This is a genomic window from Pseudomonas sp. (genome assembly GCF_030683065.1).
GTDB lineage: Bacteria > Pseudomonadota > Gammaproteobacteria > Pseudomonadales > Pseudomonadaceae > Aquipseudomonas.
Genome location: NZ_JAUXMX010000052.1, coordinates 1 through 57,671, shown reverse-complemented (window position 1 = coordinate 57,671; position 57,671 = coordinate 1). Strand labels below are relative to the sequence as shown.

Here is a 57,671-nt window from a genome sequence, read left to right as displayed (position 1 = left end):
GCCGCCCTGAATGTTGCAGGAGGCACTGTTGCCCCCGTTGGTCGAGGACGGAGTCATCGAACTTGCGGCAAAGCGAGGGCGTTGGCAGCAAAGGTCTTCATCTATGCAGCTCCTGCAAGCGCGCCACCTTCTGCGCTTCGCGTTTCTCCACGAAAGCGCGGATCAGCACGTAGAACAGCGGGGTCAGCAGCAGGCCGAAGAAGGTAACGCCGAGCATCCCGGAAAATACCGCGACGCCCATGGCATGGCGCATTTCCGCGCCGGCACCGGAAGACAATACCAGCGGCACCACACCCATAATGAAGGCGAAGCTGGTCATCAGGATCGGCCGCAGACGCAGGCGGCAGGCTTCCAGTACTGCACTGACGCGGTCCATGCCTTCTTCCTGTTTCTCCTTGGCGAACTCGACGATCAGGATGGCGTTCTTGCAGGCCAATCCCACCAGTACGATCAAGCCGATCTGGGTAAAGATGTTGTTGTCGCCTCCCGCCAGGATTACCCCGGTGATGGCCGACAGCAGGGTCATCGGTACGATCAGGATCACCGCCAGCGGCAGGCTCCAGCTCTCGTACTGGGCGGCCAGCACCAGGAAGGCCAGCAGCACGCAGAGCGGGAAAACGAAGAGCGCGCTGTTACCGGCGAGGATCTGCTGGTAGGTCAGGTCGGTCCACTCGAAGCTCATGCCGTTAGGCAATTCATCCTTGAGCAGCTTGGCGATGGCCGCTTCGGCCTGGCCGGAGCTGTAGCCGGGGGCAGCGGCACCGTTGATTTCGGCGGTGAGAAAGCCGTTGTAGTGCATCACACGGTCGGTGCCGGAGCTGGCGCTGACCTTGAGGAAAGCCGACAGCGGGACCATTTCGCCCCGGTTGTTGCGCACCTTGAGCTGGCCGATCTGCTCCGGCTCCAGGCGGAACTGCTGCTCGGCCTGCACATTGACCTGATAGGTACGGCCAAAGCGGTTGAAGTCGTTGGCGTACAGCGAGCCCAGGTAGATCTGCAGGGTGTCGAAGATGTCGCTGATCGCCACGCCGTGGGTCTTGGCCTTTTCGCGGTCGATATCCGCATCGATCTGCGGCACGTTGACCTGATAGCTGGTGAACACCGACATCGGGTCCAGCTCTGGCAGCTGACGCGCCTTGGCGATGACGTTCTGGGTTTGTACGTACAGCTCGTCATAGCCGAGGTTGCCACGGTCCTGCACCTGCAGACGGAAGCCGCCGATGGTGCCCAACCCCTGCACCGGTGGTGGCGGGAAGATGGCGATATAGGCGTCCTGAATCTGGCTGAATTGCGCGTTCAACTCAGCGGCGATGGCGGTGGCGCTCATCGATGGATCACTGCGCTCGTCGAAAGGTTTGAGCGGGGTGAAGACGATGCCGCTGTTCGGGCTGTTGGTGAAGCCGTTGATCGACAGGCCGGGGAAGGCCACGGTGTTGGCCACGCCGGGGTGCTTGCCGGCGATTGCCGACATTTGTTTGATCACATCTTCGGTGCGATCCAGGGTTGCCGCGTCGGGCAGTTGGGCAAAAGCCACCAGGTATTGTTTATCCTGCGCGGGTACAAATCCCGTGGGCGTCGTGGCAAAACCCAGGTAGGTCAGGCCCATCAAGCCGGCGTAGACGAACAGGGCGATACCGCTGCCGCGCAGCACGCGTTTCACGGTGCCGACATAGCCATGGCTGGCGCGGTCGAACATCCGGTTAAACGGTGTGAACAACCAGCCGCCGAACAGCTGGTCGAGCAGTTTGGAGAAACGATCCTTCGGCGCGTCATGGCTTTTCAGCAGCACGGCGGCCAAGGCTGGGGACAGGGTCAGCGAGTTGATCGCCGAGATTACCGTGGAGATGGCAATGGTCAGGGCGAACTGCTGATAAAACTGCCCGCTAAGCCCGGAGATAAAGGCCGTGGGGATAAACACCGCACACAGCACCAGGGCCGTGGCGACGATGGGCCCGGTGACTTCCTTCATTGCCTGTTTGGTGGCTTCCAGCGGAGTTTTGCCCAGGCCGATATTGCGTTCGACGTTTTCCACAACGACGATTGCGTCGTCCACCACGATGCCGATCGCCAGCACCAGGCCAAACAACGACAGCGCGTTGAGCGAGAAGCCGAGCATATGCATCACGGCAAAGGTGCCGATTAGCGAAACCGGTACTGCTACCAGGGGAATGATTGATGCGCGCCAGGTCTGCAGGAACACAATCACCACCAGCACCACCAGTACGATGGCTTCGAGCAGGGTGTGCACCACCGCTTCGATCGAGCCGCGGACAAAGATGGTTGGATCGTAGACGATCTCAAAATCCACCCCTTGCGGGAAACTCTGCTTCAGCTCGGCCATGCGTTCACGCACTGCGTCGGAAATCTCGATGGCGTTTGAGCCGGGGCGCTGGAATACCGGAATAGCCACCGCCGGCTTGTTGTTCAGCAGCGAGCGCAGGGCGTACTGGCTGGAGCCCAGCTCGATCCGTGCGATGTCTTTCAGGCGAGTGATCTGGCCATTTTCACCGGCGCGGATGATGATGTTTTCAAACTCTTCATCAGTAACCAGGCGGCCCTGGGTGTTGATCGATAACTGGAAGCTGTTGCCCGCATCCGAGGGTGGTGCGCCCAAGGAACCAGCGGCGACCTGACGGTTCTGCTCGCGGATGGCCTCGACCACGTCGGTTGCAGTGAGGTTTCGCGAGGCCACCTTGTGCGGATCGAGCCACACGCGCAGCGAGTAGTTGCCGAGGCCGAACAGTTGCACATCGCCGATGCCGTCCAGGCGCGCCAGCTCATCCTTGATGTTGAGCGCGGCGTAGTTGGACAGATAGAGCATGTCGTAGCGGTCGTCCGGCGAGGTCAGGTGTACCACCATGGTCAGGTCGGGCGAAGCCTTGTCTACGGTCACGCCGAGGCGCTGCACTTCAGTGGGCAGCGTTGGCATGGTGCGGGTCACGCGGTTTTGCACCTGTACCTGGGCTTTGTCCAGATCGGTACCCAGGGCGAACGTCAGGGTCAGGGTCATCTTGCCGTCGGCAGTGCCCTGGGACGACATATAGAGCATGCCTTCCACGCCGGTAATCGCCTGTTCCAAGGGCGAGGCGACGGTTTCGCCGATCACCTTGGGGTTGGCCCCGGGGAAGGTGGCGCGGACCACCACGGTGGGCGGCACCACTTCCGGGTATTCGCTGATCGGCAACTGAAACAGCGAGATGGCACCGCCGATCAGGATCAGCAGTGACAACACGGCGGCGAAGATTGGCCGCTGGATAAAGAATTGCGAGAAATTCATTGGACGGTCCTCGGACGCTGGTGCGCACGGCGCACCCTACGGTCGGGTAGGGTGCGCTGCGCGCACCAAGGCGTTATCAGCTGCGCGGCGTGCCGCTTTTGGCGTTCTGTTCGGCCAGGCGTGGGGCGTCGTGATCCGCCACGGATTGGCGCAGGCGGGCCAGTTGGGCGAGGGTGGCTGCGTCGGCCATGGGTACGCTTTGCGGATCAACCGTGGAACCGGGGAAGGCACGCTGCAGACCGTTGACCACGATCTTCTCGCCCTTGGAGAGGCCCTGACGCACGATGCGCAGGCCTTCCAGCTTCGGCCCCAGCTCGACGGCGCGGTACTGCACGGCGTTGTCCTTATCGAGCACCAGGACGAACTTCTTGCCGAGATCCGTGCCGACCGCTTCATCCTTGATCAACGTAGCGGCGTACTGGCTGCTGCCGACCAGTTTTAGTCGTGCATAGAGGCCCGGAGTGAAGCGGCCCTCGGCGTCATCGAAGACCGCGCGGCCACGGATGGTGCCGGTCTGCGGGTTAACCTGGTTGTCGAGAAAGTCCAGCGTGCCCAGGTGCGGGTGCCCCTCTTCGCTGGACAGGCCCAGGTAGACCGGGCTGGCGTCACGGAGTTGCGCGCCGGACTGGCGCGCCAGTTCAACGTACTTGAGAAAGACTCGCTCGTCGGCATCGAAGTAGGCGAAGACCTTACCGGTGCTGACCAGGGTGGTGAGTAGGCTTTGCCCTGCGGTGACCAGGTTGCCGGCAGTGACTTCGGCACGGCTGACGCGGCCGTCAATGGGCGCGCTGATCCGAGTGAAGCTGAGGTTGAGGCGAGCATTGTCCAGCTCTGCCTGAATGCCGGCGACCACCGCCTGGGCTTCCTGAGCAGCGCTGGCGCGAGCGTCAGCCAGCTCTGCGGAAATCGCATTGCTCTTGCGCAGACGTTCACCGCGGCGCGCTTCACTGATTGTGCGGGCCTGGCTGGCACGAGCCTGTTGCAACTGGGCTTCTAGACGCTTGACCTCGGCCTGGAACGGCCGAGGGTCGAGCTGGAACAGCAGGTCACCTTTTTTTACCAGGCTGCCCTCATAAAAAGCGACGCGGTCGATAAAGCCAGACACCCTTGGCCGTACATCTACCGACTCCGGTGCCTCGAGGCGCCCGGTGAACTCGTCCCATTCATTGATCGGTTGCTCAATGACTTCAGCAACGCTGACTTGCGCCGCGGGCATTGACTGCATCGCATCCGAGGCCTCGCCGCAGGCGCTGAGCAGCAATACAGCTGCAAGGGCCACAGGCAACTGCCAGACAGGGTTGTTGGGCTGGTCCATCGATGATTCCGCCAGAGGGTGTTGTGGATCGGCGGAGTTTGCTGGGTGACTGGGCGGCGGACGAATCGAACGATGTGAAGATGACTATCACTGGTAATGATGAATGGGCCGCTTATATCGATAGCACGCGATAGCGATGACGCAGCGTCAGGAGGCGCTTGGTCAGCAGGCAACGATGATGCAGGCCTGCGCTCGGGCCGCATCGGCTCAGCTGAGGCTATCCGGGTCGCCGCAAAACATCTGGATCCGCGAGCGTAACCAGCGCTCGGCAGGGTCGTTGTCCTGGGCGCCGCGCCAGGCCATGGACATCTCGAAGCTGCGCGTCTCGAAGGGCAAGTCCTCGGCGCGCAAACCGCCAGCAGCGGCCAGGGCGGCAGCGGTGTAGTCCGGCACCACCGAGAGCAGGTCGGTACCGGCCAGCAGGGTTCCCAGGCCGTTGAACTGTGGCACTGCCAGCACCACTTTGCGACTACGGCCCATTTGCAGCAGTTGATCGTCGATAAAACCGTTGAGGTCGCCCGCAAAGGACACCAGCGCATGCGGCCGGGCGCAGTAATCATCGACGCTCAGGGCGCCCGGCACCGAGTCGGCGCGCAGCAGCTTGGCCTTGCTGCGGCGCAGGGTCTTGCGCTTGGCGTTGGCCGGCAATTCTTCGGTGTAGCTGACGCCTACCGAGATTTCGCCGGAGGCCAGCAGGTTGGGCATCAACAGGTAGTTGGCCCGGCGTACCACCAGCACCACTCCGGGCGCCTCGGCGCGCAGGCGCCGGAGCAGGGCAGGCAGCAGGGCGAACTCGACGTCATCCGAGAGGCCGACACGAAACACCGCGGTACTGGTCGCGGGATCGAAGTCAGCGGCGCGACTGACTGCCGTGGAGATCGAGTCAAGCGCCGGCGAGAGCAGGACGAAAATCTCCTGGGCACGGGCGGTCGGTTCCATGCTGCGGCCGGTGCGCACGAACAACGGGTCGTCAAACAGGCTGCGCAGGCGTGAAAGGGCGGCGCTGATTGCCGGCTGGCCGAGAAACAGTTTCTCCGCCGCGCGGGTCACGCTGCGCTCGTGCATCAATGTCTCGAAGACGATCAACAGATTGAGATCGAGGCGGCGCAAGTCGTTACGGTTCATCCGGTTACCATTCGAAGTGAAGCGGCCTTGATGCGATCAGGCGTGGCATGCAGCGGGTTCTGCCATTACTTTCCAGCAGTAATTCGTTGCCCGTCACGGCCTTCGCCGAGCAATAGTACGAGCTGCAGTGCCGAGAAGGAAAGCCGGCAATCACTGCCAGGCATGACAACTATCAATGGCTGCGGGTGGTGTTGCCGGACATCAGCGGATAGAGTCCACAGTCATTGAAGTGTCAATTCGTGATCAGAGTTTGAGGTAACGATGTCCCACATGATCCGTTTCCATAAATTCGGCGCCGCTGATGTTCTTCGCTATGAAGAGGTGCCCACTCCTACACCTGGTCCTGGCGAGGTACTGGTGCGCGTCCAGGCCGTAGGGCTGAGTTGGAATGATGTGCTGTGGCGGCAGAACCTGGCGGCCGAGCAGGCCAGTTTGCCTGCAGGCATGGGCTGCGAATTGGCCGGCACCATCGAAGCCCTTGGCGAGGGTATCGACGATCTTGATATCGGTACGCCGGTCGCCAGTTTTCCGGCTGGTACGGCCAATCGTTACCCGACCTGGGGCGATGTGGTGCTGATGCCGCGTTCAGCCCTGACCCGATACCCAGAGCTGTTGTCGCCACTGCAAGCCAGCGTGCACTACACCGCCTTGTTGTTCGCCTATTTCGCTCTGGTCGATCTGTCCAGGCTACAGCCTGGCCAGCATGTGCTGATCACCGAGGCCAGCCACTGCCTGGCGCCGCAGACCGTGCAACTGGCCAAGGCGCTGGGTGCCACGGTCATCGCCTCGACCAGCGACGCGGGTAACCGTGAGTTTCTGCGTGAGTTGGGCGCCGACAAGGTGGTGGTCACCGAAGAGCAGGATCTGGTTCTGGAAATCGAACGCTATACCGGTGGCAAAGGGGTCGAGGTGATCCTCGATCAGTGCGCCGGGCAGCAGATGAAGTTGCTCGGCGATGTTGCCGCGCCACGCGCCAAGCTGATCATGTGTGGCGTCAACGGTGGCAACGACACGGCATTTCCGGCGTGCGCTGCGTTCAAGAAGCACATGCAGCTTTTTCGCCACTGCGTGCTCGATTTCACCGGTCACCCTGAACTGGGTATTGAGCCCAACCGTGAGGCGGTGCAACGTGCCTTGCAGCACATTAACCAGTTGACCGCAGACCACTTGCTCACACCGGTCATCGATAAGGTGTTTGCCTTTGCTGACTTCATCGCAGCCCACCAGTACATGGAAACCTGCCCGAAACGTGGTCGAGTAGCGCTGGTTCTGCCCTGAGCGGTTGCAGGATAACCGCCAACGCATCACTGGTTCGGCCGGAGCGTAGCGAGACCTCGGCGGATCTGCGTTGCCCTCGTTGTGCGTGGTGAACTGGCTGCGGCGAGTGAAACCTGCGGATCAGAAAAACGACGGCTACGGCGTTGTGCCCGAAAGGTCAACCGCCTCTGGCTATAGCTGCTTGGCCCCGGATCGCGTTGCCATGCTGCACTGCTCCGGGGGCGTTTCTTCCCCGCGCACCTTCGAGTGCTGAGTCAGGCCTATAGGCTGCTGGGTACCCGGTAACGGTGCGAGGCCGTATGCCGAGATTGGGTGGCCGCGTGTCGGCTAATGACCCGCAGCAAAAGGTCAATCCCTATGCTCGATGCCACAGTTGGCAATCCCGAACAAGACGTCGAGTGTTTGCGCCACGCCTTGATCGCCCCAGGCAACAGGCTGCCATTAAGCGTGCGCAAGCATGTACCGGCCGAGGCCATGCGCCTGATCGAGCAGGGCATCGGTTGGCGTGCCCGGCAGTTGATGCCCTGGGTGTTGCTGGTGTTGTTCGGCGCCGGCCTCGGCATGCTCTGGCTGCGTTATCTGCCAGCACTGGGTGCGCCGCTGGCGTCGTCCTTCAACACCCTGCTGACCCTGAAGATCATGCTCGCCACCAGCGTGCTAGGGCATTTTTTCAGCGCCATGTGGCTGTTCAGGAGCAAGCGCATGAATGCGCACTACCTGCGCATCATCCACCTCAGCCTGTTTGCGCATATGGTCGGCATCGTGCTGCTGGCCAAGGGCATGTTCTACCTGAGTTGGTGATTCCTGGCGTGATCTGCAGCGTCATGCCCTGATGCTCGGCGCGGCAGTTCCTGTATGTCCGGCGATGTGGCGAAAGTTTGGTTCTAGAGATGTGCCTGGCGAGTCGAGGCTTGTTGACCGCGGTCAAGGCCTTGCTTAAAGCCAGCCCCTACAGTGCCCGGTAGTATTCCGCCCGCAAGGAGTCTCCATGCAACTGGTTTGTCCCGCAGGCAGCTTGCCTGCCCTCAAAGCCGCGGTTCGGCAGGGCGCCGACGCCGTCTATGTCGGTTTTCGCGATGACACCAATGCCCGGCATTTTTCAGGTTTGAATTTCGACGACAAGCAGTTGGAAAACGGCCTGCAGCTGATCCGTCAGCAGGGCCGTCAGCTTTATATCGCAGTCAATACCTATGCCCAGCCGGACGGCTGGGCACGTTGGCAGCGTGCGGTCGACCAGGCCGCGGCGCTGGGGGTGGATGCGCTGATCGCCGCCGATCCGGGAGTGCTGGCCTATGCCTGCCGCCGTCACCCCAGCCTCAACCTGCATCTATCGGTGCAGGGCTCGGCGACTAATGCCGCCGCGCTGACGCTCTATCAGCAGCGCTACGGTATCCGCCGCGCCGTGCTGCCCCGGGTGCTGTCGCTGGCCCAGGTGCGCCAGGTGGCGGAGAAGAGCCCGGTGCCGATCGAGGTGTTCGCCTTCGGTAGCCTGTGCATCATGGCCGAGGGGCGCTGCCATCTGTCCTCCTACCTTACCGGCGAATCGCCCAACCTGTGCGGCGTCTGTTCGCCGGCCAAGGCGGTGCGCTGGCAGGAAGATGCCGACGGGCTCAGCTCGCGTCTCAATGGTGTGCTGATCGATCGCTACGCCAAGGACGAACCGGCCGGCTACCCGACCCTGTGCAAGGGTCGCTTTCTGGTCAATGGCCAGCGCTTCCATGCCCTGGAGGAGCCGACCAGCCTGAATACCCTCGACCTGATCCCGCAGCTCGCCGCGATCGGTGTGAGCGCGGTGAAGATCGAGGGCCGTCAGCGCAGCCCGGCCTATGTCGAACAGGTCACCCGGGTCTGGCGCTCGGCGCTGGATGCCTACGCCCGTGCGCCACAGAATTTCACGGTGCAGCCGCAATGGCGCAGCGCCCTGGACAGCTTGTCCGAGGGCAGCCAGACCACGCTGGGCGCCTACCACCGTTCCTGGCAATGAGGAAATCATCATGAAGCTCAGTCTGGGCCCCGTCCTGTTCTACTGGAGCCGCGAAAAACTGCTGGATTTCTACGCCGATATGGCCGAACAGCCGCTCGATGTCATCTACCTCGGCGAGACGGTGTGCGCCAAACGTCGCGCCCTCGGCCTGGATGACTGGCTCGGCCTGGCGCGCGAGCTGGGCGAGTGCAGCCGCGCCGAGCTGGTGCTGTCGGGCATGGCGCTGGTCGAGGCGGCGTCCGAGCTGTCGAGCCTGAAACGCCTGTGCGACAACGGCGAACTGCTGGTGGAGGCCAACGACATGGGCGCGGTGCAGTTGCTGCGTGAGCGCAAGCTGCCCTTCGTCGCAGGTCCTGCCCTCAATCTGTACAACGGCCATGCCCTGGCCGAGCTGATCGACTGCGGCCTGCAACGCTGGGTGCCGCCGGTCGAATGCTCCGGCGCACTGATTCGCAATACCCTGGAGCAACTCGACAGCCTCGGCCTGGCGCGGCCCGAGGTGGAGCTGTTCGCCTATGGGCATTTGCCGCTGGCCTACTCGGCGCGCTGCTTTACCGCCCGCGCGGAAAACCGGCCCAAGGACGACTGCCAGATCTGCTGCGAGCGTTTCCCGGAAGGGATCGTCCTGCACAGCCAGGAAGGTGAGGCGTTGTTCACCCTCAACGGCATCCAGACCATGTCGGCCAAGGTCAACAACCTGCTTGCCGACTATGCGCAACTCGCTGCGGTCGGCGCCGATCTGCTACGCCTGAGTCCGCGCGCCGAGGGCATGGCCGGGGTGATTGCGGCCTTCGATACGGTGCGCTGCGGCGCGCTGCCGCCCCTGGCAGTGGAAGGCTGCAACGGGTATTGGCATGGTCGCCCCGGCATGCTGCGCGCCGACGAGGTGCTGCTATGAAGACCTTGGCCCGCCTGGCCATGCGTCTCGGCACACCACTCTTGCCGCTGGGTCGCCATGTGCCATTCCCGCTGCAGCGCCTGGTGCTGGAGAAAGTCATTGCCCGCCTGTTCGCTGAACCCCTGGCGGCAGGGGAATTCGACCTGCTGCAGGGCCGCTGGCTGCGTTTGGAAATCAGTGATTTGCAACTGGCCTGGTGCCTGACCCGCGATAAGAGCGGTCTGCGCATCGCGGCCGAGGCGCCGGTGGATGTCTGCATTCGCGGTAACTGGCGTGAGTTCCTGTTGCTGGCCAGTCGTCAGGAGGACCCGGATACCCTGTTTTTTCGCCGCCGCCTGATGATCGAGGGCGACACCGACCTGGGCCTGGGGATCAAGAACCTGCTCGACAGCCTCGATCCCGATGATTTGCCGCCGCAGTTGTGGCAGTTGATCTGCGCGCTGGGGCAGGCGGTAGAAGTCCCGGCCGCGCAGGGAAAGGCCGAAGCGACTGCGTAAGCGGGTTGATCGGGGAAGCGATGGGCAGACTACGTCGGCCCATCGCTTCGCGGTGTTTATGAGGGCCGGCAGAGCGGCATTCATCGCGATCCCGATCACGCGAACTCAGCTGGTATTCCATATGAGTCTATTTTAGATCAACAGCTTAAGTGGCTATTATGAAGCTTTTTCGAGCTTCTTTTCCTGAGCTATTACGTGCTGGCAAATTTCGATGATCTGCTCGCGCATCCAGCGGTTTGCCGGGTCCTGATCGGTGCTCTCGTGCCAGTAGAGATGAGTTTCCAGGGCCGGCACGTCGTTGACCGGCAGTGTCATGTAATGCAGGTCGTTACGCCGAGCGAAGCGTTCCGGCACGGTGATGGCCATGTCGGTGTTCTGCAACACGGTTGAAGCCATCAGGTAATGCTGTGAGCGCAGGGCGACCCGCCGTTTCAGCCCTATCTTGCCCAGTGACAGGTCGATATAGCCGAGGCCGCTGCGGCGGCTGGAAATATGGATATGGGTCAGCGACAGGTATTCGTCCAGGCTGATCTTGTCCTTGGCCAGGGGGTGGCCCTTGCGCATGGCGCAGACATAGTGGTCTTCCATCATCTTGACGTGACGCACCTGAGGGTCGGTATTGAGCGGTGCATCGACGGCAAAGTCGAGCCGCCCCGCAGCCAGTTCCTTGGTGGTTTCCCGGCGGCGGGCGAGCATGCTCTCGATGGTGACATTAGGCGCCAGTCGCCGTAGCCGCTGGAACAAGGAGGGCAACAGCACGGCCTCGGTCAAATCGGTCAGGCTGATACGGTAGGTCTTGTTGGCTTCTGCGGGGTTGAAGATGCGACTTTCCTGCACGGAAATACGCAATTGCTGCAACGCACTGCGTACCGGCGCGATGATGTTCTGCGCCATCGGCGTGGGCACCATGCCTTGGGCGGTGCGCACGAACAAGGGATCGTTGAAGGTCTCGCGCAGGCGGGCGAGAGCATTGGACACCGCCGGCTGAGTGATGCCGACGATCTGCCCGGCACGGGTCAGATTAGCTTCGGTATAGATGGCATCGAAGACGATAAATAGGTTGAGATCGACCTTGTTCAAATTCATTCCGCGTTCGCTCCGAAGGTTGTCGGTATCAGTGGATCATATATCGGTGATGAATGTTTATACACGCTGAGAATAGGTTAGGTAAATTTTAGCCCCTGTTCTAGCATCATTCGTAGATCGAACACCTCACTAAACCGTCCGCAGAAGGTAGCCCTCATGGATTTCGCTTACTCCCCCAAGGTTCAGGCGCTGCGCGAGCGCGTCACCGCGTTTATGGAGACCCATGTCTATCCGGCCGAGGCCGTTTTTGAACAGCAAGTCAATCAAGGTGACCGTTGGCAGCCCACCGCAATCATGGAAGAGCTGAAAGCCAAGGCCAAGGCTGAAGGCTTGTGGAACCTGTTCCTGCCAGATTCGGCGCTTGGCGCCGGCCTGACCAACACCGAATACGCGCCGCTGGCCGAGATCATGGGCAGTTCCTTGATCGGCCCAGAGCCGTTCAACTGCGCCGCGCCGGACACCGGCAATATGGAAGTGCTGGTGCGCTACGCCAACGAGGCGCAGAAGGAGCAATGGCTCAAGCCGCTGCTGGCCGGCGAGATCCGTTCGGCCTTCGCCATGACCGAGCCTGGGGTAGCCTCGTCCGACGCCACTAATATGGAAGCCCGCGCCGTACGCGAGGGTGACGAGTGGGTGATCAACGGTCGCAAGTGGTGGACTTCAGGGGCCTGCGATCCGCGTTGCAAGATCATGATTTTCATGGGCCTGACCAACCCTGACGCACCGCGCCACCAGCAGCATTCGATGATCCTGGTGCCGATGGACGCCCCTGGTGTGAAGATGGTGCGACCGCTGCCGGTATTTGGCTACGACGACGCGCCCCACGGGCATGCCGAAGTGCTGTTTGAGAATGTCCGCGTACCCTACGACAGCGTGCTGCTCGGTGAAGGCCGCGGCTTTGAGATCGCCCAGGGTCGCCTTGGCCCTGGCCGTATCCACCACTGCATGCGTTCCATCGGCATGGCCGAACGTGCACTCAAGTTGATGTGCGAGCGCTCGATAAGCCGTACCGCCTTCGGCAAGCCGCTGGCGCGTTTGGGTGGCAACATCGATCACATCGCTGATTCGCGCATGGAGATCAACATGGCGCGCCTGCTGACCCTTAATGCGGCCTATATGATGGACACCGTCGGCAACAAGATCGCTGCCAGTGAAATTGCCCAGATCAAGGTAGTGGCGCCAAACGTTGCGCTCAAGGTGATCGACCGCGCGATCCAGATGCATGGTGGTGCCGGGGTTTCCAACGACTTCCCGCTGGCCTACTGGTATGCCATGCAGCGCACCCTGCGCCTGGCCGACGGCCCGGATGAAGTGCATCGCATGGCCATCGGCAAGTTCGAGATCGGCAAGTACATGGCGAAGTGATGCCGTGACAGCCCGCCGCTAACGCGGGGGCAGGGTGGCCAGTAATGCCAGCTTGCCGATCCACATGACAAGGCCCGCACTTATGCGGGCCTTGTGCTTACCGGGCTTAGCGATTCTCTGCTGGGCGATTGCGGGTTGTCAGCAGCGACAAGATCAGCACCAGCCCGCGACGTTGCTTTCACGCACTGCTGGAGTGCGGTCAATACACCCAGACCTCGCCCCGGCGATTCTTGATCCGTCCGTCATCGGCATTGTTGGCGGCTACCGGCAGCTCGTCGCCGAGCCCGGTTACCTGGCGCAAAATCACGCCTTGCCGTGCCAGTTCGCGGCGTACTGCCATGGCCCGTAGCTTGGACAGCAGCTCGGCTCTTGCAGGATCGGCCTTGGCGTCGCCAAAACCGACCAACACCACTTTTCGCTGCAGTTTGTCCTGTGCTGTCAGGTAGGCGAGCAGTCGTTCCAGGTCACGATGAGCCTTGTTATCCAGCACGGCGCTGCCTTGCTGGAAGCGGAAGTTCACAGAAAGCCGTTGCGCCTCACGGGCCAGGGTTTGGTAGGCCTGCGGCATGAGGGGGTCAGCGGCAATATCAATTGCCTGCACGGTCTGTGCGATGAAACCGCTTTGCGCGACGATAGCCTGACCGCGCGGGCCATGAGCAAAACTGGCCAGTGCTTTAGCCCAGGGGTTGCTCAAGTCCGGCTGGCTGTAGAGAAACAGCCGCCGTGAAAGAGGGTAGTCCTCGGTCGCGATCAAGCTTCTGCTAGGCAGCATCGCCTGCGACTCACCCGCCGCGATGGCCAGCGCTTTAGCCTGGCGAATATACGGCAGACCGATAAAGCCGATCCCCTGGGGATCTTGGCTAACCGCATCTGACAATGCCTGGCTGGACTCAAAGCGCCGTGCACTGACCGCCAGGTTTGTCCCGTTGGCACTCAGCACCAGCTCCTTGAAAGTGTCGTAGGTGCCCGAGTTGTCATCGCGAGCGTAGAGCGTGATTGGTCCGTTTTTGCCGCCCAGCTGTGACCAGTTCGATAATTCACCCGAGAATATCTGCGCCAGCTGATCAATGCGCAAAGCGCTGAGTGGGTTGCTTGGGTGCAGGATGATCGCCAAACCATCAATGGCGATGACGTGCTCGGCATCACGGCTTTGCAGGTCGCCCAGGGTCGCCAGGGCGCTGACTTCACTGTCTTTAATCGGTCTTGACGAGGCCGCCAGGTCGGCGCTGCCTTCCTGCAATGCCGTGAAGCCGGTGCTGGATCCGTGGGCGGCGACTTCAATGGTCACGCTGCGACCGTTGGCATTGGTGCCGATGATCTTCTGCTCATTCTCGGCGGCGCCTGCCTCGATGCGGATTGCGCTCAGGCCTTGCTCTTCGAGCAATCCTCTGGCCAGCGCAGGGCCGAGGGTTGCACCGATGGTGTTGGAACCCTGGATACGCAGAACGCTGCTGGTGTCGGCAGGGATCGGAAGCGCAGCGAATACTGACCAGGGCAGGGCATAGCAGATGAAACCGAGCAAAAGGCCTGCGCAGGTACTGCTCCAGGCTGTCTCATCACAAGCAGGCAAGTCGTGCGACATGCAGTAGCTACCTTATAAAGGCAATTGAAGGTGCCGCGACAATAAGACCAACAGATGACTGGAAGATGACAGTGGAACGTTGGCCTGGCGGTGATCCGTTCAACGCGCAGCGACAACCCGCCGGCTTTATGTACCGCGCCGGCAAACCAGTGGTGCGCTGTCAGCAGTGAGCGATACACCCGGATTACTCGAGGTAATGGGTCGCAGTGTTTGACGGCAGCCGCAGCAGACGAGAGCTATTTCAGCGCCTCTCAGTTCAGTTCAGCTCAGTTCCAGCCAGATCGGTGCATGGTCCGAGGGCTTTTCCATGCCGCGCAGCTCGTAGTCGATGCCTGCATCCTTGAAACGTGATTGCAGGACCCGCGAGGCCAGGATCACATCGATGCGCAGGCCGCGCTTAGGGTCGTCCTCGAAGCCGCGGCTGCGGTAGTCGAACCAGCTGAAACGATCGTTCACTGCGGGGTTCAGGTGGCGGAAACTATCGACCAGGCCCCAGTCTTTCAAGTTGGCCAGCCACTCGCGCTCTTCCGGCAGAAAGCTGCACTTGCCGGTCCTGAGCCAGCGTTTGCGGTTCTCGTCACCAATACCGATGTCGCAGTCTTCCGGTGAAATATTGATATCACCCATCACCACCAGCGCTTGTTCCGGCTGGAACTGATCAAGCAATAACTGTTGCAGGTTGGCGTAGAAGCGTTGCTTGGCGGGGAACTTGATCGGGTGGTCACGGCTTTCGCCTTGCGGAAAATAACCGTTCATTACCGTCACCGGGTTGCCCAGGGCGTCGGCGAAGGTGCCATAGATAAAGCGCCGCTGGCTCTCTTCATCATCCCCAGGGAAACCCTTGTGCAGCGCCAACGGTTCCTGGCGCGACAGCAGGGCGACGCCATAGTGGCCTTTCTGGCCGTGGTAGTGCACGTGGTAGCCAAGGTTGCGAATATCCGCTTCGGGGAATTGCTCGTCGGCGACTTTGGTTTCCTGCAAGCCGATCACGTCCGGTTGGTGTTTCTCGATCAAGGCCGCCAATTGATGTGGGCGCGCACGCAGGCCGTTGATATTGAAGGAGACGATCTTCATGAGCGGCAAGTCCTGGGGTCGTTGTAACGAAGCTGCGATGCTAGCCGATCAGGCAACCGCACGGCCAGTTCTGGCTGTCGCTGGATTGCGGTGCTAGGGTGGCTAGCAGGCCAAGTAGATCAACAAAAGCCAGAGGTCGCACCCTATGCCGAACAGTCTCGCTGAAGTCCGTATGCTTGATAGCGGTTATACCCGTGAAGCACGCTCGCTGCTGTATCACGCCTATCGCCATGAACCGACCTTTTCCTACCTGTTTGAAGCCGAGCGCCCCGGTTATGACCAGCGCGTTCGTGCCACTGTCCGTGAGTTGGTGCAGCAGCATTTCAGTGAGGATCTGCCGGCGATTGGCCTGTTGATCGATGATCGCCTGATTGGCATGGCGCTGATCGCACCCCCGCAGCGCCGTCTGGATATCACCGAGAGCTGGAATTGGCGCATGCGTATGCTGCTAACTACAGGCTTTCGCTGTACCAAGCGTTACTTGCAATACCACGATGCCATCCTCGCTTGCCTGCCGCCTGGGCCTTACCACGTGCTGCCATTGATTGGCATTCATCCTGAGTTCCAGGGTCAGCGCCTCGGCGAGCAGTTGCTTGAAGCCCTGCACAACTGGTGTGCCGAGGATGCAGGTTCGCTTGGCGTGGTTCTGGACACCGGCAACCCGCATTACCTGAACTTCTACAAGCGCCATGGTTACGAGGAGATTGGTGAGGTGGCGGTTGGCCCGATCATCGAGCATGTGTTTTTTCATCCCAATCCGCAGCACGCCGTTAAAGCCAGCGCTTGACGGCATGCAGGTCTGCATGGCCGAGTCGGTGGGCTGAGTCAGCCCACCCAAGGTGGTAGTCAGAACACTGTCAGACGCTCCAGGCTAACGCGCAGCACGTGCTAGCATTCGCGTCATGAGAACGATTCCAATATTTTGCGCCGGATTGGCGCTGTTTATCCTTAGCAGCTCGGTATTGGCCGAGGCACGTCTGGTGGTGAGGGTGCAGCCTGCCAATGCTGCGCTCAAAGAGAACATTGAAGGCTATGTCGGTAGCCTGGGCGAGCGCGACCTAGACGATTTGCAGCGTTTTCGCCGGGTGGCCGAGGGGCAGGCAGAACGTGCGGCGCAGGCTCTGGGTTACTATCAGGCGCAGATTGTCAGTGAAGTAAGTGAAGGCGATCCATTGCGCCTGACCCTGCGCATCGTCCCCGGTGAGCCGGTCAGGCTGCGTGAGGTGACGCTGCGCATCGACGGGCCAGCCAATCAGCTGCGCGCGTTTCGTTTGCCCAGGGACGCTCAGCTAACAGCCGGCGCGGTGCTCAATCATGGTCGCTACGACGCCGCCAAGCGCCAGATTCAGAATCAGGCCTCGCGTTATGGTTTTTTTGCCGGGCGCTTCACCCGTCAACGCTTGAGCATCGATCCGCAGGCCGGGGTCGCAGACATTGAGCTGATCTATGCCAGTGGTCCGCGCTATCAGCTTGGCGCAGTGAGCTTTGAAGGCGATGTGCCCTTCGAGGAACAGCTGCTGCAGCGTATGGTGCCTTTTTCCGGAGACACTCCCTATGACTCCGAGCTGATTGCCGAACTTTACCAAGCGCTGCGTTCCAGTGGCTATTTCGAGACGGTGAACGTCGATGCCAATCCGAGCGGCGCTGAGCAGCAGCGGATTCCGGTCAATGTCCAGCTACACCCCCGTAAACCGAGGAGTCTGGGCCTGGGGCTGGGTTTTTCCACTGACGTTGGCCCACGCGGCCGCGCCGACTGGACACGCCATTGGGCCAACCCGCAAGGTCACAGTTACGGCGCCGAGATGGAGTTGTCGGCGCCGCGGCAGAACGTCGGCCTGTGGTACGACGTGCCCGGTGATCCTCCCCTGACCGATAAGCTGCGCTTCGCCGGTGGCTACCAATATGAAGCGCTGGCCAACACCGATAGCCTCAGCCGCTTGCTGACCCTGGGGCCGGAGTGGCACAGCAAACTGGAGAGCGGTTGGCAGCGGGTTATTTCGTTGAAGTGGCAACATGAGCAATACGAACTTGGCGATGACTCCGGACTAAGCACTTTGCTGATGCCGGGCATCAGCTACGCCTACCTGCACAGCGATAATCAGGTCGATCCGAGTCATGGCTACCGCCTGCAATTCGATCTGTCTGCGGCCAAGCGCGGCGTACTCTCTGATGCCGACGTGCTGCACGGCAATGTCCTGCTCAAAGGCTTGACTACGCTGGCGGACAAGCACCGCTTGCTCGGTAGGGTGCAATTTGGCGGCACCGAGTCTGGCGGCTTTTCCTCGGTGCCGCCGTCGCTCCGCTTCTTCGCTGGCGGCGATCAGAGCGTACGCGGTTACGACTACCAGAGCCTGTCACCGGAAAACTCCCAAGGCGATAAAATCGGCGGCCGCTATCTATTCGCTGCCAGCGCCGAATACCAGTACAGCGTGGCTGAGCGCTGGCGCGTGGCGAGCTTTGTCGACCAAGGCAATACGTTTAATTCGCTGGACTTCCCCTCCTTGAAAAGTGCTGTCGGTATTGGCCTGCGCTGGGTCTCGCCAGTCGGCCCGCTGCGCCTCGACCTGGCGCATCCGCTGGATAGCGAGGGCGGAGTGCGCGTGCATTTCTCCATGGGGCCAGAACTGTGAGGCGCGGGTTGAAGTACGTGGTCTTCGGTTTGTTGGGCGCCTTGCTGATGCTGGTGTTGGGCATGACCTGGATACTTGCCAGCAGTACGGGCAGCCGCTGGGCGCTGGCCCAGGTGCCAGGTTTGCAGGTAAGCAATTTCAGCGGCCAGTTGGGCGGGCAGTGGCGCGCCGAGCAGTTGCGCTGGCAGCAAGGTGACAGCCAGGTAGAGATTCGTCTTGCCGAGATGGCCTGGTCGCCGCTGTGTTTGCTGCGCCTGACACTGTGCGTCGAGCGGCTGCACGTCGAGCGGATCGAGCTGCGTTTGCCACCTGGCGAGGAGGAGGACAGCCCGCCATTGCGCTTGCCGCAGGTGCAGCTGCCATTGGCGCTGCAGCTGGGCGAGGTGCACATCGGCAGTCTGCAGCTCAATGGCGACGAACAGCTACAGGGTCTGCAGCTCGCAGCGCGCTGGACCCGTGAAGGCATGCAGATCGACAGCCTGCGGTTGCAGCGTGACGACCTTTCTGTCGCGCTGAGTGGGCAGATACTACCCGGCGGCGACTGGCCGCTGAGCATCGCCGGCAAGGTGCAACTGCCTGCACCCGAGCAACAGGATTGGCAGCTTGAGGTAACTATTGTCGGTGATTTGCAGCAGAGCCTGCAGGTGACGGCCGCTAGTACGGGCTACCTCACTGGGCGTCTGCATGGCGCAGTGCAACCGCTGGCGGATAATCTGCCAGCCAGCCTGCAGGTGCATGCCGATGGCTTCAAGGCCAGCAGCGAGCTAGCGGATACCTTGCGTCTGGACAAGATAGAACTGACTGCCAGCGGCGATCTGGCCAGCGGCTACCAGGTCAACGGCAACGCCGAGTTGCCGGGCGAGGGCGGGCCACTGGCACTGACCCTGCAAGGGCTGTTGAAGGCTGACGGCGCCGAGATTGCCGCCCTGAGTCTGAGTGCCAGTGCCGAACAGCAGGTGCGCCTCAGCGGCGAGTTGGACTGGCGCGAAGGCTTTGCCCTGGACAGCCGTTTCGACTGGCAGGACTTTCCCTGGCAGCGTCTGTATCCCGGCGTACAACAACCGCCTGTTGCATTGCGCCGGCTTAGCGGTGAGCTGACTTATCGTGACGGCAACTACCTGGGCCACTTCGCCGCCGGGCTGGATGGCCCTGCCGGAGATTTCAGCCTGGAGAGCCCGCTCAGTGGCGATTTGCAACAGTTGCACCTGCCTGACCTGCAGTTACGTGCAGGCCAGGGGCGGCTCGATGGTCAACTGAGCGTGGGTTTTGCCGACGGCCTGCGGTGGGATGCGCGCTTGCAACTGCACGACGTTGATCCGGCCTACTGGCTGGCGGAGCTGCCGGGCACTCTGGGCGGACCGCTGCACAGCCAGGGCGAGCTGAACGATCAGCAGCTGAGCCTGAATGCCCAGATCGACCTCAATGGACGCCTGCGTGGTCAACCCGCGCAGCTCCAGGCCGAGGCCACTGGCAGCGGCGAGCACTGGTCGTTGCAACGCCTGGCACTGCGCCTGGGTGACAATCGCATCGATGGCAGTGGTGAGCTGAATCAGCGCTTGAGCGGGCAATTGCGCCTGAATCTGCCACGCCTGGGTCAGCTCTGGCCGCAGTTGCAGGGGCAGGTCGAGGGCCAGCTCGATCTTGCAGGCACCTTGCAGGCACCACAGGGCCAACTGAGTCTGCAGGGGCAGCGCCTGAGCTATATCGAGCAACGCCTGCAGCGCCTGCAACTCGATGCGGCGCTCGATAGTGCCCAGCAAGCGCGAGTCGAACTGGATGTCCAGGGCATTCTTGTGGGCGAAACCGAGCTGGGCCGGTTAACGGCCAGCGGGCAGGGCGATCAGCGCCAGCAACGCCTGCAACTCAAGCTTGCCGGTCCCCTGCTGCAGAGCGCCTTGGCCTTTGCTGGCAACCTGGACAAGGGTGCCTGGCGCGGACACCTGAGCAGTGGCGAGGTACAAAGCGGTGGTCAGGATTGGCGCTTGCAGCAGCCGGCCAGCCTACAGCGTTTGGCCAATGGCCAACTCACTGTCGGCGCACACTGCTGGCGTTCCGGCGCGGCCAGCCTGTGCGGCGAGGATCAACGGCTGCTGCCCGAGCCACGGTTGCGCTACCGCCTCAGTGACTTCCCGCTCGACAGCCTGGCTCAATGGTTACCCAAGGATCTTGCCTGGCAAGGCCTGTTGAATGCCGAGGTGCATCTCGATCTGCCTGTGGCGGGGCCGAGCGGGAGGGTGGTGCTGGATGCCGGCAGCGGCATCTGGCGCATTCGAGATCAGAGTCAATGGCTGGATTTCGCCTATGACAGCCTGCGGCTGGAGAGCCAGCTCAGCCCGCAGAAAATCGATACCCAGATACAACTGCGCGGGCCAAAAATCGGCGAGCTACGTCTCCAGGCACGCCTCGACCCACGGCCAGCAAGCAAGACACTGGCCGGCGATTTCCGCCTGACTGGCCTGGATCTAGCCTTAGCCCGACCGTTCCTGCCAATGGTCGAACACCTGGCGGGCCGGCTCGACGGCAGCGGCAGCCTGTCCGGCAGCCTGCTGGCGCCACACATCAATGGCCGCTTGCAGCTCCGCGAGGGTGAGCTGTCCGGCGGACAACTGCCCATAACGGTCGAGGCATTGCAGCTGGATGCAACGATTGCCGGGGAAAGCCTGCAGCTCAGCGGCGGCTGGCGCAGTGGTGAGCAGGGCCAGGCCAGCCTGGCTGGCGAGCTGACCTGGAGCGCAGGGCTGCTGGGCGAATTACGCCTGCGCGGTAGCCGCTTGCCAGTCAACATCGAGCCCTATGCGCAGCTTGAGGTCGATCCGGATTTGAGCCTGCGCATCGCTGCCGAGCAGTTGTCGATAGCCGGAAAAATTCTGATCCCGCGCGGCAAGATTGTGATTCGCGAATTGCCGCCGTCGACAGTCAAGGTCTCCGACGATGCGCTGATTGTTGGCAGTGAAAGCCTTGAGCAACAGCCGGTGGCGATCGCCATGGACATCGACGTCGAGGTGGGGCAGGAGCGCTTGAGCTTCAGCGGCTTCGGTCTGAATGCGGATCTGGCTGGGCGTGTGCATGTCGGCAATGACCTCGACACCCGTGGCGAGTTGAACCTGAACAATGGCCGTTATCGTGCATACGGCCAGCGTTTGACCATCCGCCGCGCGCGCTTGCTGTTCGCCGGACCGATTGATCAGCCCTACCTGGATGTGGAAGCGATTCGCCGGGTCGACACGGTCGTCGCTGGGCTGCGCCTGAGCGGCAATGCCGAACAGCCCACCACCGAGGTGTTTTCTGAGCCAGCCATGAGCCAGCAGCAAGCGCTGTCCTACCTGGTACTTGGCCGGCCCCTCGGGCAAAGCAGCGGTGAGAACAACATGCTGGCCCAGGCGGCGCTCGCCATGGGTTTGGCTGGTAGCGCCTCGGTGACCGGCAGTGTGGCGCAGGCACTCGGCATCACTGATTTTCAGCTGGATAGCGAAGGCAGCGGCGTCAGTACCAGCGTGGTAGCCAGCGGCAGTCTGTCAGAGCGCCTGAGCTTGCGTTATGGGGTTGGTGTGTTCGAGCCGGCAAACACCATTGCATTGCGCTATGAACTGAGCAAGCGCCTCTATCTTGAGGCTGCCAGCGGTCTGGCCAGTTCTCTTGACCTGTTCTACCGTCGCGATTTCTAGCCACACGGCGCGGTGTCGGGTGCTCGCGGGAGATTGATGTGCAGGGTTAATCGCTTAATCTGCGGTAGCCAAGCGATATGTGCCCATTAATTTCTGGTTAATCGTTATTTTTACGGTAAATAAATCCAAGCATTACCGCCTAAATAGTGAAATAGACTGCGCATCTCTTCATATACTGGCGCCCGCTGTAGCAAGGTCGGGCGGTTTCAGCGTTTGCCCTTGCTGAATGTGTTGCTGATGGCGGCAGTCGATCGAACAGCACTGCCTATCCGGCGGTCGAGCATGCGCAGGTCACCCAACCTCGCGACTACTACAAGAATAAGGAACCTTAGATGGAAACCCTCAACAGTTTGGTCAATCAACTCAATGGCATCGTCTGGGGCCCACCGATGCTGGTGATGATCCTCGGCACCGGTTTGTTCCTGATGCTGCGCCTGAAATTCATGCCGTTGACCAAGATCGGCGCCGGTTTCAAGCTGATGTGGCAAGGGCGCAAGAAAGGCGATGCGGAAACCGGTGAAATCACCCCGTTTCAGGCGTTGATGACCTGCCTGGCGGCCACTGTCGGTACCGGCAATATCGCCGGTGTAGCCACCGCAATTTTTCTCGGTGGCCCCGGTGCCCTGTTCTGGATGTGGTGCACCGCCCTGGTAGGCATGGCCACCAAGTACGCTGAAGTCGTGCTGGCGGTGCATTACCGTGAGAAAGATAAGCTTGGCGAGCATGTCGGCGGGCCGATGTATGCAATCAAGAACGGCCTGGGTAAGAAGTGGCTGTGGCTGGGCACCGCATTCGCCATCTTCGGTGGCCTCGCGGGCTTTGGCATTGGCAACATGGTTCAGGTCAACAGTATGGCTGCAGCCCTGGAGGCGACGTTCGCCGTGCCACTGTGGCTAACCGGTCTGGTTACCATGGTATTCGTCGGCCTGGTCATTCTCGGTGGCATCAAGCGCATCGGTAAGGTCGCTGCGACACTGGTTCCCTTCATGTGCGTGGCCTACATTATTGCCGCCATCGTCGTGTTGGTAGTCAACGCCGCGCAGATTCCTGCCGCGTTCGAGATGATCTTCACCTATGCCTTCACCCCGATTGCCGCAACTGGCGGTTTCGCTGGTGCGGCGGTCATGGCGGCAATCCGCTTCGGTGTGGCACGCGGTATTTTCTCCAATGAAGCAGGCCTGGGTACTGCCGGTATCGCTCAGGCAGCAGGTACCACTAACAGTGCGGTACGCTCAGGCATGATTGGTATGCTCGGCACCTTTATCGACACTATCGTTATCTGCAGCCTGACTGGCCTGGCGATCATCTGTTCCGGGGTGTGGACCAGCGGCATCAGTGGTGCAGCACTCTCGGCGGCAGCCTTCGAGTCGGCGATGCCAGGTGTTGGGGGGTATATTCTGACCATCGCCCTGGTGGTGTTCGCGTTCACCACCATCCTCGGCTGGAGCTACTTTGGCGAGAAGTGCTGGGAGTTCATGATGGGCACCAAGGCCGTCCTGCCGTTCCGCATTCTCTGGGTCCTGGCTGTGCCGTTCGGCGCAGTCGCTCACTTGGACTTTGCCTGGTTGGTTGCCGATACCCTCAATGGTTTGATGGCAATCCCCAACCTGTTGTCCCTGTTGCTGCTGAGCCCGGTAGTGGTCAAGTTGACCCGCGAGCACTTCGCCCGCGAGTCTCGTGTGGGTGGGGTCGATAGTCTGCATCGTTAAAGCAGAGGGCTGATCGAGTCGCCTGAGGCAGGCTTGCATCCATCACCAATAAAAAACGCCCGATGCAGTGCATCGGGCGTTTTTATTGTGCTGTGCCAGGCATCGTGTTGTTTGGCTCATCGTGGTGGTGAGCCGGCAAGTAGGGCTGGTGAATTATGCGTCCCTTTGATATTGCAGCCAGTTGTCATGATATTCTCTGCCCCGGCCTGAGTTGGGTGATGAATTACTGCGCTTGCCTGCCAAACTGTCAGCGTTTGCTATTTGTCTACGATGCGCCAAACTAGCGCCCTACCATGTTTTTTATCAGCTGGGCCGCGTGATTAAGCCCACCTTTTTGGTGCGCAATGAGGAGTTCGCTTGATAAGGGTGCTTGTGGTCGATGACCACGATTTAGTTCGTACAGGCATCACCCGTATGCTGGCCGATATCGATGGTCTCGAAGTCGTGGGGCAGGCTGAATCAGGCGAAGAGTCGCTAAAAAAAGCCCGTGAACTGAAACCTGACGTGGTTTTGATGGACGTCAGAATGCCCGGCATTGGCGGCCTTGAGGCGACCCGCAAGCTTCTTCGCAGTCATCCCGACCTGAAGGTCGTGGCGGTGACCGCCTGCGAAGATGATCCGTTCCCTACGCGCCTGTTACAGGCAGGCGCCGCCGGCTATCTGACCAAGGGCGCTGCCCTTGCTGAGATGGTGCAGGCCATTCGCCAGGTGTTTGCCGGGCAGCGCTATATCAGTCCGCAAATCGCTCAGCAATTGGCCCTCAAGTCCTTTCAGCCGCAAAACAACAACTCGCCCTTTGACTTGTTGTCTGAGCGCGAGATTCAAATCGCCTTGATGATTGCCGGTTGCCAGAAAGTACAGAGCATCTCCGACAAGCTGTGCCTGTCGCCGAAAACGGTCAATACGTACCGTTATCGGATCTTTGAAAAGCTGTCGATTACCAGCGATGTAGAACTTGTATTACTCGCTGTGCGCCATGGCATGGTCGATGCCAATAGTTGAGATTCCCACGCTGGACGTGACCGTGCCATTCGACTCTAGTGCCTTTTTGGCCACTTGCAGCGGTCGTCCGGGCGTCTATCGCATGTTCGATGTGGGGGCCAAGCTGCTCTACGTCGGCAAGGCGAAAAACCTGAAGAAACGCCTGGCCAGCTATTTTCGCAAGAATGGCCTGGCGCCGAAGACTGCGGCATTGGTTGGGCGCATCGCTCAGGTTGAAACCACCATCACCGCCAATGAAACCGAGGCGTTGCTGCTTGAGCAAACACTGATCAAGCAGTGGCGGCCGCCGTATAACATCCTGTTGCGTGACGACAAATCCTATCCTTATGTTTTTTTATCGGATGGCGATTACCCGCGCCTGAGCATTCATCGCGGGGCTAAAAAGCTGAAGGGTCGCTACTTTGGCCCCTATCCAAGCGCGGGTGCTATCCGCGAAAGCCTCAGCCTGCTGCAAAAAACCTTTCTGGTGCGCCAGTGCGAAGACAGTTATTTCAAAAATCGCACCCGGCCATGCCTGCAGTATCAGATCAAGCGCTGCAAGGCGCCCTGTGTCGGTTTGGTCGAGCCGGCGGAATATGCCGAGGATGTGCGGCACTCGGTGATGTTTCTCGATGGGCGCAGCAATGCACTTGGCGATGAACTGTCGAGCGGTATGCAGCAAGCTGCCGCCATCCTGGATTTCGAGCGTGCCGCCGAGTTGCGCGACAAGATGGCTCTGCTGCGCCGTGTGCAAGATCAGCAGAGCATGGAGGGCGGCACTGGTGATGTCGATATAGTCGCCGCCATGGTCAACCCAGGTGGTGCCTGCGTGCACCTGATCAGCGTGCGCGGTGGCCGGGTGCTCGGAAGTAAGAACTTCTTCCCGCAAGTGGCGATCGAGGAGGATGTCAGCGAAGTGCTGCTAGCCTTTCTTGCCCAGTATTACCTGGGCAACCAGGAGCGCGAACTGCCCGCCGAACTGATTGTCAACGCACAGCATGAAGACTTTCCCACGCTTATCGCAGCACTCGGCGAGTCTCGCGACAGTGAGTTAACTATCAGCTATCGGGTGCGCGGCACTCGCGCGCGCTGGCAACAGTTAGCGGTGACTAATGCCGAGCAAGCGCTCGGAGCTCGCCTTGCCAGTCGTCAACATGTGGCCGCACGCTTTGAAGCCCTTGCCGAAGCGCTGGGCATGGACGAGGTGCCGCAGCGCTTGGAGTGTTTCGATATCAGTCATTCCAGCGGCGAGGCTACGGTCGCGTCCTGCGTGGTGTTTGGGCCGGAAGGTCCTTTGAAGTCTGATTACCGGCGCTACAACATCGAAGGCGTCACCGCAGGTGATGACTATGCCGCCATGCACCAGGCGCTGATGCGGCGTTTCAGCAAGATCAAGGACGGCGAGGGCAAGCTGCCAGACATCTTGCTGGTTGACGGCGGCAAGGGGCAGCTGGCCATGGCGCGGGACGTACTGACCGAATTGGCCGTGCCTGAGCTGATTCTACTGGGCGTAGCCAAAGGCGCGACGCGCAAGCCGGGGCTGGAAACCCTCTACCTCAACGATGCTGCCCATGAGTTCACCCTGCCAGGCAACTCACCGGCATTGCACCTGATTCAGCAAATTCGCGACGAATCGCACCGTTTCGCCATTACCGGGCACCGCGCTCGTCGCGGCAAGACGCGCCGTACGTCAAGTCTGGAGGAGGTTGCCGGGGTAGGGCCGAAGCGCCGTCGTGAGCTGCTCAATCACTTTGGTGGCCTGCAGGAATTGTCTCGAGCCAGTAGCGAAGAAATCGCCAAAGCGCCCGGGGTCAGTAAAAAGCTTGCAGAGCTGATTTATGCAGCACTGCACAGCGAGTAGAATGCCGGCTCACCTTGCAGCCAGTTGTGCCGATGAATATTCCTAACTTGCTTACCGTGCTCCGTGTTGCACTGATCCCAATCTTCATTCTGCTGTTCTATATGCCATTCAGCTGGAGCTATTGGGCCGCCAGTGCGATGTTTGCTATTGCCGCCTTTACTGACTGGCTTGATGGCTTTTTGGCGCGCCGCTGGGAGCAGAGCACACCCTTCGGAGCCTTTCTCGATCCGGTCGCCGACAAATTGATGGTCGCCGTTGCACTGGTTTTGCTGGTGGCCGAGCATGCCAACTTGTGGCTGACGCTGCCGGCGGCAATTATTATTGGTCGCGAAATTGTCGTCTCAGCCTTGCGCGAGTGGATGGCTGAGCTTGGCGCGCGCGCTCATGTGGCCGTGTCCGAACTGGCCAAATGGAAAACCGCTGCACAGATGGTTGCCTTGATCATACTGCTGGCAAATCCACCCTTGTTCACCTTCTGGGTGCTGCTCGGTTATGGGCTGCTGATCGTTGCCGCGATCCTGACCCTGTGGTCGATGCTGCAGTATTTGCTAGCCGCCTGGCCGCACCTCAGCACTTCCACTGAAAAGAAATAAACTTTTTTGAATCAAGGGGTTGACGGGGCGCTCTGAAGATATAGAATGGCGCCCGTCTACAAGACAAGCGGGAATAGCTCAGTTGGTAGAGCACGACCTTGCCAAGGTCGGGGTCGCGAGTTCGAGTCTCGTTTCCCGCTCCATTTTCAGCGGACCGTCTAGTACGGTCCGTTTAGTTTCAAGGCTGAGTAGCAGAGTGGTTATGCACCGGATTGCAAATCCGTGAACGCCGGTTCGATTCCGACCTCAGCCTCCAATTAAAAAGCTTCGTAGATCATTGATTTGCGAAGTTTTTTTTTGAGTCAGGAAACCTTGCGAGGCCTTATAGGGCTGTATATAGTCCAAGGGCTGCGCTAAAGGCCTACCGCCCGAATGGCGAAAGCTGTAGAGACAAGGTGCTGACAATCAGCCTTGCTTGGCGAAAAAGGCCTTCCAGGCTGAGATGCACCTGTTTAGCTGTGTAAACAGCAATTTTTAAAAGCCCCGATGGTGAAATCGGTAGACACATCAGACTTAAAATCTGACGACCGTAAGGTCATGCCGGTTCGATTCCGGCTCGGGGCACCATGATAGCTTCCATAGCAGTCTACTGAATGCTCTGGAAGCCCCAGAAACCGGCCCTTTGGCCGGTTTTTTGTACATGGCGTTCCATAGGCATCCGGGGATTTTAGGGGTATTTTTAGGCTATGTCCCAATAGCGTGTTGCGTGGTGCGCCCAATCGCCTCCTGAATACAGTGAATCGGCTGAATACGCTGTTGATAGCGCTCAAGCATGCGCCGCCAGCCCAGATAATTCGGGAGGTAGCGGGTGGCGACACCGTGAAAGCGAGTCATCCAGCTCTTCATGCGACTGTGGTAGGCGTTAACATTCTGAATGTGGAAAGCGCCCTGTCGTACCCGCTCGCCAGGACGCGAGTGAACGACATGGTGAGTAATGCCCTGAGTGCGCAAAGTTGGCGTAGACCGCGGCGCCATCACTGCACAGTGCGGCCTCTCGGTCGATCAGCGGCAGTAAGGCTGCTCGCACATGCTCCGCATCAAGCTTCTCAAGCTTCTCAAGCTTGAAGTCGGCGGTATGCCCCTCGCGATCACGCACCACCATGACCGGAATCTGATCCTTGCCCGTGCCGCGCGTTTTGCCCACTCCGCCCCTTTTGCGGGGTGCTCGTGGCAGCTTGCGCTGACCCTTAAAGGACTCCAGAAAGAACGTCTCATCGACCTCAACAATGCCCGCTTAATGTGCTGCATGGTGCTGGGCCGCGCAGGCCAAGAAGCGATGGCGCCAGAGAAAGGCGGTGTTCTTGCTAATGCCACATTGCTTGGCTGCCTTGCGCACACTCAGACCGTCGATCAGCGCCTTGGCGTAGTTTTTCCAGCGCTCGGGATAGTGCAAGCGAGCAAGACCACTGCTTGAAACGGCCGAGCATGCCCGCCGACAGGCCCGACAACGATAACGACGTAAGCCACGCGACCAGCCCCAGGACGCAAGATGCTCTGCCTTTGCTTGGCAGTACGGGCAGCTCTGTAACGCGGGCAAACTATCAAGAACCTCCGTTGTAGGCGGTTCCTGCAAAGCCTGATGAAGTGCGGATTTCTGCTTGCTGCTGAGTTGGCTCACCTGAGCCAACCAGCGCTGAAAGGCTTGAGTATCCATGGCGGGCAGCGGACAGGGGCAGTGCGCATGGTGAAGACCCTCGGAACCATCTGGCACCAGCATGGACGGAGTGGTCGGAAGGAGGCAGCAGGAAAAGCGAAGGTGGGCGGATCGCTTTCGTGTACCGCAGGCTCAGACAGCAAACCGGGCTGAGCGAGTGAATCATGGCGGCCGGGTAGCAGATCAATGGGTCAAACGTCGCTGGATGCTACTTAGTGTTCTTGTAGGAGCTCTTATATTGTTTAAGTGCCCCGTGGGGAGTTATTATTTTCAACTTAAGCAACTTTTTGATTAGGAATTCCCATGGAAGCGCCTAAAGAAGATAAGCGTTCTGGTGGGAGCGGATATACCGAAAAGTTACCGCTGCCCATGCCTGCCGAGCGGGCTATCCGCAAACTCGGCAGCGATCTGGCGTTGGCTCGGCGCCGCCGGCACATCTCCCAGCAGTCCCTGGCCGAACGCATGGGCGCTTCGTTGTCCACGGTCCGGCGCATGGAGAAGGGCGATCCGCGTGTCCCCATCCATTTCATTGCCCGCGCGCTGCAGGTTTTCGGTGAGATCGAGGCGCTCGCGGGGTTGATCGATTCCGCCCGGGACGACATCGGCCTGGTCCTGATGGATGAGCGCCTGCCGCAGCGGGTGCGCAGCAAGCGCGGCAAGGACGAGACGGGGGCATTATGAAGACGTTGGAGTCGATCAGGCAGGAAGTGGAGGTCTGCATCGGGCGTGTGGGTACGTCGGTGGGGCGGTTGGTCTACGCCAGGCAGGGGCGGCGCGAGAATACCGCGTTCGCCTACGACGAGCGTTGGCTGGCGAACCCGGACCGCTTCGCGATTTCTCCCGACCTTGACCTGGTCACGGGCTATCAGCCACGCAAGGCACCGTCCGCCGTTGACTCGGCCTTCCCCTTCGCCATCGCCGACACGGCACCGGACGCCTGGGGACGCCGGGTTATCGCGCGCGATCATGCCAAGCGGCGCCGGGGCAACCCGGCGCTCGCGCCACTGAGCGAGATGGACTACCTGCTGGCGGTCGACGATTTCAGCCGGGTTGGCGCATTGCGCCTGCGTGATCAGGCCGGTCACTTCTGTCGGACAGTCGAGCAGGGCCGGCGCAGCACGCCGCCGCTGCTGGAGTTACGGCGCATCTACGAGGCCAGTCGCGCGGTCGAGCAGGGGCAGGAGACCACTGAGGATTTGCGCTACCTGCAAGGCAAGGGCACGTCCCTGGGCGGCATGCGGCCCAAATGCACGGTGGTCGACGACGATGGGTGGTTGGCCATCGGCAAATTTCCGAGTGTGGGTGATACGCGCAGCGTGACGCGTGACGCGTGGCGAGGTGTTGGCGCTACGTCTGGCGCAGCGCGCCGGTATCGACGCGGCGCCAGCGCGCATCGTTGAACTGGAGGGCGTTCCGGTGGCCATTATCCGCCGCTTTGATCGTGATGGCGCCGAAGGGCGCATCCCCTACCTGTCCGCCGCCTCGCTGCTCCAGGCCTCCCGCGAGGAGGATCGCAGCTACACGGAGATCGCCGACGCCATCCGTGCCACAGGCCATCGGCCCACGGCGGATGTGCGGCAACTCTGGCGGCGCATGCTGTTCAACCTGCTGGTCACCAATGTGGACGATCACCTGCAGAACCACGGTTTTCTTCACGTGGAGAAGGGCCTGTGGCGGTTGGCTCCAGCCTTCGATATCAATCCCTTCCCGGACAAGGAGCGCGAGTCGAAGACCTGGCTGTCGGAGCAGGATGGGCCGATCACCGACCTCGCGATGCTGCTGAATCGCAGCATCTACTTTTCCCTGAGCCGGGACGAGGCGCTGACGGTGCTGACTGAGGTGCATGCCGCCGTGTCGAACTGGCGGGACCTTGCACTCAGCCCCGAGGTCGGCCTGCGCTGGGAGGAACTGGAGGATTTCGCGCCGGCTTTCGAACACGAGCAGATGGATGCGGCGCAGAGCCTGCTGACCTGACGCGCTGATCGGGAGTTATAGAGAAAACTCAGCGCAGGGTCGTACTCATAGGTATTTCTTGAAGGTGGCCGCGGTGATTGCGACAGCCATGCCCAGCATGGCCGCGCCGGGCAGCAGTATCAGCAGGGGATGCAGCGAGAAGGGTAGCGACAGGTGGCACGCCACGAAAGCGGCTTAGCACAAAGTCCCGGTAATCCTTGTTCTTCTCGCAATACGCGCGCACGTGCCAGCGCATGCCGGTGTAAATCAGCGTGTGCGGGGTGATCAGCCGGATTTCAGCGTCCGGCGTAGCGAAGGACACATGCTCACACTCCAGGCGCAAACCATCACGGCAGGCGCGCAGAAGAGGGCGCAGCAGTTCCGGGCGCACCGTGCGATCCGGCACCTGCAGCACCTCGGTATGCGCATAGGCCAATGCCAGGCCATCCATATAGCATTGATCTGCACCCACTAAATCAGCCACTTAATAGGGTTAATCTGGCCCGCAATCGTCCAACCGGTTAAGGTTCGGCATCGTAAAAGACATCTCGCAGGGAGGCGGCGCAAAGCGCCTTCCTTGCCCATCAAGTAAGGAACAACGCGTGAACCAGCAGACCCTGGCCCCCTTTATCTGGAACATCGCAGATCTGCTTTTGGGAGCCTTCAAACCCTCCGAGTACGGCCGCATCATCCTGCCGTTTACTGTGCTGCGGCGTTTGGAGTGTGTGCTGGAGCCCACCCGCGACAAGGTGCGCAACCAGTTTGAGGCAATGAAGGCCAGCGGCGTGGACATGGACCTGATACTGCCCGCCAGCGCCGGAGCCACCTTTTATAACGTCTCGCAGTTTTCCTTAGGCTCAGTCGGCTCCACCAGCACCCGCGCCAACCTTGAGGACTACATCGCCAAGTTCTCCGCCAACGCCCGTCAGGTGTTCGAGCACTTTGCCTTTGATCGTTGGCTGGAAAAACTGGAGAAGGCCAATCTGCTGTATCTGGTGGCGCAGAAGTTTGCCGCCATCGACCTGCACCCCAACGTCATCAGCAACCACGAAATGGGCCTGGTGTTCGAGCACTTGATTCGCAAGTTTGCCGAGGCCTCCAACGACGACGCCGGGCAGTTCTTCACCCCGCGTGACGTGGTACGGCTGGCCACCACCCTGATCTTCGCCCCGGATCACCAGGCGCTGAATGGCCAAGGCGTGGTGCGCACCGTGTATGACTGCGCCGCTGGCACCGGGGGCTTTCTGTCCTCGGCCATCGAGCAGGTGTACGAGTGGAACCCCAATGCCCGCCTGGTGCCCTATGCCCAGGAACTGAACCCGGAAACCTACGCCATCTCGGTGGCGGACAAATTGATCCAAGGCTACGACACCAAGAACATCAAACTCGGCAACACCCTTAGCAACGACCAACTGCCCCATGAGCAATTCGACTACTGCCTGGCCAACCCGCCGTTTGGCGTGAAGTGGGAAAACGTGCAGAAACAGGTGCAGGCTGAGCAGGCTGCTCAGGGTTTCGCTGGTCGCTTTGGCCCTGGCTTGCCGCGTGTGGGCGATGGCTCGCTGCTGTTTTTGATGCACCTGCTGTCCAAGCGCAAACCCATCGAACTGGGCGGCAGCCGCATCGGCATCGTGCTATCTGGCTCGCCGCTGTTTAACGGCGGTGCAGGCTCCGGCGAGTCGGAGATCCGCCGCTGGATACTAGAGAACGACTGGCTGGAGGCGATCATCGCCCTGCCTAACGACCTGTTCTACAACACCGGCATCGGCACCTATATCTGGGTGTTGTCCAACCATAAGGACGCGCTGCGCAAGAACAAGGTGCAGTTGATCGACGCCACCGCCATGCATGCACCCATGCGCAAAAGCCTGGGCAGCAAGCGCAAGTTTCTGGCTGAAGGGCAGATCGCTGAAATCGCCAAACTGCACGAGGCGTTTGAGGACGGCTCGCACAGCAAGGTGTTCGCCACCACTGATTTTGGTTACCGGCGCATCACCGTCGAGCGCCCGCTGCGCCTGCGCTTCTCGGTCACGCCGAGCAAGCTCGCGGCCTATCAGGCCACCAAGGGAGCGGATCAGGTAGACGCCTTCGCCAGTGTGCAGGGTGAATTTGACAACCTGCCTGCGTTCCTAAAGGCCGCTGACATCAAAAAACTGGGCAAGGGCGCGTTGAAAGCTGCGCTCAGTTGCTTTGGCGAGCGCGATGCCAACGCCCAGCCGGTGCTGGACGACAAGGGCAACCTGCAGGCCGACAGCGACCTGCGCGAGTTCGAAAACGTGCCGCTTAACCAGAACATCGACCACTATTTCGCCCGCGAAGTGCTGCCCCATGTAGCGGATGCCTGGATCGACACCGGCAAGACCGATGCGAAAGACGGCCAGGTCGGTATCGTCGGCTATGAGATCAACTTCAATCGCTACTTCTATATCTACCAGCCGCCGCGCCCGCTGGTCGAGATTGATGCTGACTTAAAAGCGGTGGAGGCCGAGATTGCTGCGCTGCTGGGCGAGGTGACGGCGTGAGTCATTACAAGCCGTACTCGGCGTACAAGGATTCCGGGGTGCAATGGTTGGGGAGGGTGCCGGAGCATTGGCAGGTCAAGCGTCTCAAGTTTATCGCCACTGTCCAAACCGGCATTGCCAAGGGCAAAGACAATGTGGGTAAGGACACAATCGAAGTTCCCTATCTGCGTGTGGCCAACGTTCAGGATGGATACTTATCGCTTGATGACGTGACCACCATCGAGATCCCTCGAGAAGACCTGCCTCGCTACAGCCTCAGGCCGGGCGATGTGTTGATGAACGAAGGCGGCGATTTCGACAAGCTTGGGCGTGGCCATGTCTGGCAGGGTGAGATTGCTCCCTGTATCCACCAGAATCACGTTTTTGCTGTTCGACCGGCTAAGGTTCCATCGTATTGGCTGAATGCTTTTTCGGGCTCCCAGCCAGCGCAGTTCTACTTTATGGGGCGCTCTAAGCAGAGCACCAATCTCGCGTCCATTTCATCCTCGAACGTGATGGAGCTTCCGGTGGTGGTTCCGCCAGATGATGAGCTACCTGCGGTGTTGGCTCACCTCGACCGCGAAACCGCCCGCATCGACGCGCTGATTGAAAAGAAAACCCGCTTTATCGAACTGCTGCGCGAGAAGCGCCAGGCGCTGATCACCCATGCCGTCACCAAGGGCCTCGACCCGAACGTGAAGATGAAAGACTCGGGTGTGGAGTGGCTGGGGGAGGTGCCTGAGCATTGGGAGGCTCTGCCTCTGAGGCGTGTAGTCAGTGCTGTGAAAACCGGTGGTACTCCGTCCGAGGAGCTACCTGCCCCAGATGCGGATGGCCTAGCGTGGTACACACCTGGAGACTTCGGTAGTTCGCTGGTGCTTACTTCTTCTGAAAAGCGCGTCAGTGCTTTAGCTGTCAGCACTGGAGAGGCAAAGGTCTATCCAGCGGGCTCAGTGCTTGTTGTGAGCATAGGTGCCACGCTGGGAAAAGTTGGTTATATCGTTGATCCAGCTTCGGCAAATCAGCAGATAAATGCAGTCATCCCTAGTTCCCGGGTGAATGGATACTTCCTAGCTTATTCGCTTTCGGTTAAGACCGAAGCAATGTGGTTCCTGGCAAATGCGGCGACCATAGGGATCATGAACCAAGAGAAAACAAAAGAAATTTGGCTTGCAGTTCCATCTCCGTCAGAGCAGAAAGCAATCACGGAATACCTCGATAAAGATACTGGGCGGCTAGATAGCTTGATTGGCAAAACCGAGCTCAGCATAGGCCTTCTAAAAGAGCGTCGCTCTGCCCTGATCACCGCCGCCGTTACCGGCCAAATTGACCTACGGGAGGCGGTATGAATTCTGGCCGCAGCATTCGACTGTTTCTAGTGGATGGCACGCCCAATGGCCTGCTCACCGCCGAGATTATGAATTGGACCGGCCATGTGCTGACCGGCCCGCGCAGCAAGCTCGCCGAACTGGTGCAGCGCCCCGAGTGCAGGCGTACCGGTGTGTACTTTTTGGTCGGCCCCGACCCGGACGACAGCCTGCGCACGCGGGTGTATATCGGCGAGTCGGATGATGTGGCCCAGCGCCTTAAACAACATAACCGCCCGGAAGAGCAGGGCGGCAAGGACTTCTGGGAGCGCGTGTGCCTGATCACCAGCAAGGACCAGAACCTGACCAAAGCCCACGCTAAGTACCTGGAAAGCCAGCTGATCCAGATCGCCACCCAAACCGCTCGCTGCGTGCTGGGTAACGGCACTGCGCATAGCTACAACAACCTGCCCGAATCCGACCGCGCCGATATGGCGTTCTTTCTGGAGCAGATCCGTATTGTGCTGCCGGTGCTGGGCTTCGACTTTCTGCGTGAGCTGACCAAACCCTCCGCGCCAACCCACGACTCTGCTGTGTCCGCGATACAACGCTCCCCGGTGTTTCGCCGGGAGGTTCCCAGAGAAGGTGGATATGCGTTGGCACAGGAAATCGACGGCGAGTTCTTCGTGCTCAAAGGCTCCAAGGCTCGCGCCGAATGGGTCGGCACCGAGCGTGGCTATCAGGGCTTGTTCAAGCAGTTGGTTGATGAAGGCGTGTTGGTAGTCGATGGCGAACACATGCGCTTCAGCGACGACTGCGCCTTTAGCAGCCCCAGCGCCGCTGCCGCCGTGGTCAGCGGCCGCTCAGCCAATGGTCGAACGTCGTGGTTGGTAGAAGGCACAGGGCAGACGTATGCGGCTTGGCAGGATCAGCAGTTGAACAGTGTGACATTCGAGCCGGGAATGGCATGAGGGAAGCGCAACGCCTTGGATGTGCGCTCTGCGCTAGTGGTTTACAAGATAGCGTTGCACGCAATGCATGCCGTTTCTGTCGGTTACGCCAATTCGCGACGCACTGCGTCGCGAATTGAGTCGGCCCATTCACCACGTTTTTTGGATTATCGGCAATGAACGAAGCGGAGCTGCAGCAGTACCTGCTTGAGCATTACCCCAAGGAGAATGCCGCCTGCGAGTGGAAGGAGTTCAAGAACCTGCGCCACGCCTTGGTCGGCAGTGCCGGCAGTGATGTGATCAGCTACCTCTCCGCTATCGCCAATATGGAAGGTGGTCATCTGGTTATCGGCGTGGAAGATGCGACGCTGCGCATCGTGGGTATTCAGGACTTCAACAACCAGACGGTGGACAACGTTCGCCAGCGGCTGCTGGAGCGTTGCCGTGCATTGGATTCGGAAGCTTTCCGCGTCGAGCCTTTCATCACGGGCGATACCGGTAAAACTGTATGGGTTTTTCATATTCCCAAACACCGGCCGCGCATGCCGGTGTATGCCCATGACAAAGCCTGGCAACGGTTGGATGAGTCGTTGGTGGAAATGCGCCAGGAACGCCTGGATGCCATCCTGCATGAGGTCATCACTGTCAGCGATTGGTCGGCGCAGGTTGTCGAAGGGGCATCACTTCGAGACCTTGATCCAGTCGCAATCGAGTTGGCAAAGCAGAAATTTGCTGAGAAGTACCGGGAGTCGAGTTTCGCTGCAGATATTGCCGGTTGGGATGTGCCGACCTTTCTGGATAAGGCCAAGATCACCATTCAGGGGGGTATTACGCACACCGCGTTGCTCTTGTTGGGGGCTCGCGAGGCGACTCACTTTCTGCCTATGGCGCAGATTACCTGGAAGCTTACGGGTGAAGAGCAGGCCTATCAGCACTTCAGCCCCCCGTTCTTGCTGACAACGACCGAGGTGTTGCAACGCATACGCAATATTCCGCAAAAGCTGTTCCCGCAGAATCAGTTATTGGCCACTGAGGTGAGCAAATACGACACGCGGGTCATTTTGGAAGCATTGCACAACTGCATCGCCCACCAGGATTACCAGCGCGCCTCACGCATACTGGTGACCGAGCGCCTTGACCGACTGGTGTTCGAGAATGCCGGCGGTTTCTTTGAGGGCAAACCTGAGGATTATTTCAGCGGCGAGCAAACTCCGAGCCGCTACCGTAACCCTTGGCTGACCCAGGCCATGGTCAGCTTGAACATGATCGATACCATGGGTTTTGGTATCCGCACCATGACCCTCTCGCAGCGCAAACGCTATTTCCCGCTTCCCGACTACAGCAAGTCGGATGCGAGCAAAGTGGTGCTGGAGATCTACGGCCATGTAATCGATGAAAATTACACCCGTCTGCTTTTAGAGCATCAGGACTTGCCACTTAACACCGTGATGCTGCTCGACCGGGTGCAGAAGAAGCAGCCGATCACCGATGATGCTGCGGCACTGCTGCGCAAGCAGGGGCTGATTGAGGGGCGCAAACCGAACTACTACGCAGCCGCTCAGATTGCCAAAACCACCGGCGGCAAAGGTGACTACATCCGAAACCGAGCCTTTGATGATGCTTACTACAAAGACCTGATTTTGCAGTGCCTTGAAAAGTACGGATCGGCTTCGAGAAATGAGCTGAAAGATCTGATCCTAGACAAACTTTCGGACGCTCTAGATGAAAAGCAGAAGCAAACAAAATTCCGCAACCTGCTTCACGCCATGTCAAAGCGCGACCAAACCATTGAGAAGTCAGGTGGTTTGCACAAAGGCCGCTGGATGTTGAGTTCGTCTAAAGACGTTCAGCATTAGACAAACTTAAGACAACCTAAGACAAACTACCTCACGCTCTGACGTGTTGGGGTGTTGCCAACCGAAGGATCGACCATGAGCCACATCCACCACGAATGCGAGCTGGAACGCCATATCGTCGAGCAGCTGGCTGCTGCCGGCTGGTTGGTGGGCAAGTCATCTGACTATGACGCGGCGCGGGCATTGTTTCCTGAGGATGTGCTCGGCTGGCTGGACGAAAGCCAACCGCAGGCCATGGCCAAGATCCGCGCCATGAATGGTGCCGGTACAGCGGCGCTGGTGCTGGATCGGCTGGTCAAGCAACTGGAAAACAAGGTCGAAGGCGGCACGGTGAACCTGTTGCGCTACGGCTTTGCTTTCGCCGGTGGCGGCACCCTGGCCATGAGCCAGGCGCTGCCAGAAGATGCGCGCAATGACACGGTCATTGCCCGCTATGCGGCCAATCGCCTGCGCGTGGTGCCGCAGCTGCGTTATTCGCTGGATAAGGCTGACGAGCTTGACCTGGCCTTGTTTATCAACGGCATTCCGGTGGCCACAGTGGAGTTGAAAACCGACTTCACCCAGTCAGTGCAGGCCGCCATGCAGCAGTACCGCATGGATCGTAATCCCGCGCGTAAAAGCGGTGGCACGGAGCCGCTGCTGACCTTCAAGCGTGGCGCGGTGGTGCACTTCGCCATGAGTGACAGCGATATCCGCATGACCACCAAGCTGGCGGGGGACTCGACCTTCTTCCTGCCGTTCAACCGGGGTAACGATGGCGCTGCGGGTAATCCGCCTGGCGACAACGGCAGTTACCCGGTGAGCTACTTGTGGCAGCGGGTACTGCAGAAAGACAACTGGCTGCACATCTTCCACCGTTTCGTGCTGCAGGAACGCAAGGAAGCCCAGGACGTAAATGGTAAGACCTACTTCAAGGAAGGCCTGATCTTCCCGCGCTTCCATCAATGGGAAGGCGTGACCAAAATGATCGAAGCCGTTCGCGTAGAAGGGGCAGGGCAGCCGTACCTGATCCAGCACAGCGCCGGTTCGGGCAAGACCAATACCATCGCCTGGACGGCACATTCGCTGATTCGCGTGCGTCGCCCGGATGGTGAGCCGTTCTTCCATAGCGTGATCGTGGTCACCGACCGCCAGGTGCTCGACCAGCAACTGCAGGAAGCCATTCAGCAGATCGAGCATCAGGCCGGTGTGGTGTGCGCCATCGACCGCCAGCAGTCGAACCTGCCCAAAAGTCAGCAACTGGCCAAGGCCATGCTCGACGGTGTGCCGATCATTGTCTGTACCCTGCAGACCTTCCCCTATGCGCAGAAGATCATTCTCGGCGAGCAGAGCCTGCGCGACCGTCGCTTCGCCATCATCATCGACGAGGCGCACAGCTCAACTGGTGGCAGCACCGCCGACGACCTGCGTTATGTACTGACCGGGCAGAGCGAGGATGAGTGGGAAAAGTTGAGCAAAGAGCAGCGCCTGTCGGTGTGGCAGACCTCACGCGGCCGCCCCGGTAATGCCAGCTACTTCGCTTTTACCGCCACGCCCAAGCATTCGACGCTGAGTCTGTTTGGCCGTCCGCGTAAGCCGCAGCAACCGGCGAGTGTGGAAAACCCGCCAGCGCCGTTTCACCTCTACACCATGCAGCAGGCTATTGAGGAAGGATTCATCCTCGATGTGCTGAAGAACTACACAGGCTACAACGTGGCGCTCAAAATCGGCAGCGAGTTTGTCGACGATAAGCGTGTGGACGAGAAGAGCGCCCGGCGCAAACTGGCCAAGTGGTTGTCGCTTAACCCGGTGAATGTGGGGCAGAAGGTCGAGCTGATCGTCGAGCACTTCCGCAAGAACGTGGCGCACCTGCTCGGCGGTCAGGCCAAGGCCATGGTGGTGACCAGCTCGCGTGCCGCTGCGGTGAAATATCACCTGGCACTGTTGGATTACTGCCGGCGCAAGGGCTACGACAACGTGCAGGCGATGGTGGCGTTCTCCGGCGATGTGCCCAATGGCGATGTGCAGGAAAGCAGCCTGCCGGCGGATCATCAGTTTAGTGAGTTCAACCTGAACCCTGGCCTGAATGGTCGCGACATGCGTAAGGTGTTCGACACCCCGGATTACCGGGTGCTGATCGTTGCCAACAAGTACCAGACCGGTTTCGACCAACCCAAGTTGGTGGCCATGTACCTGGACAAGAAGATCTCGGGTGTTGAGGCCGTGCAGACATTGTCGCGGTTGAATCGAACCTTCCCCGGCAAGGACAAGACCTACGTCATCGACTTCGCCAACGAGACCAAGGAGATTCTGGCGGCGTTCAAGACTTTCTATCGCGATGCCCAGGTGGCGGATATTCAGGATCCGAACATCGTCTACGACATCAAGCAGCGCCTGGATGGCATGTTCATTTATGAGGCTGCCGAGATTGATGCGTTTGGCGAGGCCATCGTGGATCGCAATGTCACGCACCAGAAATTGTACTCACTGACTCAGCCGGCCACCGACCGCTTCAATGGCAAGCTGAAGACGCTCAACGATGCCATCGATCAGTGGGAAAAGGCCTGGGAAAAAGCCCATGACGAAGGCAATGAGAAAGACATGGAATACGCCGACGTGCAGCGTTCGGAATACGCCAAAGAGCGGGACGCGCTCATGGTGTTCAGTGAAAGCCTGAGCAAGTTCGTGCGCAACTACGAGTACATCGCCCAGTTGGTGGAGTTTGGCGACCCGGTGCTGGAAGCGTTTGCCAGTTATGCACGGCTGTTGCGTAAACGCCTCAAGGGCATTACGCCCGAACAGGTGGATCTGGGTGATCTCAAGCTCAGTCATTACAAAATAAAAAAGGGCGACAACCTGGGCGGCCTGCTGCCAGCCGGCGAAACGCCGCTGCTGTATGGCATCACCGACAACGGCCTGCGCGACGCCCAAGACCGGGAAAAGAAATACCTCACCGAGCTGATCGAAAAGCTCAACAACGCCCTGGGTAAAGACATCAGTGACACCGATCAGGTGGCCTTGGCCGTGCATGTGTCGGAAAAACTGCGTGCCGATGGCGTGCTGATGGCGCAGGTGCAGCACAACACCATGGAGCAGGCGATGAAGGCGGATCTGCCGGCGCGGGCGATTCAGGCCATTGCCGGGGCAATGAGTAGCCACACGAGCATGGCGACCAAACTACTCAGCGATGAGTCGACGCGGGATGTGTTCTTGACGGTGGTGTATGAGCTGCTGAAGAGGGATGCTGGGGCAGAGTTGCTGCAGGTGGCTCGCCAATGAGCGCCCCGGAGATGGTTGAAGCCCTGATGCAGGATCCGGCATTCGCGGAGCTGACTGAGTTTACTCACCAGTTTGAGCCCTTTAGGGCTATGGGGATTCATAGCAAGGAACTGGTGCATTCGCGCATCCTGGCAACGTTTCTGAATCGCGCCGGGCTCCACAACCTGGGGCCGGATTTTCTCAATCGATTCGTTATGGCACTGCTGCAGCCGCAGACGCGACTGTTCTCAGGTGAAGCGCTGGATTCAGGGGCGTTATTAGCAGTGGTTAAACCGAATGTGCACTCTCAGGTCTACCGAGAGCTGAATTGCATTGATCTGGTCATCGTCTTTCCGGCGCATCAACTGGTCATTGGCATCGAGAACAAGTTGGATGCCGGTGAGCAGGAGAAGCAGGTCGCCCGGTATCAAGCGACACTGGGTGAGCGTTTTCCTGGGTTTAAGCAGGCAATGGTCTTCTTAAGTCCAAATGGGCGAGTGCCCAAGACTGCCAATACGCAGGACGGCGTACCGGTGTATTGCATGGATTATGGGCAGATTGCTGATATCTGCAGGGCCTGCACGCGTGCGCCTGGTTTGTCTAAAAATGCAGCTGTTTTCATTGATCAATTTGTAAACCATATCGAGCTGCATATGACAGGAAGTACTCGAACTCAAGCGTTGTGCTGGGAGCTTTTTAGCAAGAACGAGGCGGCTTACAAAGAGATCGTGAGGCAACATAACAGCTGCATTGAACGTAAGGTGGTTGATGCATTTGTCGATCTGGAAGAGCGTCTAGGCAAGGAGCCTGTCCTGGGGGTTGATCCAGGCCAGCTTCAAGTTGAGCGTGAGCGATCCGCAAACGATAAGGCCGTCATCTTCTACTCCCTGCACATCAGGCAGTTGCATTGGCCCGCTGGGGTTTGGGTAAAAATCTACAAGCACAACTGGTTGGGTGTTTTCCCATTTATCCGAGAGTCGGATCTTGTTGCTTTTGAGGGGGACTTTTCCTTGCCTCTTTCCGCTGAGTCAGCCAAGCATTGGCCGGGGGTACGGTATGTGTCTTCACGGTCAGGGTTGGACGCGGCTCGCAGGGTTCTGCTTGATGGTAATGACTTCACCCAAGACGATCTGGCTATCGCTTTGGGTGTCGCGTCAACGTATGTGCAGGAAATCAATGCAGCCTTGCAAGACGTAACTAATCGGGCACCATGATAGCTTCCATAGCAGTCTACTGAATGCTCTGGAAGCCCCAGAAAACGGCCCTTTTGCCGGTTTTTTTGTACATGGCGTTCCATAGGCATCCGGGGATTTTAGGGGTATTTTTAGGGGTGCGCTCGGCTCGACAAGGCTGGTGTCCCAGAGCCGGCTACAGCCGTCGCTAGCGAAATTGGTGGTTGACCGGATGTCCGGCTCTGATGCTGGGCAAGGGATTTTGTTACAGCTTTGGGGCAGCGGCGCTGTGAATTAAATAATGATCGGTCCAGAATGCGTGGCATGAACCGCGGACGCCCAAGAAACTTCGACCCCGACCTTGTTCTGGAAAATGCCATGCAGCTTTTCTGGAGTCAGGGCTATGAGGCCACCAGCCTGCAGGATCTGCTGATAGCCACGGGGCTGTCCAAGAGCAGCCTGTACGAGAGCTTCGGCAACAAGCAGAGCCTGTTCGAGGCCGCCTTCACCCGCTATTTCAACACGCGCGCCGCGCAGATGCGTGAGCGCCTGGAGCAGGCCGATTCGCCGCTGGGCTTTATTCGCGGCTGCTTGCTGTCCGTGCTTGACGATGCGCAGCGCGGCACACCACGTGGCTGCATGCTGGTTAACGTGGCCAACGAATTCTCCACCACAGACCCTGCCGTGCAGTCCTTGATCGAGTTGGCCACACGGCGATTCCGCCAGGTATTCGAGTGCGCCTTCGAGCAGGCCCAGGCTCGCGGCGAGTTGTCGGAGAGGCAATCTCCCGTCGCCCTGGCGCTTTATATGCACTGCGCCATGAGCGGCTTACGCACCCAGGCCAAGTCCGCTATCGCTCGGAAAGATCTACTTACAGTCATCGAATTAGTGATGGTGAACGTTCGCTGAATTTTTTTGCCTTATTTTGGACTTATCAGTCCGAAAGTGAGTGACATAACCAGGAGTTCCCCATGAGCAACGCTGTTGCCTTCGACATCTATGGCACCTTGATCGATACCCAGGCCGTGCTCGCCAGGCTGACCGATCTGATCGGCGACAAGGCCCCGGCCGTCTCGCGGTCATGGCGACAGAAGCAGCTGGAGTACAGCTTTCGCCGGGGCTTGATGCATGACTACTGCGATTTCTCGGTGTGTACCCGGCAAGCCCTGGTGTTTGCCTGTCGCGAGCATGCGGTAGCGATCGGCGAAGAGGCGATCGAACTGGCCATGCAGGCCTATGCCGACCTCGATGCCTTTGCCGATGTGCCAGCGGGGTTGGAAGCGTTGCATAAGCAAGGCATGCATTTATATGCCTTCTCAAATGGCAGCCGCGCCGCTGTGCAGCGGTTGCTGGAACGGGCCGGTATTGGCCATTACTTCACATCGGTGGTGAGCGTCGAGGATGTGCGCTCATTCAAGCCGGACCCGGCTGTCTACGCCCACCTTGTGCGCAGCTGTGGCGTGCCCGCTGCTCAGCTATGCCTGGTGTCGAGCAACCCTTTCGATGTCCTCGGGGCCGCCCATGCCGGCCTGCGCAGTGCCTGGCTGCGGCGCGATCCGACCAGCCAGTTCGACCCATGGGAGAGCCAACCCGATATCACACTTGAGGGCTTTGGCGAAGTGGCTAGCCGCTTGTCAGCGGTCTACCGGCAACCCATGGCGTAAACGAGTCGCCGTAACGAATGCGCGCCTCGCGTCTCAAAAGAGCAGTATTCCAAGAGACTGAATCCTCATGCATGCCACTTTACCCCTACTCAATGCGTTGAGTTTTCCCGCGATCGCCCGAGGCCAACTGCAAGCATTGCAGGTCAATCCAGCTACCGCCCGGAAAACCTCGACTCGGTGATGTGCAAAAGTCTGGTGAGCGTCGACTGGCAGGGCTACCTGTACGACCGCGCCTTTATCAGTCGGCATCTCGGCAAACAATGATGTCCCCAAAGCCACCCGACCAACCCGGTCGTGGTGGACAACCATGGTCGGGGCACGAACTCGGTCATTACAAGGAGAAGCTGCAATGAAAATCTGGACCCTGATGCTACTGCGCGTATCGCTGGGCTGGCTGCTGGTCATCTGGGGCGCCGACAAGGTGTTCAACGTCGAGCACGGCATGGCAGTGGCCAACAAGTTCTACTTCGGCTTTCTCGCAATCGAGAGCGCGCTGCAGGTGGCGGGTGTGCTGCAAATACTCATTGGTTTGGCTGTGGTCGTTGGTTTTGCGCGGCGTTGGGTCTACCCAGCGCAGGTGCTCTTAAACGCGGCCTCACTCCTTGCCGTGCTGCAGTCGGTAATCGATCCATGGAGTTGGGTCTTGGCAGGCAGCAATGCGCTGTTCTACCCCTCGCTAATCATCTTCGCGGCCAGCTTGCTGCTGATTGCTTATCGCGATGAAGACACGTTGGTATTGGCTAAATACTAAGAGCGGGTGAAAAGACCCACGCCTACTGCGGCTTTCTTGCGAATGCTGTGCTGGGATACGACGGTGCTCGATATATGCACAATCTTTGCACCGATGCGCAGTCGCAGCCTTATCGCATTACCGCCTGTTTACCCGAGGGTGCGATGGGCCTGAGCATGAGCGATCCGCAGGTGCAGGCCTTGCTCGATAACCGCGAACTGGCCCGCCTCGACGATGAGGCCGAGGTGCCAGAGTTATTGGCCCACTGGCAGCGTTATAGCCATGGGGCTGCTGCTAGCCGAAGACGTTCTCGCGGAAGCAGTGTTGGATGTGCACCATGTCGTCAGCTTGTGCCAGCAGCGCTTGCAGGCAGTCGGGGTCGAACATGGTGCCGGAGCGCTCACTCATCCAGGCAAAGGCGTCTTCATTGCTCCAGGCTGATTTATAAGGGCGGTCGCTGGTCAGGGCATCGAACACATCGGATACCGTGACAATGCGCGACTCCAGCGGAATGGCCTCACCGGCCAGACCGTCTGGGTAGCCGCTGCCGTCGTAGAGCTCATGATGGTGCAAGACGATGTTGCGCAGCATCTCTACCTGGCTGACGCTGGCCAGGCCGAAATTGGCCAGCAGCTGATCAATCAGCTCCAGGCCTGCGCGCGAGTGATGACGCATGATGCGTTGTTCGTCGTCGTCCAGGCGGCCTGGTTTGAGCAGTACGCGGTCGGGAATGGTGATTTTGCCGAGGTCGTGCAACGGGGCGAACAGGTAAACGTGCTCTACAAAACTGTCGTCCAGGCCGCGTTGGTCGGCCAGCTTTTGCGCGATCAGCCGCGAGTAGCGCGACATGCGGTCAAGGTGGTTGCCGGTTTCCGGGTCGCGGGCATGGGTCAGGGTCATGGCGGACTTAAGTGTGGCCAGTAAGGTGCGCACGCTGGAGCGTTCGTTGTAGACCATCAGGCTGGCCAAGTGGCCGAGTACATCCAGTTCGTTCAGCAACATGCCCTGGAACAGATTAGGCGTGCGCGCGTTGAAAAACACGAAGCCAAAAAAGTAGCCATTCACACACATCGGCAGGGTGTAGCTGGCGCGGTAGCCAGCATCGAGCAGGGCTCTGACATGAAGCTTCTGACTATTTTGCAGCACGCTAAAGTCGTTAATGATGCGCGGTGTCTGGCTGGCTGCCACGGTCTGCAGCCAGGTGGTTTGACTTAGGCGGGCGTGGTAGAGCGGCAAGGGATTGGGCTGGTTTTCTACGGCAACAAAGGTTTTCACCCAATCACTGCCGTGGTCATAGAGCGCCACGGCCAAGCGCTCCACCTCCGGGTATTTGTGCTGCAGGGTTTGCAGCAGGTAACCGAGCTTGAGCTGCAGCGGGCCTTGTTCTTGCAAATCGTGCAAGTGCGACATCCGGTTTCTCCCCCAGCAGATCATTAATTGCTTTTGTGGGGTGAGATTAGTCTTATTTGTCGCCTTAGTCAGGCATCACCGATGCCGATTGGCTTGCGGTTCTTGGCGTAACTCCCGAGGATTTAGCCGCGGAATGGTCATGCAGGCCAGCCAAAACAGGTTGTCAGGTGCGGTGGTTTGCAAGGCAGTTGTCGGTGTGCCATGAAGGCAAAAAATCGGGTGGATGCCTGCCATGCTGTCTCTGTGGTGAAGGGACCAGGAGCGAAGGCGTGGTCTTATTCGGCCGGATGATGAGCTCAACTGTGCCGCAAGATGATCTTCGTCAGATGGCAAAAACCTTCGAAATACCCACGTGAATTATCTGGAAGGCCTGGACGCGTTGGCTGCGAACAATGCTGCGCCTGGTCTGAGCAAGGCAAGCGATATGGCCTTGGGTTCCACGTCTTACGCCCAGTATGCCGTCACGCCTGGCGTTAATAGATGTGCGGCGACGCGCTTGCCTCGCGGGTTTCGACCCACCGCAAGCCCCGATCATTTTGAGTTCATCCAGCCGCTTGTGGTTGCTGTCCGGAGGACGGGCAGGGGAATCATGCCTGGACGGGCCAGGCTTGAGCGGGTAGGGTTATTGCCACCGCATCGACATATTGAGCACTTTTCAGTGCTCCCAATGTCTGCGTTCGTCTATCCGCTTTACCACGGCGTTTCTAGCGTCCGACTCCTGCACGACGAGTGCTGCCAATCGCAGCCTTCACCTCGCTACAGACATTCCTAGAAAGATGTTCTGTTTTTGCTTACGTCCTGCGGTGGCCGCTCCGTACTCGGAATTCTGGCCCCTGCGAAGGATGATTGGGCTGCATAGCTCATGGGTATCCAATGAACGAAGAAAGTTTCTATCAGTTCTCGACACTGACCGTACTCGCCTTGCTGATCGCCTTTTACGGCGGCACTTATTTGCTGACCTTACTGATCAAGAAGAAAAAGGAAAATACCGACGCCTTCATGGTGTCCAATCATCAGATCGGCTTTGGTCTTGGCGCTGCCAGCATGACCGCCACCTGGATTTGGGCGGCCTCGTTCTACGGTGCCGCCACCTCGGCCTACACCTACGGCATTTCCGGCCCCCTGCATTACGGGTTGTGGGGCGCCTTGATGATTCTATTCATCTATCCCTTTGGTCGCCGCTTCCGTGAACTCGCACCCAATGCGCATACGCTGGGCGAGTTGATTCATGCCCGACACGGCTCCTCCAGCCAGCTGATTCTGGCGTCCTCCAATATCCTGGGCAGCATCATCAGCCTGATGGTCAACTTTACGGCTTCGGGCGCGCTGGTCTCGGTGCTCTCGCCATTGTCCTTCCAGGCCGGGGTCGCAATCGCCGGGGCTGGGGTGCTGTCCTACACGCTGTGGTCGGGCTTTCGCGCCTCCGTACTGACGGACTTTGCCCAGCTGATGGCCATGATGGCGGTCGCCATTCTGATTATTCCGGCGGTGCTGTTTGCTCTTGGTGGACCGGGGGTTCTCGCAGACGGTATGAGCCTGCTCACAGCTGAACAGGCAAACCTGTTCTCGATGGACGCCATCCTCAACCAGGGCGCTCCGTTCTTTGTCGCTGTGCTGGCTTATGCGATTGGCAACCAGACGATTTCCCAGCGGCTGTTTGCGGTGCGTGAAGACCACATCAAGCCGACCTTTATCACCGCGACCATTGGCTACGGTGCGATTGTCATCGGGCTGGGGATGATTGGCCTGATGGCCCTGATGACGGGCATGGAGCCAATCGATGGCGATATGAACAACCTGATCCCGCAAATGGTCTCGATGTATCTGCCACCGGTATTTATCGGGCTGTTCTTCATCCTGGTGATCGGCTCGCTGTCCTCGACCGCCGACTCGGACCTGTCCGCCATGTCAGCAATTGTCATGGCTGATGTGTACGGCAAAAATATCGCCAAAAACAAACCAGACCCGACCAAGATGCTGTTTATCGGCAGGCTGACCATGATCGCCGCTACGCTGATCGGGGTAATCCTCGCCAGCTTCTCGATGGACATTCTGATCATGCTGGTGTTTGTCGGCGCACTCTGGGGCGCGATTGTGTTTCCGGTGATCGCCAGCTGTTTCTGGAGTCGGGTGACCAACGCGGCCTTTACCTCGGCGGTGATCGCCGGCTTGCTGATGTTCTGTATTGCCCGCTTTGAATTGCTGCCAATGATCAGCGTGATCGCCGTGCTATTCGAGTTGCTGGCTGCGGTAGGTGGCGGCGTGGTGCTTGGCCTGATGGCCTTCGGGTTCTGCGGTCGTCGTGTCGGCTTGCTGGTCGGCACCGTCTGCGCCATTGCCCTGGCATTCTTCGTCGTCGGTTTCCTGCGCGACTACACCGTGCTGTTGGCCTCCCTGATGGCTTATGGCGTCAGCACCATCGTCTGTGTCGCTATCAGCCTGCTGAGTTCGAGCGAATTTGACTTCGCGCAGATTGATCAAAAAGTCATCAACTACGATCCGGTCAAGCCTCAGGCTTAGGCATGAGCTGAACTCACACCCGCTGGTGCGCCATGGCGCGCCAGCCAAACAAGGGGAAGGAACATGCACGTATCTATATTGGCGTTATATGTACTGATCTGGCCGCTGATATCCCTCGTTGTACTGGTGGTCATTGGCGTGGCCACAGTGAAGGATATTCGAGTCGGCCGGCGCGAGAAGCGCGAACTGGTGTGAAATAGCCACGAACAGTGGCTTCCACCGTCACGGGAATGTCGGGAGTGACTGCCACCTCTGCCATCGACCATCCTGAACAGGATTGTGCCGCGATCTATACCCGCCCGCTTGACGCGCGGCCGTTGCTGCACGCACAGATAGGCGCGTTGCAGTCTTCTATACGACCTGTTGTGCAGGCTCTCGCCACTTCCGGGAGGCTTGCGCCGAGGATTTTTTATCTGATCGGCTACAGCGACTAGCGAGCGGCATGGATCTTGGTATGTCGGGGTGACCCGGTGGTGTGCATCCTGGTCGAGCGCGACGTCATTGCTGCGCGGTTAGCCTTGCAGTAATTGAAAATTGCACTGGCCACACCGCGCACTGGCGGTATTATGCTGGCCGGTGTCGCATATCGGTGCGCGTGCGGGTTGAGTGCACCAACGGCAAGCGCTCTGCTGGCCATAATGGGGCGTACAGCAAGGCTTATGCGGCATATCGTGCGGCATGAATTCTGCAAACTGCCGATGAGTTCGTTTTCAGTGGGACGGTAGGACGAGGTCCACCGTAGCGCGTCATTCTTCATGGAAGGCAACGTCAATGGCCATACGTATCGCGCTGCATCACAAGACCATTTATCACTACGATCGCCAGGTTGGCCTGTCGCCCCATGAGGTGCGCCTGCGTCCGGCGCCCCACGCGCGCACGCCGATATTGTCTTACTCATTGAGTGTGACCCCGCAAAAGCACTTCATCAATTGGCAGCAAGACCCTTACGGCAACTACATCGGACGTTTTGTTTTTCCGGAAAAGTCCGCGACCCTGGAGTTCACTGTCGACCTGGTGGCCGACATGACGGTGATCAATCCGTTCGACTTCTTTGTCGAGAAGTACGCCGAGCAGTTCCCCTTCAGTTATCCGGCGCAATTGAGCGATGAGCTGGCAGCCTACTTGAAGGTTGAAGAGCCTGGCCCCTTGCTGGGCAAGTGGATGGAGGCAGCCCGCAGCGAGATGCTTGGCAAGGCGCAACCAATCAATAACTTTCTGGTGGCCATCAACCAGCGTCTGCAAGCAGATATCGCCTACCTGTTGCGCATGGAGCCAGGTGTACAAACGCCTGAGGAAACCCTTGAGAAACGCTCGGGCTCATGCCGCGACAGCGCCTGGTTGCTGGTGCAAATTCTCCGCGAACTGGGCTTGGCCGCGCGTTTTGTCTCCGGCTACCTGATTCAGTTACGGGCCGACCAGGAAGCACTCGATGGGCCGAGCGGGGCGGAAGTCGACTTCACCGACCTGCACGCCTGGACCGAGGTGTATATCCCGGGTGCTGGCTGGATTGGCCTTGATCCGACCTCGGGCATGCTTGCCAGCGAAGGGCATATTCCCCTGGCCTGTACTGCGCTGCCATCGTCAGCGGCGCCGATAAGCGGCTATACCGACAAAGCCGAAGTGACCTTCGAGCATGAAATGACCATCACCCGCATCCATGAGGATCCGCGGGTAACCAAGCCTTATTCGGAAGCAGACTGGCAAAAAATCGATCAGCTCGGTCAGCAGGTCGATGCCGACTTGAAACGCCAGGATGTGCGCCTCACCCAAGGTGGCGAGCCAACCTTCGTATCCATCGACGACATGGATGGCGCGCAATGGAATACCGAAGCCCATGGCGAGCAGAAACGCGAGCTGGCCGGGGAGTTGATGCATCGCCTGAAAAACCACTTCGCGCCAGGCGGCATGCTGCATTACGGCCAAGGTAAGTGGTATCCGGGCGAACCGCTGCCGCGCTGGGCCTTGAATATTTTCTGGCGCGTCGATGGTCTGCCGATGTGGCTCGATGCGACGCTATTTTCTGCCGATGACCACAGCGAAGGCTATGGCCCCGAAGAAGCCAAGCGCTTTACCGCCGAGCTGGTGAAAATTCTCGGCTTGCCAGCCAACTGCCCAATCCCTGCCTATGAGGACGTGGTGCAGCAAGTCCATCTTGAGCAAGGGTTGCCGAATAACCTCGACCCACTGCAGCTGGATCTCAAGGCCCCCGAGGCCCGGCAGCGTCTGGCCCGGCTGCTGGAGCAAGGCCTGGGCGAAGTGGTTGGCTATGTACTGCCGCTGTCGACCAAGGCACTCGACCCGACTATCGCCCTGGGAGTTGCCTGGCGCACCTGCCCATGGCCGCTCAAGCGTGAACACCTGTATCTGATCGAAGGCGACTCGCCGATGGGCCTGCGTTTGCCGCTGAACGCGCTGCCGTGGGTCATGCCGGAAGACATGCCGCAGAGCTTCGATGTAGATCCCTTCGCACCGCGCGAGGCATTGGCTAACGCTGCTCCTGCCGTGGATCCAGCGCCCGCCAAAACGGATAAGCGCCCGACGCTGAGCCGCAAGAATGCCGCCAGCATCGCCGCAGACAGCACGATCGAGCCGCGCGATGTGATTCATACCGCGCTCTGCGTGCAGGTGAGGGAAGGGCGCTTGCATGTCTTCATGCCGCCGCTCAAGCGTATTGAGGATTATCTGGCGCTGGTAACGGCCATCGAGCATACCGCTACCAAGCTGAAGCTGAAGCTGCGTATTGAGGGCTATCAGCCGCCGCGCGACCCACGGATCAAGTTGCTCAGCGTCACTCCGGATCCGGGCGTGATTGAAGTGAACATCCACCCTGCGGCCAGCTGGAATGAGCTGGTCTACAACATGTCGACCCTCTATCAGGAAGCTCGCCTGACGCGTTTGGGGACCGAAAAATTCATGCATGACGGTCGCCATACCGGTACCGGTGGCGGCAACCATGCAACCTTGGGCGGCGCGACCGCTGAAGACAGCCCGATGCTGCGCCGCCCGGACCTGCTAAAAAGCCTGATCACTTACTGGCAGAACCACCCGGCGCTGTCCTACCTGTTCTCCGGCACGTTTATTGGCCCTACCAGCCAGGCGCCACGGGTCGATGAGGCGCGTGACGATAACCTCTATGAGCTGTCGATTGCCTTTCAGCAGATGGATCAGATCCTGCCGACGATGCAGCCTGGTGATAAGCCGTGGATGGTTGACCGTTTGCTGCGCAATCTGCTGGTCGATCTGACTGGTAATACCCATCGCTCCGAGTTCTCCATCGACAAGCTGTATTCACCCGATGGCCCGACGGGCCGGCTCGGCCTGGTCGAATTCCGCGCCTTCGAGATGCCGCCGCATGAGCGCATGAGTCTGTTGCAGATGCTGTTGTTGCGCGCACTGGTCGCGCGCTTCTGGCGCGAGCCGTATCAGGCCAAGCTGGTTAACTGGGGCACTGCGCTGCACGACCGCTGGATGCTGCCGCACTTCGTCGCCCAGGATATTCGCGACGTGGTCAAGGATTTGCGCGCAGCAGGCTATGCCTTTGAGGAACATTGGTTCGAACCCTTTGTCGAGTTCCGCTTCCCACGGTTTGGTACCGTGGTATACGAGGGCGTCGAGATGGAGCTGCGTCAGGCCATCGAACCCTGGAATGTCCTGGGTGAGGAAATGAGCGCTGGCGGTACGGCCCGCTACGTCGATTCTTCGGTGGAACGTATGCAGTTATTGGTGCGTGGCCTGACCGATGGCCGCCACGAGATCGCCTGTAACGGTCGCCGTCTGCCGCTGCACCCGACCGGTGTGCCGGGTGAGTACGTTGCCGGGGTGCGTTTCCGCGCTTGGAGCCCTTGGTCTGCGTTGCACCCGACGATCAAAGTGCAGGCGCCGCTGACGTTTGATCTGGTTGATAATTGGAGCGGTCGCGCTATCGGCGGCTGTACCTATCATGTGGTGCATCCGGGCGGTCGTAGTGAGGAGAGTTCGCCAGTGAATGCCAATGCAGCTGAAGCACGGCGCTTTGCCCGTTTCTGGGCCCACGGGCATACTCCCGGACCAATGCGCGTGTACAAGGAAGAACTCAATCCGAGCTTCCCGATGACGCTCGATTTACGCTGGCAGCCCTATTAAGCCTGGGAGCCCTCCAGTGCTTCATTTGCGAGCAAAAGAACTGAGCCAATGCTGAAAAAACTACTCGCCGAGTATCGCGCCGCACCCAACAGTTTCGACGAATTGCTCGATGCGGCTAAACAGCCGCGCGAGCACTGGCGCGCCATGCTCGGCAGCTTGGCCAAAGAGTCGCCGCAGGTCATGCGTCAGCGCCTGGAGTCGGTTGAAAGTCAGATCCGTGAAAACGGTGTGACCTACAACGTCTATGCCGATACCAAAGGCATGCAGCGCCCCTGGGATTTGAACTTGCTGCCGCTGATCCTGCCCCATGACGAATGGGCGGGCATCGAAGCTGCGGTGGTTCAGCGTGCAACCTTGCTGAACCGGATACTCGGCGACGTGTACGGCGAGCAGCGCATGCTCCAGGAAGGTTTACTGCCACCTGCATTGGTTCATGGCCATGCAGGCTTCCTGCGTCCGGCCCACGGCATTCGGCATATTGACAACCTGGCCTTGCATTTTTACGCGGTTGATCTGGCGCGCGCGCCCAATGGTCAGTGGTGGGTGGTGGCCGATCGTACCCAGGCGCCCTCGGGTGCCGGTTATGCACTGGAAAACCGTGCAGTGATCGCACGGACGTTCCCGGATCAGTTGCGCGACCTAAACGTGCAGGATCTAGCCGGCTTTTTCAGCAGCATGCGTGACAGCCTGGCCCATTGGGGCCGGCAGTGCGCCGCCAATGGTGGGGTGCCGTTGCGTGGCAGCGAATCACCGTTGATTGTGCTGCTCACCCCGGGTCCCTACAACGAGACCTATTACGAACAAGCCTACCTGGCGCGTTATCTCGGTTTGCCGCTGGTAGAGGGCAGCGATCTCACGGTGCGCGGCGGTATCGTCTGGCTGAAAACCTTGTCCGGCTTGCAACGCGTGCATGTGATCATGCGCCGGGTCGACGATGATTTCTGTGATCCGCTGGAGCTGCGCACCGAATCGGCACTGGGCGTAACTGGGTTGACTGAGGCTGCTCGTCTCGGCAACGTGCTGATCGCCAATAGTCTTGGCTCCAGTCTTCTGGAGTCCGGCGCACTGCTGGGCTTCTTGCCGGCGCTCTGCAAACGCCTGCTCGGCGAGTCATTGCAGATGCCCTCCGTAGCAACCTGGTGGTGTGGCGAACCGGCGGCGCTTGAGCAAGTGCTGGCTAATCTCGACCAGCTGGTGATCAAGTCGAGCTTTCCGCAATTGCGCCAACTGTCGATGTTTGGTCAGGACCTCAGCGGCGAAGCGCGCGCGACGCTAATCGCCAAGATGCGCGCCAATCCCCGCAACTATGTCGCCCAGGAACTGGTGCGCTTGTCGCAGTCGCCTGTATGGAAGGCCAGCGCGCCAGCCGGGTTGAGTGCCTGCGCTGTCGGTCTGCGGGTGTACGCCTGTGCCACACCGAACGGCTACGTGGTGATGCCCGGCGGGTTGACCCGGGTTGCCACCGGGCCAGATTCACGCGTTATCGCCATGCAGCGCGGCGGCAGCAGTAAAGACACCTGGGTGCAAGCCCGTGCGCACGCGACGACTCACCGACCGCCTACGCGTACCACTACCAGTAAAGACTTGATTCGCGACGATACACACCTGTCCAGTCGCATGGCTGAAAACCTGTTCTGGCTGGGACGAAACACTGAACGCTGTGACAATATCGCGCGACTGATGCGTGTCACGCTGCATGTGCTGCTGAATGTCAGCCCGCAGGAGCGTGGCGCGGAGTGGTCCACGGTAAAGGGGCTATGCGCCTGGTTTCAGCTGATCGAGACCCCAGACAAAGATGCCCTCGCGCAGCAAAGCCAGGGCTTGGGGCAAACGCAAAGCCAGCAACAAAGCGCGCCACCAGTGGTGCGCTGGAGCGATGCGCGCATCGAGACAGCTTTGTTGCTGGCTGTTGTGTCGCCCAGCGTGCCCGGTCTCGCCAGTCAGCAGCAGCAGCTTTACAACACCGCCAGCCAGTTGCGTGAACGTTTGTCTGCGGATAATTGGCGTGCGCTTAATCGCATGCTGCAGCGCAGCGGCAACAGCGATGCACGGCTGACACCCTCAGAGGCCATGAGCGTTCTTGATGACGCCGCCGCGTCATTGATGACCCTGTCCGGTTTCGCCCTGGATGGCATGACCCGCGATCTGGGTTGGAGCTTTCTGTCTATTGGCCGACGCCTGGAGCGTTTGCAGTTCCAGACGCTGGTACTGCAGCGCGCATTGGCGATGGAGACAGACGGAGGCCTGGACTGGCTACTGGAGTTATCCGACAGTATCGTCACTTATCGCTCTCGTTATCGGGCGCAGTCCGAATGGTTACCGGTGCTGGATTTGTTACTGCTCGACAGCAGCAATCCACGCTCGGTGCTGTTCCAAATAGCCGGGATTTTGAAAAGCCTGGCCAAGTTGGCGCTCACTTACGGTAGCTGTGGCGAGACACTGTTACTGCCGCTGAAAACCGCATTGCTGGCACTCGATCCCGATGAAGACCTGTATTGCGCCAATCCAGCCCTTATCAGCCTGTTGCAGCGTATCAACCATGCGAGCGTGGAATTGTCGCAGCAGATCAGTGCGCGTTTCTTCAGCTACACAGCCAGCGAACACCAGGGTAAGGGCGCCGTATGAGCAATATCCCCGCTGCTAATTCTGGCCCCGTGCGCTACCGCGTGGTGCATGAAACCCACTACACCTATCAGTTCCCGGTGACGCTCTCGCAGCAATACCTGCACCTGACACCGCGCTCTTTTGCATATCAGCAGACCGAGTCGCAGGCTATCTGGGTTGATCCGCAGCAAGAACATCTCCTCGATGCGCTGGATTATTTTGGCAATCACACGCGCAACATCACCATCACCGAGTCGCACAAGGAGCTGCTGGTGCATGCCGAGTCGACCGTGCTGCTGCATCCGCGGCCGGGTCTTGGGCAGATAAAAGGCAGCATGCCCTGGGAAGCACTGGCGCAGATGCTGCAACAGATACGTAACCCGGCGACTCTTGAAGCAGTGCGCTATCTCTATGACTCACCCCACATCCAGTGCGGTTCAGCGCTGGCGCATTATGCCCGCGACAGTTTCAGCCCTGGCCGGCCATTGCTGGATGCCGCACTGGATCTTACTCAGCGCATTTTTGACGATTTTGAATTCGACGATACTGCCACCGAGATTTCTACCCCACTGGCTGAGGTCCTCAAAGGCCGGCGCGGCGTTTGCCAGGACTTTGCCCAGTTGATGATTGGTTGCCTGCGCAGTCTTGGCCTGTCGGCGCGCTACGTCAGTGGTTACATCCTTACCCATCCGCCGGCTGGGCAGCCGCGGATGATCGGCGCCGATGCGTCACATGCCTGGGTTTCGGTATTCTGTCCGCAGCTTGGCTGGGTCGACTTCGATCCGACCAACCGCTGCCTGGTGCAGACTGAGCACATTACCCTGGGCTGGGGACGTGATTTCAGTGATGTAACGCCCCTGCGTGGTGTGGTGCTAGGCGGCGGCGAACAAGAACTACAGGTGCGTGTGACGGTGATCCCTGCCAGCGAAGAGCTGGCAATAAATTCGCCAGCTGTACACGCATGACGCGTGCGCCAGGCGCAGTGACGAGCACTGTGCCTGGCGTTCACTGCTGACGGCTATTGCTGTTGTACCTGGAGCATTGGCAAGGCTTCTACTTCCACCTCGACATGCGCATGCATCTGCTCGGTGCCACCGCCACGGCGCATGCCGCGCACCGGGCAAGCGTCCAGGTAATCGCGGCCCACCGCCAGCTTTAAATGGCGCTCCGGCTTGGCCAGGCAATTGGTCACATCAAAGCTGTACCAAGCGCCATCCAGCCAGGCCTCGGCCCAGGCGTGGCTAGCCAGATGATCGTCGCTGTCGGTGTATAAATAGCCGGACGCATAGCGCGCAGGGATACCCAGGCTGCGCGCGCAGGCGAGAAAGGCATGGGCATGATCCTGGCAAACACCCTGCTGGCCGGCGAAGGCTTCTGCGGCGCTGGTTTCCACCGCAGTACTGCCGGTCAGGTAACTGATGTGGCCATTCAGGCCATGCATCAAGTCGATCAAGGCATTGCGGTCGCGTCGCTGCTTGCAGTGCTGCAGGGCGAACTCGCGCAAGGCCGCATCTGCCTCGGTCAGGCGGGTGAAGCGCATGAACGGTAACGCCGAGCGGCTATCGTGCTCGGATTCACACTGCCCGTCTATTTCGACCAGGCCACGGGCGCCAATGACGATGGATTCGTGGGGCTCATCCATCGTCAGCACATGCAGGATATTGCCGTAGGGGTCGAGTTGGGCGCGCACCGGCCGCGGCAGGTTGAGCTGCCAGTTGAGGACGCGCTGACGCTCACTGTCGTGCGGAGTCAGGCGCAGGTACTGAATGCTGGTGCGCACCTGCTTTTCGTAGCGGTAGGTGGTGTCGTGGCTGATGGACAGTCTCATGCGACCTCCAGATAAGAACTTTGAATGGCTTGGCCCAAGTCGCGCACCAGCAGGATAAGGTCGGTGAGCCAGGCATGCAGGCCTTCATCAAGCACTTCGTCGATGCTGGTGTAGCGCAGGCGGGCTTCCAGTTCGGCCGCCAGGCGCTGGGCCGGACGACCGTTCTCACCCGGCAGGCTGGCGAGCATCAGGTGCAGTTCATCCACGCAGGCGCGCAGGGAACGCGGAATGTCAGGGCGCAACAGCAACAGCTCGGAGACCTTGCGCGTGCCCGGCGAGCCACGATAGATCTCGGCAAAAGCCTCGAACGAGGACAGTGCGCGCAGCAATGCGCTCCACTGGTAGTAGCTACGTGCGGGGCGGCCGTCGACCTCGTCGATGTCCTCGCCAAGCATCTCGTAGCGCGCATCGAGCAGGCGCAGGGTGTTGTCGGCACGCTCGATAAAGGTGCCCAGGCGAATGAAACGGTACGGATCGCCGCGCATGATGGTGCCAGAGGTGGCACCGTGGAACAGGTGCGAGCGCTCCTTGACCCATTCGCAGAAGCGGCTGATGCCGTAGCGCCCCAGCCCTTGCTCGGCAATGCCGCGAATTTCCAGCCAGGTGGCGTTGATGTTTTCCCACATGTCGGCAGTGATGCGTCCACGCACGCCATGGGCATTACTGCGTGCCGCGCCCAGGCAGCTGTAAATGCTCGCCGGGTTTTCGGCATCCAGGGCAAAGAAGTGCAGCATGCGCTCGCCGTGCAACTGGCCATGGCGCGCCATGTATTCCTCAAGCGTGCCGGTGATGAGCAGTGGCATGGCCAGCTCTTCCAAGCCATCGCCACGGCCGTCTTGCGGCATCAGCGACAGCGAATAGCTGACATCGAGCATGCGCGCGAGGTTTTCCGCGCGCTCCAGATAACGCGACATCCAGTACAGATCGGAGGCAGTTCTACTCAGCATTTTTCAAGTCCTCCACGATCCAGGTATCTTTGGTTCCGCCGCCTTGCGACGAGTTGACCACCAGCGAGCCTTCGCGCAGCGCGACCCGAGTCAGGCCGCCCGGCACCAGGCGCACTTCGCGACCCGACAGGACGAACGGTCGCAGGTCGATGTGCCGCGGCGCAATGCCATTCTCGACAAAGGTCGGGCAGGTCGACAGGCACAGGGTCGGCTGGGCGATATAGGCTTGCGGCCTGGCCAGCAGGCGGGCGCGAAAGTCTTCGATCTCGGCCTTGCTCGCGGCCGGGCCAACCAGC

41 protein-coding genes, 3 tRNA genes and 3 pseudogenes are annotated in these 57,671 nt (G+C 59.7%); 34 read left to right on the top strand and 13 right to left on the bottom strand.

Annotated elements, in window-relative coordinates; genetic code table 11:
• Positions 1-97: 97 nt before the first annotated feature.
• From Q8K09_RS17320 to Q8K09_RS17310, 3 genes are all read right to left on the bottom strand, one after another.
• Complete coding sequence (locus Q8K09_RS17320) at positions 98-3,277, bottom strand: efflux RND transporter permease subunit (protein ID WP_305256232.1); 3,180 nt, start codon at positions 3,275-3,277, stop codon at positions 98-100.
• A gap of 76 nt (positions 3,278-3,353) precedes the next feature.
• Positions 3,354-4,592, bottom strand: coding sequence for a multidrug efflux RND transporter periplasmic adaptor subunit MexE (gene mexE / locus Q8K09_RS17315; RefSeq protein WP_305256231.1), 1,239 nt, complete (start codon positions 4,590-4,592; stop codon positions 3,354-3,356).
• A 207-nt stretch (positions 4,593-4,799) separates the two neighbouring features.
• Entirely contained in the window at positions 4,800-5,717 is a 918-nt protein-coding gene (locus Q8K09_RS17310; protein WP_305256230.1) for a LysR substrate-binding domain-containing protein, read from the bottom strand.
• Positions 5,718-5,978: 261 nt separating this feature from the next.
• On the opposite strand from Q8K09_RS17310, the gene Q8K09_RS17305 reads away from it, so the two are divergent.
• The 5 genes from Q8K09_RS17305 to Q8K09_RS17285 all read left to right on the top strand — a co-directional run bounded on the left by Q8K09_RS17305 (position 5,979) and on the right by Q8K09_RS17285 (position 10,374).
• Complete coding sequence (locus tag Q8K09_RS17305; protein WP_305256229.1) at positions 5,979-6,995, top strand: zinc-dependent alcohol dehydrogenase family protein; 1,017 nt, start codon at positions 5,979-5,981, stop codon at positions 6,993-6,995.
• A 357-nt stretch (positions 6,996-7,352) separates the two neighbouring features.
• A complete protein-coding gene (locus Q8K09_RS17300; RefSeq protein WP_305256228.1) occupies positions 7,353-7,796 on the top strand; it encodes a CopD family copper resistance protein in 444 nt (147 codons plus the stop codon).
• A 187-nt stretch (positions 7,797-7,983) separates the two neighbouring features.
• A complete protein-coding gene (locus Q8K09_RS17295; protein ID WP_305256227.1) occupies positions 7,984-8,979 on the top strand; it encodes a peptidase U32 family protein in 996 nt (331 codons plus the stop codon).
• Between the two features lie 10 nt (positions 8,980-8,989).
• Positions 8,990-9,877 carry a U32 family peptidase gene (locus Q8K09_RS17290; RefSeq protein WP_305256226.1) on the top strand — a complete coding sequence of 296 codons (888 nt, stop codon included), beginning with the start codon at positions 8,990-8,992 and terminating at the stop codon, positions 9,875-9,877.
• Complete coding sequence (locus tag Q8K09_RS17285) at positions 9,874-10,374, top strand: SCP2 domain-containing protein (RefSeq protein WP_305256225.1); 501 nt, start codon at positions 9,874-9,876, stop codon at positions 10,372-10,374. Before Q8K09_RS17290 ends, Q8K09_RS17285 begins: the two co-directional genes overlap by 4 nt.
• A gap of 156 nt (positions 10,375-10,530) precedes the next feature.
• Here Q8K09_RS17285 and Q8K09_RS17280 read toward each other — a convergent pair whose 3' ends face one another.
• Positions 10,531-11,460, bottom strand: coding sequence for a LysR family transcriptional regulator (locus Q8K09_RS17280; protein ID WP_305256224.1), 930 nt, complete (start codon positions 11,458-11,460; stop codon positions 10,531-10,533).
• Between the two features lie 156 nt (positions 11,461-11,616).
• Here Q8K09_RS17280 and Q8K09_RS17275 point away from each other — a divergent pair, with 156 nt between their 5' ends.
• Entirely contained in the window at positions 11,617-12,825 is a 1,209-nt protein-coding gene (locus Q8K09_RS17275) for an acyl-CoA dehydrogenase (RefSeq protein WP_305256223.1), read from the top strand.
• A gap of 199 nt (positions 12,826-13,024) precedes the next feature.
• Here Q8K09_RS17275 and Q8K09_RS17270 read toward each other — a convergent pair whose 3' ends face one another.
• A complete protein-coding gene (locus tag Q8K09_RS17270) occupies positions 13,025-14,407 on the bottom strand; it encodes a substrate-binding domain-containing protein (RefSeq protein WP_305256222.1) in 1,383 nt (460 codons plus the stop codon).
• 261 nt (positions 14,408-14,668) lie between these two features.
• Positions 14,669-15,481, bottom strand: a complete 813-nt coding sequence (gene xthA / locus Q8K09_RS17265) for an exodeoxyribonuclease III (protein WP_305256221.1) — start codon at positions 15,479-15,481, stop codon at positions 14,669-14,671.
• Between the two features lie 145 nt (positions 15,482-15,626).
• Here xthA and Q8K09_RS17260 point away from each other — a divergent pair, with 145 nt between their 5' ends.
• The 10 genes from Q8K09_RS17260 to Q8K09_RS17215 all read left to right on the top strand — a co-directional run bounded on the left by Q8K09_RS17260 (position 15,627) and on the right by Q8K09_RS17215 (position 27,487).
• Positions 15,627-16,268, top strand: a complete 642-nt coding sequence (locus tag Q8K09_RS17260) for an N-acetyltransferase (RefSeq protein WP_305256220.1) — start codon at positions 15,627-15,629, stop codon at positions 16,266-16,268.
• A 115-nt stretch (positions 16,269-16,383) separates the two neighbouring features.
• Entirely contained in the window at positions 16,384-18,111 is a 1,728-nt protein-coding gene (locus tag Q8K09_RS17255) for an autotransporter assembly complex family protein (protein ID WP_305256219.1), read from the top strand.
• Positions 18,108-21,776: a translocation/assembly module TamB domain-containing protein gene (locus tag Q8K09_RS17250; RefSeq protein WP_305256218.1), complete on the top strand. Its 3,669-nt coding sequence runs from the start codon at positions 18,108-18,110 to the stop codon at positions 21,774-21,776. The genes Q8K09_RS17255 and Q8K09_RS17250 overlap by 4 nt, the downstream gene beginning before the upstream one ends.
• Before the next feature lie 332 nt (positions 21,777-22,108).
• Positions 22,109-23,485, top strand: coding sequence for a sodium:alanine symporter family protein (locus tag Q8K09_RS17245; RefSeq protein WP_305256217.1), 1,377 nt, complete (start codon positions 22,109-22,111; stop codon positions 23,483-23,485).
• Positions 23,486-23,842: 357 nt separating this feature from the next.
• Positions 23,843-24,487: a UvrY/SirA/GacA family response regulator transcription factor gene (uvrY, locus tag Q8K09_RS17240; RefSeq protein WP_305256216.1), complete on the top strand. Its 645-nt coding sequence runs from the start codon at positions 23,843-23,845 to the stop codon at positions 24,485-24,487.
• On the top strand, positions 24,474-26,327 hold the full coding sequence (uvrC, locus tag Q8K09_RS17235) for an excinuclease ABC subunit UvrC (protein ID WP_370869558.1): 1,854 nt from the start codon (positions 24,474-24,476) through the stop codon (positions 26,325-26,327). The genes uvrY and uvrC overlap by 14 nt, the downstream gene beginning before the upstream one ends.
• Positions 26,328-26,359: 32 nt before the next feature.
• Positions 26,360-26,920 (top strand): CDP-diacylglycerol--glycerol-3-phosphate 3-phosphatidyltransferase, encoded by a 561-nt coding sequence (pgsA, locus tag Q8K09_RS17230; protein ID WP_305256215.1) that lies wholly within the window; start codon positions 26,360-26,362, stop codon positions 26,918-26,920.
• A 67-nt stretch (positions 26,921-26,987) separates the two neighbouring features.
• Positions 26,988-27,063, top strand: a tRNA-Gly gene (locus Q8K09_RS17225).
• Positions 27,064-27,102: 39 nt separating this feature from the next.
• Positions 27,103-27,176: transfer RNA gene (locus Q8K09_RS17220), tRNA-Cys, on the top strand.
• A 224-nt stretch (positions 27,177-27,400) separates the two neighbouring features.
• A tRNA-Leu gene (locus tag Q8K09_RS17215) sits at positions 27,401-27,487 on the top strand.
• Positions 27,488-27,604: 117 nt separating this feature from the next.
• On the opposite strand, the pseudogene Q8K09_RS17210 reads toward Q8K09_RS17215, so the two are convergent.
• Positions 27,605-28,574: pseudogene (locus tag Q8K09_RS17210) on the bottom strand (IS1595 family transposase).
• Between the two features lie 303 nt (positions 28,575-28,877).
• On the opposite strand from Q8K09_RS17210, the gene Q8K09_RS17205 reads away from it, so the two are divergent.
• The 3 genes from Q8K09_RS17205 to Q8K09_RS17195 are packed head-to-tail and all read left to right on the top strand — an operon-like array spanning position 28,878 to position 30,548.
• Positions 28,878-29,255: a helix-turn-helix transcriptional regulator gene (locus Q8K09_RS17205; RefSeq protein ID WP_305256214.1), complete on the top strand. Its 378-nt coding sequence runs from the start codon at positions 28,878-28,880 to the stop codon at positions 29,253-29,255.
• A complete protein-coding gene (locus tag Q8K09_RS17200; protein WP_305256213.1) occupies positions 29,252-29,974 on the top strand; it encodes a HipA N-terminal domain-containing protein in 723 nt (240 codons plus the stop codon). Before Q8K09_RS17205 ends, Q8K09_RS17200 begins: the two co-directional genes overlap by 4 nt.
• Positions 29,916-30,548, top strand: a complete 633-nt coding sequence (locus Q8K09_RS17195) for a type II toxin-antitoxin system HipA family toxin (protein ID WP_305256212.1) — start codon at positions 29,916-29,918, stop codon at positions 30,546-30,548. The genes Q8K09_RS17200 and Q8K09_RS17195 overlap by 59 nt, the downstream gene beginning before the upstream one ends.
• A 45-nt stretch (positions 30,549-30,593) precedes the next feature.
• On the opposite strand, the pseudogene Q8K09_RS17190 reads toward Q8K09_RS17195, so the two are convergent.
• Positions 30,594-30,704: pseudogene (locus tag Q8K09_RS17190) on the bottom strand (DUF4400 domain-containing protein); the annotation flags it as partial.
• A pseudogene (locus tag Q8K09_RS17185) lies at positions 30,703-30,981 on the bottom strand (WYL domain-containing protein); the annotation flags it as partial. The pseudogenes Q8K09_RS17185 and Q8K09_RS17190, both read right to left, overlap by 2 nt.
• Before the next feature lie 148 nt (positions 30,982-31,129).
• On the opposite strand from Q8K09_RS17185, the gene Q8K09_RS17180 reads away from it, so the two are divergent.
• The 10 genes from Q8K09_RS17180 (at position 31,130) to Q8K09_RS17135 (ending at position 43,965) form a co-directional block, all read left to right on the top strand.
• On the top strand, positions 31,130-33,049 hold the full coding sequence (locus tag Q8K09_RS17180; protein WP_305256211.1) for a class I SAM-dependent DNA methyltransferase: 1,920 nt from the start codon (positions 31,130-31,132) through the stop codon (positions 33,047-33,049).
• Positions 33,046-34,377 (top strand): restriction endonuclease subunit S, encoded by a 1,332-nt coding sequence (locus Q8K09_RS17175; RefSeq protein ID WP_305256210.1) that lies wholly within the window; start codon positions 33,046-33,048, stop codon positions 34,375-34,377. Before Q8K09_RS17180 ends, Q8K09_RS17175 begins: the two co-directional genes overlap by 4 nt.
• Positions 34,374-35,306: a GIY-YIG nuclease family protein gene (locus Q8K09_RS17170; RefSeq protein WP_305256209.1), complete on the top strand. Its 933-nt coding sequence runs from the start codon at positions 34,374-34,376 to the stop codon at positions 35,304-35,306. The genes Q8K09_RS17175 and Q8K09_RS17170 overlap by 4 nt, the downstream gene beginning before the upstream one ends.
• A gap of 155 nt (positions 35,307-35,461) precedes the next feature.
• Entirely contained in the window at positions 35,462-37,141 is a 1,680-nt protein-coding gene (locus Q8K09_RS17165; RefSeq protein ID WP_305256208.1) for an RNA-binding domain-containing protein, read from the top strand.
• Positions 37,142-37,216: 75 nt separating this feature from the next.
• Positions 37,217-40,399 carry a type I restriction endonuclease subunit R gene (locus Q8K09_RS17160; protein ID WP_305256207.1) on the top strand — a complete coding sequence of 1,061 codons (3,183 nt, stop codon included), beginning with the start codon at positions 37,217-37,219 and terminating at the stop codon, positions 40,397-40,399.
• A complete protein-coding gene (locus Q8K09_RS17155) occupies positions 40,396-41,592 on the top strand; it encodes a PD-(D/E)XK nuclease family protein (RefSeq protein WP_305256206.1) in 1,197 nt (398 codons plus the stop codon). Before Q8K09_RS17160 ends, Q8K09_RS17155 begins: the two co-directional genes overlap by 4 nt.
• 336 nt (positions 41,593-41,928) lie before the next feature.
• Positions 41,929-42,459, top strand: a complete 531-nt coding sequence (locus Q8K09_RS17150) for a TetR/AcrR family transcriptional regulator (protein WP_305256205.1) — start codon at positions 41,929-41,931, stop codon at positions 42,457-42,459.
• 62 nt (positions 42,460-42,521) lie between these two features.
• Positions 42,522-43,214 (top strand): haloacid dehalogenase type II, encoded by a 693-nt coding sequence (locus Q8K09_RS17145; RefSeq protein ID WP_305256204.1) that lies wholly within the window; start codon positions 42,522-42,524, stop codon positions 43,212-43,214.
• Positions 43,215-43,271: 57 nt separating this feature from the next.
• Positions 43,272-43,478 carry a DUF3641 domain-containing protein gene (locus tag Q8K09_RS21355; RefSeq protein WP_370869559.1) on the top strand — a complete coding sequence of 69 codons (207 nt, stop codon included), beginning with the start codon at positions 43,272-43,274 and terminating at the stop codon, positions 43,476-43,478.
• A gap of 85 nt (positions 43,479-43,563) precedes the next feature.
• Positions 43,564-43,965: a DoxX family membrane protein gene (locus tag Q8K09_RS17135; RefSeq protein ID WP_305256203.1), complete on the top strand. Its 402-nt coding sequence runs from the start codon at positions 43,564-43,566 to the stop codon at positions 43,963-43,965.
• 273 nt (positions 43,966-44,238) lie between these two features.
• On the opposite strand, the gene Q8K09_RS17130 is transcribed toward Q8K09_RS17135, so the two are convergent.
• Positions 44,239-45,354, bottom strand: coding sequence for an HD-GYP domain-containing protein (locus Q8K09_RS17130; RefSeq protein ID WP_305256202.1), 1,116 nt, complete (start codon positions 45,352-45,354; stop codon positions 44,239-44,241).
• A gap of 873 nt (positions 45,355-46,227) precedes the next feature.
• On the opposite strand from Q8K09_RS17130, the gene Q8K09_RS17125 reads away from it, so the two are divergent.
• The 5 genes from Q8K09_RS17125 to Q8K09_RS17105 all read left to right on the top strand — a co-directional run bounded on the left by Q8K09_RS17125 (position 46,228) and on the right by Q8K09_RS17105 (position 55,565).
• Entirely contained in the window at positions 46,228-47,874 is a 1,647-nt protein-coding gene (locus tag Q8K09_RS17125) for a sodium:solute symporter family protein (protein WP_305256201.1), read from the top strand.
• 63 nt (positions 47,875-47,937) lie between these two features.
• Positions 47,938-48,069, top strand: coding sequence for a putative transporter small subunit (locus Q8K09_RS17120; protein ID WP_305256200.1), 132 nt, complete (start codon positions 47,938-47,940; stop codon positions 48,067-48,069).
• A gap of 576 nt (positions 48,070-48,645) precedes the next feature.
• On the top strand, positions 48,646-51,996 hold the full coding sequence (locus Q8K09_RS17115) for a DUF2126 domain-containing protein (RefSeq protein WP_305256199.1): 3,351 nt from the start codon (positions 48,646-48,648) through the stop codon (positions 51,994-51,996).
• Positions 51,997-52,044: 48 nt separating this feature from the next.
• On the top strand, positions 52,045-54,621 hold the full coding sequence (locus Q8K09_RS17110; protein ID WP_305256198.1) for a circularly permuted type 2 ATP-grasp protein: 2,577 nt from the start codon (positions 52,045-52,047) through the stop codon (positions 54,619-54,621).
• Positions 54,618-55,565 carry a transglutaminase family protein gene (locus Q8K09_RS17105; RefSeq protein ID WP_305256197.1) on the top strand — a complete coding sequence of 316 codons (948 nt, stop codon included), beginning with the start codon at positions 54,618-54,620 and terminating at the stop codon, positions 55,563-55,565. The genes Q8K09_RS17110 and Q8K09_RS17105 overlap by 4 nt, the downstream gene beginning before the upstream one ends.
• A gap of 53 nt (positions 55,566-55,618) precedes the next feature.
• Here the strand turns inward: Q8K09_RS17105 and Q8K09_RS17100 are convergent, their stop codons facing one another.
• The 3 genes from Q8K09_RS17100 to Q8K09_RS17090 all read right to left on the bottom strand — a co-directional run.
• Positions 55,619-56,428: a transglutaminase family protein gene (locus Q8K09_RS17100; protein WP_305256196.1), complete on the bottom strand. Its 810-nt coding sequence runs from the start codon at positions 56,426-56,428 to the stop codon at positions 55,619-55,621.
• Complete coding sequence (locus Q8K09_RS17095) at positions 56,425-57,375, bottom strand: alpha-E domain-containing protein (RefSeq protein ID WP_305256195.1); 951 nt, start codon at positions 57,373-57,375, stop codon at positions 56,425-56,427. Before Q8K09_RS17095 ends, Q8K09_RS17100 begins: the two co-directional genes overlap by 4 nt.
• The coding region (locus Q8K09_RS17090) for a circularly permuted type 2 ATP-grasp protein (RefSeq protein WP_305256194.1) at positions 57,365-57,671 on the bottom strand (307 nt) is incomplete at its 5' end. The genes Q8K09_RS17095 and Q8K09_RS17090, both read right to left, overlap by 11 nt.

Excerpts from the sequence above, each read along its gene's own strand:
- Q8K09_RS17115 (WP_305256199.1), top strand. The coding sequence starts at position 48,646 with ATGGCCATACGTATCGCGCTGCATCACAAGACCATTTATCACTACGAT.
- mexE (WP_305256231.1), bottom strand. The coding sequence starts at position 4,592 with ATGGACCAGCCCAACAACCCTGTCTGGCAGTTGCCTGTGGCCCTTGCA.
- Q8K09_RS17320 (WP_305256232.1), bottom strand. The coding sequence starts at position 3,277 with ATGAATTTCTCGCAATTCTTTATCCAGCGGCCAATCTTCGCCGCCGTG.
- pgsA (WP_305256215.1), top strand. The coding sequence starts at position 26,360 with ATGAATATTCCTAACTTGCTTACCGTGCTCCGTGTTGCACTGATCCCA.
- Q8K09_RS17280 (WP_305256224.1), bottom strand. The coding sequence starts at position 11,460 with ATGAATTTGAACAAGGTCGATCTCAACCTATTTATCGTCTTCGATGCC.
- Q8K09_RS17145 (WP_305256204.1), top strand. The coding sequence starts at position 42,522 with ATGAGCAACGCTGTTGCCTTCGACATCTATGGCACCTTGATCGATACC.
- Q8K09_RS17095 (WP_305256195.1), bottom strand. The coding sequence starts at position 57,375 with ATGCTGAGTAGAACTGCCTCCGATCTGTACTGGATGTCGCGTTATCTG.
- Q8K09_RS17110 (WP_305256198.1), top strand. The coding sequence starts at position 52,045 with ATGCTGAAAAAACTACTCGCCGAGTATCGCGCCGCACCCAACAGTTTC.
- Q8K09_RS17160 (WP_305256207.1), top strand. The coding sequence starts at position 37,217 with ATGAGCCACATCCACCACGAATGCGAGCTGGAACGCCATATCGTCGAG.
- Q8K09_RS17155 (WP_305256206.1), top strand. The coding sequence starts at position 40,396 with ATGAGCGCCCCGGAGATGGTTGAAGCCCTGATGCAGGATCCGGCATTC.
- Q8K09_RS17275 (WP_305256223.1), top strand. The coding sequence starts at position 11,617 with ATGGATTTCGCTTACTCCCCCAAGGTTCAGGCGCTGCGCGAGCGCGTC.
- Q8K09_RS17295 (WP_305256227.1), top strand. The coding sequence starts at position 7,984 with ATGCAACTGGTTTGTCCCGCAGGCAGCTTGCCTGCCCTCAAAGCCGCG.
- uvrC (WP_370869558.1), top strand. The coding sequence starts at position 24,474 with ATGCCAATAGTTGAGATTCCCACGCTGGACGTGACCGTGCCATTCGAC.
- Q8K09_RS17255 (WP_305256219.1), top strand. The coding sequence starts at position 16,384 with ATGAGAACGATTCCAATATTTTGCGCCGGATTGGCGCTGTTTATCCTT.
- Q8K09_RS17120 (WP_305256200.1), top strand. The coding sequence starts at position 47,938 with ATGCACGTATCTATATTGGCGTTATATGTACTGATCTGGCCGCTGATA.
- xthA (WP_305256221.1), bottom strand. The coding sequence starts at position 15,481 with ATGAAGATCGTCTCCTTCAATATCAACGGCCTGCGTGCGCGCCCACAT.
- Q8K09_RS17245 (WP_305256217.1), top strand. The coding sequence starts at position 22,109 with ATGGAAACCCTCAACAGTTTGGTCAATCAACTCAATGGCATCGTCTGG.
- Q8K09_RS17170 (WP_305256209.1), top strand. The coding sequence starts at position 34,374 with ATGAATTCTGGCCGCAGCATTCGACTGTTTCTAGTGGATGGCACGCCC.
- Q8K09_RS17135 (WP_305256203.1), top strand. The coding sequence starts at position 43,564 with ATGAAAATCTGGACCCTGATGCTACTGCGCGTATCGCTGGGCTGGCTG.
- Q8K09_RS17150 (WP_305256205.1), top strand. The coding sequence starts at position 41,929 with ATGCAGCTTTTCTGGAGTCAGGGCTATGAGGCCACCAGCCTGCAGGAT.
- Q8K09_RS17290 (WP_305256226.1), top strand. The coding sequence starts at position 8,990 with ATGAAGCTCAGTCTGGGCCCCGTCCTGTTCTACTGGAGCCGCGAAAAA.
- Q8K09_RS17165 (WP_305256208.1), top strand. The coding sequence starts at position 35,462 with ATGAACGAAGCGGAGCTGCAGCAGTACCTGCTTGAGCATTACCCCAAG.
- Q8K09_RS17130 (WP_305256202.1), bottom strand. The coding sequence starts at position 45,354 with ATGTCGCACTTGCACGATTTGCAAGAACAAGGCCCGCTGCAGCTCAAG.
- Q8K09_RS17100 (WP_305256196.1), bottom strand. The coding sequence starts at position 56,428 with ATGAGACTGTCCATCAGCCACGACACCACCTACCGCTACGAAAAGCAG.
- Q8K09_RS17285 (WP_305256225.1), top strand. The coding sequence starts at position 9,874 with ATGAAGACCTTGGCCCGCCTGGCCATGCGTCTCGGCACACCACTCTTG.
- Q8K09_RS17300 (WP_305256228.1), top strand. The coding sequence starts at position 7,353 with ATGCTCGATGCCACAGTTGGCAATCCCGAACAAGACGTCGAGTGTTTG.
- Q8K09_RS17125 (WP_305256201.1), top strand. The coding sequence starts at position 46,228 with ATGAACGAAGAAAGTTTCTATCAGTTCTCGACACTGACCGTACTCGCC.
- Q8K09_RS17270 (WP_305256222.1), bottom strand. The coding sequence starts at position 14,407 with ATGTCGCACGACTTGCCTGCTTGTGATGAGACAGCCTGGAGCAGTACC.
- Q8K09_RS17305 (WP_305256229.1), top strand. The coding sequence starts at position 5,979 with ATGTCCCACATGATCCGTTTCCATAAATTCGGCGCCGCTGATGTTCTT.
- Q8K09_RS17205 (WP_305256214.1), top strand. The coding sequence starts at position 28,878 with ATGGAAGCGCCTAAAGAAGATAAGCGTTCTGGTGGGAGCGGATATACC.
- Q8K09_RS17200 (WP_305256213.1), top strand. The coding sequence starts at position 29,252 with ATGAAGACGTTGGAGTCGATCAGGCAGGAAGTGGAGGTCTGCATCGGG.
- Q8K09_RS17310 (WP_305256230.1), bottom strand. The coding sequence starts at position 5,717 with ATGAACCGTAACGACTTGCGCCGCCTCGATCTCAATCTGTTGATCGTC.
- Q8K09_RS17260 (WP_305256220.1), top strand. The coding sequence starts at position 15,627 with ATGCCGAACAGTCTCGCTGAAGTCCGTATGCTTGATAGCGGTTATACC.
- Q8K09_RS17105 (WP_305256197.1), top strand. The coding sequence starts at position 54,618 with ATGAGCAATATCCCCGCTGCTAATTCTGGCCCCGTGCGCTACCGCGTG.